The 57,671-nt window shown below is 70.3% G+C and carries 53 protein-coding genes (1 of these 53 running past the window's edge); 28 read left to right on the plus strand and 25 right to left on the minus strand.

The window, feature by feature from the left end; translation table 11 throughout:
* Window positions 1-9: 9 nt before the first annotated feature.
* Genes OO014_RS02420 through OO014_RS02435 form a run of 4 tightly spaced genes read left to right on the plus strand, consistent with a single transcriptional unit; the run spans window position 10 to window position 4,519 of the window.
* Entirely contained in the window at window positions 10-1,047 is a 1,038-nt protein-coding gene (locus tag OO014_RS02420; protein WP_272460753.1) for a carbohydrate ABC transporter permease, read from the plus strand.
* On the plus strand, window positions 1,044-1,940 hold the full coding sequence (locus OO014_RS02425) for a carbohydrate ABC transporter permease (RefSeq protein ID WP_272460674.1): 897 nt from the start codon (window positions 1,044-1,046) through the stop codon (window positions 1,938-1,940). Before OO014_RS02420 ends, OO014_RS02425 begins: the two co-directional genes overlap by 4 nt.
* Complete coding sequence (locus OO014_RS02430; RefSeq protein WP_272460675.1) at window positions 1,937-3,478, plus strand: GH1 family beta-glucosidase; 1,542 nt, start codon at window positions 1,937-1,939, stop codon at window positions 3,476-3,478. Before OO014_RS02425 ends, OO014_RS02430 begins: the two co-directional genes overlap by 4 nt.
* A gap of 3 nt (window positions 3,479-3,481) precedes the next feature.
* The gene (locus OO014_RS02435; RefSeq protein ID WP_272460676.1) at window positions 3,482-4,519 is read left to right on the plus strand and encodes a LacI family DNA-binding transcriptional regulator; all 1,038 of its coding nucleotides are present in this window, start codon (window positions 3,482-3,484) and stop codon (window positions 4,517-4,519) included.
* A 104-nt stretch (window positions 4,520-4,623) separates the two neighbouring features.
* On the opposite strand, the gene rplI is transcribed toward OO014_RS02435, so the two are convergent.
* From rplI to OO014_RS02465, 6 genes are all read right to left on the minus strand, one after another.
* Window positions 4,624-5,070 (minus strand): 50S ribosomal protein L9, encoded by a 447-nt coding sequence (rplI, locus tag OO014_RS02440; RefSeq protein ID WP_272460677.1) that lies wholly within the window; start codon window positions 5,068-5,070, stop codon window positions 4,624-4,626.
* A gap of 34 nt (window positions 5,071-5,104) precedes the next feature.
* Complete coding sequence (gene rpsR, locus OO014_RS02445) at window positions 5,105-5,341, minus strand: 30S ribosomal protein S18 (protein WP_013494395.1); 237 nt, start codon at window positions 5,339-5,341, stop codon at window positions 5,105-5,107.
* Window positions 5,342-5,460: 119 nt separating this feature from the next.
* Window positions 5,461-6,090: a single-stranded DNA-binding protein gene (locus OO014_RS02450; protein WP_272460678.1), complete on the minus strand. Its 630-nt coding sequence runs from the start codon at window positions 6,088-6,090 to the stop codon at window positions 5,461-5,463.
* 50 nt (window positions 6,091-6,140) lie between these two features.
* Window positions 6,141-6,428, minus strand: a complete 288-nt coding sequence (rpsF, locus tag OO014_RS02455; RefSeq protein WP_272460679.1) for a 30S ribosomal protein S6 — start codon at window positions 6,426-6,428, stop codon at window positions 6,141-6,143.
* 222 nt (window positions 6,429-6,650) lie between these two features.
* Window positions 6,651-7,967 (minus strand): glycosyltransferase 87 family protein, encoded by a 1,317-nt coding sequence (locus OO014_RS02460; protein WP_272460680.1) that lies wholly within the window; start codon window positions 7,965-7,967, stop codon window positions 6,651-6,653.
* Window positions 7,968-8,002: 35 nt separating this feature from the next.
* Window positions 8,003-10,303, minus strand: coding sequence for a transglycosylase domain-containing protein (locus OO014_RS02465; RefSeq protein WP_272460681.1), 2,301 nt, complete (start codon window positions 10,301-10,303; stop codon window positions 8,003-8,005).
* Window positions 10,304-10,564: 261 nt separating this feature from the next.
* Here OO014_RS02465 and OO014_RS02470 point away from each other — a divergent pair, with 261 nt between their 5' ends.
* From OO014_RS02470 to OO014_RS02485, 4 genes are all read left to right on the plus strand, one after another.
* Window positions 10,565-11,104: a SigE family RNA polymerase sigma factor gene (locus OO014_RS02470; RefSeq protein WP_272460682.1), complete on the plus strand. Its 540-nt coding sequence runs from the start codon at window positions 10,565-10,567 to the stop codon at window positions 11,102-11,104.
* Entirely contained in the window at window positions 11,101-12,180 is a 1,080-nt protein-coding gene (locus OO014_RS02475) for a hypothetical protein (protein ID WP_272460683.1), read from the plus strand. Before OO014_RS02470 ends, OO014_RS02475 begins: the two co-directional genes overlap by 4 nt.
* A gap of 81 nt (window positions 12,181-12,261) precedes the next feature.
* Window positions 12,262-12,897: a PadR family transcriptional regulator gene (locus OO014_RS02480; protein ID WP_272460684.1), complete on the plus strand. Its 636-nt coding sequence runs from the start codon at window positions 12,262-12,264 to the stop codon at window positions 12,895-12,897.
* Between the two features lie 3 nt (window positions 12,898-12,900).
* Window positions 12,901-13,992, plus strand: a complete 1,092-nt coding sequence (locus OO014_RS02485; protein ID WP_272460685.1) for an inositol-3-phosphate synthase — start codon at window positions 12,901-12,903, stop codon at window positions 13,990-13,992.
* A gap of 99 nt (window positions 13,993-14,091) precedes the next feature.
* Here OO014_RS02485 and OO014_RS02490 read toward each other — a convergent pair whose 3' ends face one another.
* Complete coding sequence (locus tag OO014_RS02490) at window positions 14,092-15,414, minus strand: S8 family peptidase (protein WP_272460686.1); 1,323 nt, start codon at window positions 15,412-15,414, stop codon at window positions 14,092-14,094.
* Window positions 15,415-15,635: 221 nt separating this feature from the next.
* Between OO014_RS02490 and OO014_RS02495 the strand changes: the two genes are divergently transcribed.
* Window positions 15,636-18,233, plus strand: coding sequence for a CHAT domain-containing protein (locus OO014_RS02495; protein ID WP_272460687.1), 2,598 nt, complete (start codon window positions 15,636-15,638; stop codon window positions 18,231-18,233).
* Window positions 18,234-18,239: 6 nt separating this feature from the next.
* Here the strand turns inward: OO014_RS02495 and OO014_RS02500 are convergent, their stop codons facing one another.
* The 5 genes from OO014_RS02500 to OO014_RS02520 form a co-directional block, all read right to left on the minus strand.
* The gene (locus OO014_RS02500) at window positions 18,240-18,722 is read right to left on the minus strand and encodes a carboxypeptidase regulatory-like domain-containing protein (protein ID WP_272460688.1); all 483 of its coding nucleotides are present in this window, start codon (window positions 18,720-18,722) and stop codon (window positions 18,240-18,242) included.
* Complete coding sequence (locus tag OO014_RS02505) at window positions 18,719-19,309, minus strand: RNA polymerase sigma factor (RefSeq protein WP_272460689.1); 591 nt, start codon at window positions 19,307-19,309, stop codon at window positions 18,719-18,721. Before OO014_RS02505 ends, OO014_RS02500 begins: the two co-directional genes overlap by 4 nt.
* A gap of 176 nt (window positions 19,310-19,485) precedes the next feature.
* Window positions 19,486-20,229 (minus strand): DUF4190 domain-containing protein, encoded by a 744-nt coding sequence (locus tag OO014_RS02510; RefSeq protein ID WP_272460690.1) that lies wholly within the window; start codon window positions 20,227-20,229, stop codon window positions 19,486-19,488.
* 81 nt (window positions 20,230-20,310) lie between these two features.
* On the minus strand, window positions 20,311-21,078 hold the full coding sequence (locus OO014_RS02515; RefSeq protein ID WP_272460691.1) for a PP2C family protein-serine/threonine phosphatase: 768 nt from the start codon (window positions 21,076-21,078) through the stop codon (window positions 20,311-20,313).
* Between the two features lie 136 nt (window positions 21,079-21,214).
* On the minus strand, window positions 21,215-22,801 hold the full coding sequence (locus OO014_RS02520) for a CCA tRNA nucleotidyltransferase (protein WP_272460692.1): 1,587 nt from the start codon (window positions 22,799-22,801) through the stop codon (window positions 21,215-21,217).
* 51 nt (window positions 22,802-22,852) lie between these two features.
* On the opposite strand from OO014_RS02520, the gene OO014_RS02525 reads away from it, so the two are divergent.
* The 8 genes from OO014_RS02525 (at window position 22,853) to OO014_RS02560 (ending at window position 32,018) form a co-directional block, all read left to right on the plus strand.
* Window positions 22,853-23,338 (plus strand): NUDIX hydrolase, encoded by a 486-nt coding sequence (locus tag OO014_RS02525; RefSeq protein ID WP_272460693.1) that lies wholly within the window; start codon window positions 22,853-22,855, stop codon window positions 23,336-23,338.
* On the plus strand, window positions 23,335-25,617 hold the full coding sequence (locus OO014_RS02530) for a DUF6049 family protein (protein WP_272460694.1): 2,283 nt from the start codon (window positions 23,335-23,337) through the stop codon (window positions 25,615-25,617). Before OO014_RS02525 ends, OO014_RS02530 begins: the two co-directional genes overlap by 4 nt.
* Window positions 25,618-25,665: 48 nt before the next feature.
* Window positions 25,666-27,570, plus strand: a complete 1,905-nt coding sequence (locus tag OO014_RS02535; RefSeq protein ID WP_272460695.1) for a protein kinase family protein — start codon at window positions 25,666-25,668, stop codon at window positions 27,568-27,570.
* Window positions 27,571-27,573: 3 nt separating this feature from the next.
* Window positions 27,574-28,152: an RNA polymerase sigma factor SigM gene (gene sigM, locus OO014_RS02540; protein WP_272460696.1), complete on the plus strand. Its 579-nt coding sequence runs from the start codon at window positions 27,574-27,576 to the stop codon at window positions 28,150-28,152.
* A gap of 94 nt (window positions 28,153-28,246) precedes the next feature.
* Window positions 28,247-29,092: a hypothetical protein gene (locus tag OO014_RS02545; RefSeq protein WP_272460697.1), complete on the plus strand. Its 846-nt coding sequence runs from the start codon at window positions 28,247-28,249 to the stop codon at window positions 29,090-29,092.
* Between the two features lie 172 nt (window positions 29,093-29,264).
* Window positions 29,265-30,293: a thioredoxin-disulfide reductase gene (gene trxB / locus OO014_RS02550; protein ID WP_272460698.1), complete on the plus strand. Its 1,029-nt coding sequence runs from the start codon at window positions 29,265-29,267 to the stop codon at window positions 30,291-30,293.
* A 44-nt stretch (window positions 30,294-30,337) separates the two neighbouring features.
* Complete coding sequence (gene trxA / locus OO014_RS02555; protein ID WP_272460699.1) at window positions 30,338-30,661, plus strand: thioredoxin; 324 nt, start codon at window positions 30,338-30,340, stop codon at window positions 30,659-30,661.
* 106 nt (window positions 30,662-30,767) lie between these two features.
* Window positions 30,768-32,018, plus strand: coding sequence for an N-acetylmuramoyl-L-alanine amidase (locus tag OO014_RS02560; RefSeq protein WP_272460700.1), 1,251 nt, complete (start codon window positions 30,768-30,770; stop codon window positions 32,016-32,018).
* A gap of 35 nt (window positions 32,019-32,053) precedes the next feature.
* On the opposite strand, the gene OO014_RS02565 is transcribed toward OO014_RS02560, so the two are convergent.
* Entirely contained in the window at window positions 32,054-32,710 is a 657-nt protein-coding gene (locus tag OO014_RS02565; RefSeq protein WP_272460701.1) for a GNAT family N-acetyltransferase, read from the minus strand.
* Between the two features lie 107 nt (window positions 32,711-32,817).
* On the opposite strand from OO014_RS02565, the gene OO014_RS02570 reads away from it, so the two are divergent.
* Window positions 32,818-33,837, plus strand: a complete 1,020-nt coding sequence (locus OO014_RS02570) for a glutathione S-transferase family protein (protein WP_272460702.1) — start codon at window positions 32,818-32,820, stop codon at window positions 33,835-33,837.
* 53 nt (window positions 33,838-33,890) lie between these two features.
* The gene (locus tag OO014_RS02575; protein ID WP_272460703.1) at window positions 33,891-34,769 is read left to right on the plus strand and encodes an oxygenase MpaB family protein; all 879 of its coding nucleotides are present in this window, start codon (window positions 33,891-33,893) and stop codon (window positions 34,767-34,769) included.
* A gap of 90 nt (window positions 34,770-34,859) precedes the next feature.
* On the opposite strand, the gene OO014_RS02580 is transcribed toward OO014_RS02575, so the two are convergent.
* Window positions 34,860-35,750 carry a metallophosphoesterase gene (locus OO014_RS02580; RefSeq protein WP_272460704.1) on the minus strand — a complete coding sequence of 297 codons (891 nt, stop codon included), beginning with the start codon at window positions 35,748-35,750 and terminating at the stop codon, window positions 34,860-34,862.
* Between the two features lie 110 nt (window positions 35,751-35,860).
* On the opposite strand from OO014_RS02580, the gene OO014_RS02585 reads away from it, so the two are divergent.
* On the plus strand, window positions 35,861-36,262 hold the full coding sequence (locus OO014_RS02585) for a nitroreductase family deazaflavin-dependent oxidoreductase (RefSeq protein WP_272460705.1): 402 nt from the start codon (window positions 35,861-35,863) through the stop codon (window positions 36,260-36,262).
* A 3-nt stretch (window positions 36,263-36,265) separates the two neighbouring features.
* On the opposite strand, the gene OO014_RS02590 is transcribed toward OO014_RS02585, so the two are convergent.
* The 9 genes from OO014_RS02590 to rpmH all read right to left on the minus strand — a co-directional run bounded on the left by OO014_RS02590 (window position 36,266) and on the right by rpmH (window position 43,971).
* Entirely contained in the window at window positions 36,266-37,135 is an 870-nt protein-coding gene (locus OO014_RS02590) for an Fpg/Nei family DNA glycosylase (RefSeq protein WP_272460706.1), read from the minus strand.
* A gap of 1 nt (window position 37,136) precedes the next feature.
* A complete protein-coding gene (locus OO014_RS02595) occupies window positions 37,137-38,228 on the minus strand; it encodes a ParB/RepB/Spo0J family partition protein (protein ID WP_272460707.1) in 1,092 nt (363 codons plus the stop codon).
* A gap of 216 nt (window positions 38,229-38,444) precedes the next feature.
* A complete protein-coding gene (locus OO014_RS02600) occupies window positions 38,445-39,506 on the minus strand; it encodes a ParA family protein (protein ID WP_272460754.1) in 1,062 nt (353 codons plus the stop codon).
* Window positions 39,507-40,279: 773 nt separating this feature from the next.
* Window positions 40,280-41,065 (minus strand): 16S rRNA (guanine(527)-N(7))-methyltransferase RsmG, encoded by a 786-nt coding sequence (gene rsmG, locus OO014_RS02605; protein WP_272460708.1) that lies wholly within the window; start codon window positions 41,063-41,065, stop codon window positions 40,280-40,282.
* A gap of 112 nt (window positions 41,066-41,177) precedes the next feature.
* A complete protein-coding gene (locus OO014_RS02610) occupies window positions 41,178-41,792 on the minus strand; it encodes a protein jag (RefSeq protein WP_272460709.1) in 615 nt (204 codons plus the stop codon).
* 135 nt (window positions 41,793-41,927) lie between these two features.
* Complete coding sequence (gene yidC / locus OO014_RS02615; RefSeq protein ID WP_272460710.1) at window positions 41,928-43,055, minus strand: membrane protein insertase YidC; 1,128 nt, start codon at window positions 43,053-43,055, stop codon at window positions 41,928-41,930.
* A gap of 57 nt (window positions 43,056-43,112) precedes the next feature.
* Window positions 43,113-43,460 carry a membrane protein insertion efficiency factor YidD gene (gene yidD, locus OO014_RS02620; protein ID WP_272460711.1) on the minus strand — a complete coding sequence of 116 codons (348 nt, stop codon included), beginning with the start codon at window positions 43,458-43,460 and terminating at the stop codon, window positions 43,113-43,115.
* Complete coding sequence (gene rnpA, locus OO014_RS02625; RefSeq protein WP_272460712.1) at window positions 43,457-43,825, minus strand: ribonuclease P protein component; 369 nt, start codon at window positions 43,823-43,825, stop codon at window positions 43,457-43,459. The genes yidD and rnpA overlap by 4 nt, the downstream gene beginning before the upstream one ends.
* 8 nt (window positions 43,826-43,833) lie before the next feature.
* Entirely contained in the window at window positions 43,834-43,971 is a 138-nt protein-coding gene (gene rpmH / locus OO014_RS02630) for a 50S ribosomal protein L34 (protein WP_010849920.1), read from the minus strand.
* A 552-nt stretch (window positions 43,972-44,523) separates the two neighbouring features.
* Between rpmH and dnaA the strand changes: the two genes are divergently transcribed.
* From dnaA to OO014_RS02660, 6 genes are all read left to right on the plus strand, one after another.
* Window positions 44,524-46,296, plus strand: a complete 1,773-nt coding sequence (dnaA, locus tag OO014_RS02635; protein WP_272460713.1) for a chromosomal replication initiator protein DnaA — start codon at window positions 44,524-44,526, stop codon at window positions 46,294-46,296.
* A gap of 802 nt (window positions 46,297-47,098) precedes the next feature.
* A complete protein-coding gene (gene dnaN, locus OO014_RS02640) occupies window positions 47,099-48,226 on the plus strand; it encodes a DNA polymerase III subunit beta (protein ID WP_272460714.1) in 1,128 nt (375 codons plus the stop codon).
* 161 nt (window positions 48,227-48,387) lie between these two features.
* Window positions 48,388-49,512, plus strand: a complete 1,125-nt coding sequence (gene gnd / locus OO014_RS02645) for a phosphogluconate dehydrogenase (NAD(+)-dependent, decarboxylating) (RefSeq protein ID WP_420485469.1) — start codon at window positions 48,388-48,390, stop codon at window positions 49,510-49,512.
* A 9-nt stretch (window positions 49,513-49,521) separates the two neighbouring features.
* Complete coding sequence (gene recF, locus OO014_RS02650; RefSeq protein ID WP_272460715.1) at window positions 49,522-50,769, plus strand: DNA replication/repair protein RecF; 1,248 nt, start codon at window positions 49,522-49,524, stop codon at window positions 50,767-50,769.
* Entirely contained in the window at window positions 50,762-51,334 is a 573-nt protein-coding gene (locus OO014_RS02655) for a DUF721 domain-containing protein (protein ID WP_272460716.1), read from the plus strand. The genes recF and OO014_RS02655 overlap by 8 nt, the downstream gene beginning before the upstream one ends.
* A gap of 60 nt (window positions 51,335-51,394) precedes the next feature.
* Window positions 51,395-52,894 (plus strand): protealysin inhibitor emfourin, encoded by a 1,500-nt coding sequence (locus OO014_RS02660; protein ID WP_272460717.1) that lies wholly within the window; start codon window positions 51,395-51,397, stop codon window positions 52,892-52,894.
* A gap of 59 nt (window positions 52,895-52,953) precedes the next feature.
* Here OO014_RS02660 and OO014_RS02665 read toward each other — a convergent pair whose 3' ends face one another.
* Both OO014_RS02665 and OO014_RS02670 read right to left on the minus strand, forming a co-directional pair.
* The gene (locus tag OO014_RS02665; RefSeq protein WP_272460718.1) at window positions 52,954-54,303 is read right to left on the minus strand and encodes a hypothetical protein; all 1,350 of its coding nucleotides are present in this window, start codon (window positions 54,301-54,303) and stop codon (window positions 52,954-52,956) included.
* The gene (locus OO014_RS02670; protein WP_334685026.1) at window positions 54,300-54,851 is read right to left on the minus strand and encodes a SigE family RNA polymerase sigma factor; all 552 of its coding nucleotides are present in this window, start codon (window positions 54,849-54,851) and stop codon (window positions 54,300-54,302) included. The genes OO014_RS02665 and OO014_RS02670 overlap by 4 nt, the downstream gene beginning before the upstream one ends.
* 258 nt (window positions 54,852-55,109) lie before the next feature.
* Between OO014_RS02670 and gyrB the strand changes: the two genes are divergently transcribed.
* Window positions 55,110-57,224: a DNA topoisomerase (ATP-hydrolyzing) subunit B gene (gyrB, locus tag OO014_RS02675; protein WP_272460719.1), complete on the plus strand. Its 2,115-nt coding sequence runs from the start codon at window positions 55,110-55,112 to the stop codon at window positions 57,222-57,224.
* Between the two features lie 254 nt (window positions 57,225-57,478).
* Window positions 57,479-57,671, plus strand: partial view of a DNA gyrase subunit A gene (gene gyrA, locus OO014_RS02680; RefSeq protein ID WP_420485470.1) — the 5' end (the start) only. The gene runs 2,363 nt beyond the window's last position; 193 of the gene's 2,556 nt are visible here — the first part of the coding sequence; the start codon lies at window positions 57,479-57,481; its stop codon lies beyond the right edge, outside the window.

The raw sequence follows: 57,671 nt of genomic DNA on the forward strand, positions 1-57,671 counted from the left end.
CCTCGGCTGATGCTCGACACCGCCCGCTCGACCCGCCGGGACGCGGCCACCGACGTCCCGGCGGGCCGGGGCCGCCCCCGGCTCCGGCTCCGGCAGGCCCATCCACCACCTTCCCGGGGTGGGCGGGAGCCACGCAGCCCTTGGCGGCAACGGCTCAGCCGGTTCGACACCAAGGCCTCGCCGTACGCGTACATCTCGCCGTTCTTCCTCATCTTCGCCGTGGTCGGGCTCTTTCCACTCCTCTACACGGCGTGGGTCTCACTCCACGAGTGGCACCTCATCGGCGGCCAGGGCGACTTCGTCGGGCTGAAGAACTACCAGGACGTCCTCGAGCAGCGGTTCTTCTGGAACGCCGTCCGCAACACGTTCAGCATCTTCCTGCTCTCCAGCGTGCCGCAGATCATCCTCGCCCTGCTCATCGCCGTCGCCCTCGACAGCGGCATCCGCGCCAAGGGCTTCTGGCGGATGGGCGTGCTGCTCCCCTACGTCATCGCCCCCGTCGCCGTCGTCCTCATCTTCAACGACCTCTTCGGCGACCGCTACGGCCTCTTCAACCAGCTCCTCGGCTGGGTCGGGGTCGAGCCGATCCAGTGGCACAAGGACACGTTCTCGAGCCATCTCGCCATCGCCACCATGGTCAACTTCCGGTGGACCGGCTACAACGCGCTGATCTTCCTCGCCGCGATGCAGACCATCCCGCGCGACTACTACGAAGCCGCCCTCATCGACGGCGCCGGCCGGATCCGGACGTTCGTCTCCATCACCGTGCCGCAGCTGCGGGCCACGATCATCTTCGTCACCATCACGTCGACCATCGGCGGCCTGCAGATCTTCGACGAACCCCGGATGTTCGACCAGTACGGCCAGGGCGGCGCCGACCGGCAGTGGCAGACGCTGACCATCTACCTCTACAACCTTGGCTGGAACCAGAAGAACTTCGGGCGGGCCTCGGCCGTCGCCTGGCTCCTCTTCCTCATCATCGTGCTCATCGCCATCGTCAACTTCGTCGTCATCCGGCGGATCGCCTCGAAGGAGGAGAAGCGATGACCGTCGTCACGCGACGCCTCGACCAGTCCGGCCGGCGGGACGCCCACACCCAGGGAGCGACCGCCCGAGCGGCCCGGCGAGCGCAAGCCAGCCCAGCGGCATACGTCTTCCTCACGATCGTCCTGCTCGCGAGCGCCTTCCCGCTCTGGTGGTCCTTCGTCATCGGCAGCAAGGACGCGGCCGCCATCAACAGCGGCGAGGTCTCGCTCCTGCCCGGTGGCAACTTCCTCGAGAACGCCAGCACCGTCGTCTCGACGCTGCCGTTCTGGAAGGCGCTCGGCAACAGCATCATCGTCTCGACCGTCGTGGCCGGCCTGGTCGTGCTCCTCTCGACGCTTGCCGGGTTCGCCTTCGCCAAGCTGCGCTTCCGCGGGCGCGAGGGACTCCTGCTCTTCGTCATCGCCACGATGTGCGTACCGACGCAGCTCGGCGTCGTGCCGCTCTTCATCGTCATGGCCAAGCTCGGCTGGATCGGCGGCCTGTGGGCCGTCATCCTGCCCGCGCTGGTCAACGCCTTCGGCGTCTTCTGGATGACCCAGTACCTGCGCGAGGCGCTGCCCGACGAGCTCATCGAGGCGGCTCGCGTCGACGGGGCCTCGAGTCTGCGGATCTTCTGGAGCGTGGCACTGCCCGCAGCCCGGCCCGGCGCAGCCATGCTCGGCCTCTTCACCTTCATCGCCACGTGGACCAACTTCTTATGGCCCTTCATCGTCCTCGAGCCCGGCAACCCCACGCTGCCCGTGGCACTCCAACAGCTGCAGGCGGCCTACTACGTCGACTACTCGCTCGTGCTCGCCGGCGTGGTCCTCGCCGCGATCCCCCTCCTCATCGTCTTCATCTTCGCTGGACGGCAGCTCGTCTCCGGCATCATGCAAGGAGCAGTCAAGGGATGACCCTCAACCTCACCTCGTCGGACCATCGCGCTGATCCCCTCGCGCCACAGACTGCTTCGGCTGGACCGGGTCGGCTCCTGCCCGAGGGTTTCGTGCTGGGCGTGGCCACGGCCGCCTACCAGATCGAGGGCGCGCGTCACGAGGACGGCCGCGCAGACTCCATCTGGGACACCTTCTCCCACACGCCCGGAGCGGTCGTGCGCGGGGACACCGGGGACGTGGCGTGCGACCACTATCACCGCTTCGCGGAGGACGTGGCGCTCATGAAGAGCCTTGGGGTGCAGTCCTACCGGTTCTCGACGTCGTGGGCGAGGGTGTGCCCCGACGGCCGGACGGTCAACACCAAGGGCCTCGACTTCTACGAGCGGCTCGTCGACTCGCTGGTGGAGGCTGATATCACTCCGTGGCTGACGCTCTACCACTGGGACCTGCCCCAGGCGCTGGAGGACCGTGGGGGCTGGCCGACGCGGTCCACCGCCGACCGGTTCGTGGACTACGCGTTGGCCGTCCACGACCGGCTCGGCGACCGGGTCTCCACGTGGACCACCCTCAACGAGCCGTGGTGCTCCGCGTTCGTCGGCTACACCAGCGGGGAGCACGCGCCCGGCCGACAGTCGCCCGTCGACGGTCTCGCCGCCGCCCATCACCTCATGCTGGCGCACGGCCGGGTCGTCACAGCCCTGCGCGAGCGCGACACGTCCCTGCGCCTCGGCCTCACCCTGAACTTCACCGTCGCGGACCCGGTCGACCCCGGGGACCCACGCGATGTCGACGCCGCGCGGCGGGTCGACGGACAGATGAACCGCATCTTCCTCGATCCGATCTTCCGCGGGGAGTACCCTGCCGACGTCGTTGCCGACGTCCAGGGGCTGGGCCTCGAGGACCACATCCTGGACGGGGACCTGGCCACGATCGCGGCGCCGATCGACGTCCTCGGCGTCAACTACTACAACGGCGGCGCCTTCAGCCACCTGCCACCACTGACCACCCTGAACGCCGCTCCGGCCACCGGGCGTCCGACCCGCTCGCCCTTCCCCGCTGCTGACGGGGTGCACGGACACCCCCGCGGCCTCCCGGTGACGTCGATGGACTGGGAGGTGCAACCGGAAGGCCTGACGCGCCTGCTCATCCGGCTGCACGAGGAGTACACCGGCCCCGCGGGCACCACCTTGCATGTCACCGAGAACGGTGCCGCCTTCGACGACCTCGCCGACGAGAGCGGTTTCGTCGACGACCAAGCCCGGGTGGACTACGTGCGCTCGCACCTCTCGGCGGTGGTCGACGCCGTCGACGCCGGCGTGCCGGTCCAGGGCTACTTCTACTGGTCCTTCCTCGACAACTTCGAATGGGCGTGGGGCTACGCCAAGCGCTTCGGTATCGTCCGCGTGGACTACGAGACCCAAGAACGGATCCCGAAGGCCAGCGCCGTCGACTACGCCCGGATCATGCGGACCCGGCAGGTCGTGGCGGTGGCGGCCGACGGTTCCGACGAGGACGATGGGCCCGAACAGACTGCAGGCGACGAGGGGAACCCCTGACGCATGACCCCGGCAACCGTGGACTCACCCGGCCGACCGACCCTCGAGGAGGTCGCCCGGCTGGCCGGCGTATCCCGTGCCACGGTCTCGCGTGTCATCAACGCGTCGCCCAAGGTGAGTCCTGAGGTCCAGGCGGTCGTGGAGGCAGCGATCGCCGAGCTCAACTACGTGCCGAACCGGGCCGCCCGGTCCCTGGTCGCCCGCGCGACCATGTCCATCGCGCTGGTCGTGCCGGAGGATGCTCACCGCTTCTTCGGTGACCCCTACTTCGCCGACATCGTCCAAGGCATCAGCGACCGGCTGGACGACAGCGACTACGTCCTCAACCTGCAGCTCACTCATCCGAGCTCCCCGTCCGAGAAGACGCGGCGCTATCTGCTCGGCGGGAACGTCGACGGCGCGCTCGTCGTGTCGCACCACTCCGGCGACCACTTCCTCGCCTCCATCGGCCAGTCCCTGCCCGTCGTCTTCGGCGGCCGGCCCATGGGAGCAGCAGGGACACCCGGACGGCCGACCGACTACTACGTCGACGTGGACAACCGGCTCGGGGCGGTCCAGGGGACGCGGCACCTCATCGCCTCCGGGCGGCGCGCCATCGGCACCATCACGGGGCCCCGGGACATGCCGGCCGCGCTCGATCGCGAGCAGGGGTGGCGGGACGCGCTCCTCGAGGCCGGCCTCTCCGACGAGCGGGTCGCTCATGGCGACTTCACGGAGGAGGGCGGGGCCGCCGCAGCCGAGGAGCTGCTCGACCGGCACCGTGACCTCGACGCGATCTTCGTGGCCAGCGACCTCATGGCGAGCGGGGCGCTGGGCATCCTCGCCGGGCGCGGGCGGTCGGTCCCGGCGGATGTGGCCGTGGTCGGGTACGACAACAGCCGCTATGCCACTCGCGGACCGATCCAGCTCACCACAGTGGCGCAGCCGACCCGGCAGATGGGCATCGCGATGGCGGACACGCTGCTCCGGCTGCTGGCCGGCGAGCAGCCCCAGCACGTGCAGCTGTTGCCGACGGAGCTGATCCTGCGCGACTCCGCCTGACCCTGCCTGTGGAGGGTGGGGCCACTCGAGTGGGCGGGGAGATGCGCGAAGGCCCGGCTCCTCGAAGTGAGGAACCGGGCCCTGGCAGGTCAGCCGCCCGAGACTCAGGCGGAGACGACCTCGAACTTCAGCGTCGCGGCCACGTCGGCGTGCAGCCGGACGGTCGCCTCGTAGGCGCCGAGCGTCTTGATCGCCTGCTTGACCTCGATCTTGCGCTTGTCGAGCTGCGGGCCACCGGCGGCCTTGACCGCGTCGGCGATGTCACCGTTGCTGACGGCGCCGAACAGACGGCCGGACTGGCCGGCCTTCGCCGCGACCTGGACCGGCAGCGACTCGATCTGGCCCTTGATGGAGCGGGCCTGCTCGATGTCCTGGATGGCGCGGACCTCGCGGCCCTTGGTCAGGGCGTCGACCTGCTTCTGCCCGCCCTTGGTCCACGGCGTCGCGAGACCCCGGGGGAGCAGGTAGTTGCGGCCGTAGCCGTCGCGGACCTCGACGATGTCACCAGCAGCACCGAGGCCGCTGACCTCGTGCGTGAGAATGAGCTTCATGGGGTGCTTCTCCTAGTTTCTCGAGCGAGCGGGCTCAGCGAGCCGAGCTCGAGTAGGGCAGCAGGGCCATCTCACGGGCGTTCTTCACGGCCGTGGCGATGAGACGCTGCTCCTGGACGGACACCCCGGTCACCCGACGAGCGCGGATCTTGCCGCGGTCGGAGATGAACTTGCGCAGCAGCGCGGTGTCCTTGTAGTCGATGTTCTCGACCTTCGCCGCCTTCAGCGGGTTGGCCTTCTTCTTGGGCTTGCGCACAACGGGCTTGGCCATCGTGGTGCTCTCCTTCTGGAAAGCCCGGGGTTTCGGCCCCGGGATGGGGTTTCACAAATATTTCGTATGCCGCTGAGCTGGCTCAGCGGCTCATGCGGGCTGCGTGCCCTGCCGGTCGATCAGAACGGCGGCTCGTCGTAGCTCGGGGCGCCCTGGCCCCAGCCACCACCCTGGCCGCCCTGCTGACCACCCTGCTGACCACCCTGCGGAGCCTGGGGCGCTTGGCCCCAGCCACCCTGCTGACCACCCTGCTGGGGAGCGCCCTGCTGGCCGCCGCCACCGGGGCCGGTGGCCCACGGGTCGTCGCCGCCCTGCTGGCCGCCGCCGTTCCAGCCGCCACCCTGCTGGCCGCCGCCGCTCCAGCCACCGCCACCGCCACCGCCGCGCTGGGTCTTGTTGACCTTCGCGGTGGCGCTGCGCAGCGAGGGGCCGATCTCGTCGACGTCCATCTCGATCACGGTGCGCTTCTCGCCTTCCTTCGTCTCGTAGGAACGAGACTTCAGTCGGCCCGAGACGATGACCCGCGTGCCGCGCTGGAGCGACTCGGCGACGTTCTCCGCCGCGTCGCGCCAGACGGAGCAGCGCATGAACAGCGTCTCGCCGTCCTTCCACTCATTGCTCTGGCGGTCGAACATCCGCGGCGTGGAGGCCACGGTGAAGTTCGCGACCGCTGCACCCGACGGCGTGAAACGCAGCTCGGGGTCGGCGGTCAGGTTGCCGATGATCGTGATGACGGTGTCGCCTGCCATGGATGGCTCCGTTCAGTCCTTCGTTGGGTGATCGGGGGTGATCGAGAGGATCAGGCGCCGGGACGGAGCAGCTTGGTCCGCATGATCGACTCGCTGAGGTTCAGCTGACGGTCGAGCTCCTGAGCCGTGGCGGGCTCTGCGGTGAAGTTGACGACGGCGTAGATGCCCTCGGACTTCTTCTTGATGTCGTAGGCGAGCCGGCGACGGCCCCAGATGTCGACGTTGTCGACGGTGCCACCGTCCTTCTTCACGACGTTGAGGAACTTGTCCATCGTGGTGGAGACGGTGCGCTCCTCGGTCTCCGGGTCGAGGATGACCATGAGTTCGTACTGACGCATGCTTCTACCCAACCTCCTTCGGTCTTGGCGGTCACGGGTCTCTCCCGTGACAGGAGGGTTGCAATAACGTCCCGCCGCGACCCACCCTCGCAGATCGGGCCGACATCACATCGGCTCTCTCCACAGGCCACCCCGGGCTCTCACCCAGGGCGGAAGGGCACACGGCGAACCCGCCAAGACTACCCGGCTCAGCGGCATACGCCGAAATCGGTGGAGCCGGCCCTACGAGAACTTGACGATCAACCGGTCCTCGGCACCCGCCATCGAACCCGCGAGCGCGTCCGGCTCGGCCTCTGCGGACCCCCAGCGCTCCCGCGCGCGGAGCCAGACCATCGCGACCAGCCAGAGCACGGCGATGACGCGCAGCATCGAGAAGAAGGCGTACCAGGCGTTCGGCATCCCGCGATCGGGGACCTTGGTCGCCGCGATGGTCAGCCACACCGCGACGAAGTGCATCGCCTCGGCACCGGCCCAGATCAGGTGGTCGCGCCACTGCACGAGGCACCACGCGACGAGGGGAACGAGCCACAGGGAGCTCTGCACCGTGAACGACCTGCCGGTGACCAGGACGATCCCGACCATCACGAGCGACACCTCCGCCACCGTGGGCCGGCGGGCACTCGACAGCGCCAGCACCGCGCCGGCGAGCACCGCGACGACCCACCCACCGGCGGCGAGCGCCGTCAGCGCCCACGACGGCAGCGGGTTGCCGGCGAGCTGGGGCAGCAGCCACGGCGAGCCGTAGCCGGCACCCGCCGACAGCCAGGCGCGGTAGGACGCCACGGCCGCCTCGGGGTGCAGGAGCCAGAGGGCCCCGAAGACCGCGAGCACCGTGGCCACCGCATGCGAGGCCGTCCGGGCGAACGACCGCCGCTGACCCGAACGCAGGGCCAGCAGGCCGATGGCGATGAGGATGAGCACCGGGTAGGACCGCGCGGCGATCGCGAGGCCGAGCAGGACGCCCGCGGCCCCCGGCCGGCGGCGCGACCAGGCCCACATCCCCGCACTCGCCAGCGCCACGCCGAGCAGGTCGGCGGAGACGAAACCGACCAGCGCCACGACCGGGGCCAGCGCCACGTGCACCGCGGCCCAGGGAGCGCGGGCGGTCGACGCGACCATCCACACGATGGCCAGGAGCAGCAGCGTGAGGACGACGGCCCAGAGTGCGAAGTACCAGGCGATCCGCGTGCCCTCCCGGTCGGCGGCCGGGACGATGCTCGCCATCGCCATCAGGGCCAGGCCGGTCAGTGGGGGCTGGCCGGTCGTCGGGGCGCCGTCCGCCCCTTGGAGGAAGCTGGCCAGTCCAGCACCGAGGTTGCCGTCCCGGTAGGCATTCGGCAGGTCGGAGTAGCACGCGTTCCAGAACTGCCCGTCGCCCGACCAGTGGGTGCGCAGGCACGGGATGCGCAGGGCGACCCCGAACCCGGCCGGGATCGCCGCGAGCGCGGAGAGGACGGCGGCCGTGAGCAGCCACGGCAGCTCACGACCGGCGTACCGGCCGCGTGGGCCTCCGATGACCTCGGTGGCGGCAGTGGCCACGGGGTCACTCAGGCCGGCCCCCCGGACGCCGGCCATCAGTTCCCGTTGCCCGGCTTGGTGCTCGTGGTGGTCTCCTCCGGCACGATCGTCACCGAGATCGATGGGTCCGCCGTCGTCGTCGTGCTCGTCGGATCCACCGGCTTGCCTGGCGGGGTCTTCGTCGGCGCGGTCGTCGTCGGCGCAGTGGTGGTCGTCGTGGTCGTCGTGCTCGTCGTGGGCTGGGTCGTCGTCGAGGTCTCGGTCGGGAGGTCGTCGTCGCCGATGCCGGCGCGCTCCGGGAAGGGCAGTACCTCGACGCCCTCGAAGGTCGGCTGCATGAAGTCGAGCCAGATGTTCGCCGGGATGGTCGAGCCGTCCGGCGCGACGGACTCCTCCGGGGAGAGCGACACCGAGGACTGCCCGTCCTCGGTCGGCTTGTAGGTCCCGACCGACACCGCCATCTGCGGCACGAAGCCGCTGAACCACTTGGAGAGGTTCTCCTCCGACGTTCCCGTCTTGGCGGCGACCGGCCGGGCGAACTCGCGACCGATCTTCGTCGCCGTGCCACCCTCCTTGGTCGTGTAGGTCATCGCGTCGGTGACGTCTGCCGTCACGTCCTTGGCGAAGGCCCGGCGCGTCGACGGCTTGGCCGTGTAGGTGTAGGAGCCGTCGGCCGTCGTCACCTTGGCGATGACGTACGGCGTGGACCGCACCCCCTGCGCGGCGATGGTCGAGTAGGCGGAGGCCATGTCGATCACCCGAGGGGACGCGGTGCCGAGGACGTTGCCGAGGTCGTTCTTGAGGCCGAGCGTCTTCTCCGGGATGCCGGCCGCGATGGCCGCCTGGCGGGTCTTCTCGGGCCCGATCTTCTCGTTGAGCTCGACGAAGGCGGTGTTGATCGACCGTCCGATCATCCGGCGCATGTCGACCTTGCCGTAGTCGCGGTCGTCGTAGTTGTTGACCGGGTGCGGGTAGCCGTCGAACTCCTTGGGAGAGTCGCCGTCGAACTTCGTCTTCGTCGAGATCCCCTCGCGGACGGCGGCGAGCACGGTGAACGGCTTGAAGTTCGAGCCGCCCTGCATGATCGCCTGGGTCGCGTTGCTCAGCTGGCGCTTCGAGTAGTCGGACCCGCCGTACATCGCGATCACCGCCCCGTCACCCGGCTTGAGCGCGACGAGGCCGCCCTGGACGCCCTTGGGGAGGTTCTTCGCCATCGCCTTGACGGCGTTGGACTGGGCCTTGCGGTCGATCGTCGTGACGATGCGCAGGCCGCCCTTGGCGATGTCCTGGTCGGTCAGTCCGATGCGGACGAGCTCCTTCTTGACCTCGGCGGTGATGTAGCCGGACGTGCCCTTGGAGAGCCGGGCCCCCTTGTACTCCTTGATCTTGGGCAGCTCGACGTGCTCGGCGCGCTCGGCCGCGGTGAGCCAGCCCTCCTCGACCATCCCGTCGAGGACGTACGCATAGCGCTGCTTGAGGCGCTCCTCGGCCTTCTCGCCCTCGGCCGGGTCGTAGAGCGACGGAGCGTTGATCACGGAGGCGAGGACAGCGCCCTCACCGACGGTGAGCTTGTCGACGGACTTGCCGAAGTAGGCGCGGGCGGCCGTCTGGATGCCGTAGGCGCCGCGGCCGTAGTAGATGGTGTTGAGGTAGTCCTGGAGGATCTGGTCCTTCTCCATCGAGCCGTCGATCTTGATGGCGATCAGGATCTCCCGCGCCTTGCGTTCGATGGTGCGGTCCTGGCTGAGGAAGTAGTTCTTGACGTACTGCTGCGTGATCGTCGAGCCACCGACCTGCGCCTCACCGGTGAGGCTCGTCTTGACGGCGCGGAGGATGCCGCCGACGGAGATGCCGTTGTTGACGTAGAACGTCCGGTCCTCGGCCGCGATGTGCGCCTTCTGGACGAAGTCCGGCACCTTCGTCAGGTCGACCATCTGGCGGTTGCCCTCGTCCTGGACGATCCGGTCGATCTCGGTCTTGCCGTCGGAGTAGTAGATGATCGAGACCTGCCGGCTCGCGAACTCGTTGGGCTTCGGGACGTCCGTCTTGGCGTAGGCGAACCAGACGCCGAGGATGCCGAGGACGAAGAGCACGGCTCCCGCGAGGGTCCCCCACTTGAGGGTCGGGATCACCCAGCGCTTCCACCCGGTGCGGCCCTTGCCGTCACCTCCGGCCCCGCCGGCACCACCGCGCCCGCCACGTCCACCGCGACCACCGCCGCCGGCGCGGAACTCGAGTGCGCCGTCGGCGGTGGGCTCGCCGGAGCTCGGGTCGGGTCGCTGCGGCTGCGCGCCTCGCCGACTGCGCTTCTCGGCGGCCAGCTGCGCAGCACGGATCTCGCGCCTGCTCTGTGTCACTCCACCACTTCCATTTCATGCGCAGGCTCGAGACACCTCTCGAGCCGCATATCAGTATGACCCGACACCCCGTCACACGCCGAAACGGACCCCGCCACCCACAGCGGGCACACAGCAGCGAACCGAGCCCAGCGGCATACGGCACCAGCCTCTCCCGTATGCCGCTGAGCTGGCTCCCACGATGAGGCAACCTTGGCGGGTGGCTGGGTGGTCCACCACGATGTGACGATCCTGATGCAACGCGGGGAGGCAGGGGAAACCGTGGGACGAGACGACTTCGATGCGTTCGTCGCAGCACGGTCCACCCGACTGCTGCGGACCGCCTATCTCCTGACCCACGACCGCTCGCTCGCCGAGGACCTGCTCCAGACCGCGCTGGCCAAGGCCTGGTTTGCCTGGGGTCGGATCGACGGAGCGCCCGAGGCGTATGTCCGCCGGATCATGGTCAACACGTATGCGACGTGGTGGCGGCGCAGGTGGAACGGCGAGGAGCCGACCGAGACGCTGCCCGAGCGGCACGGGGCCGGCGACCGCGCCGGCGACCGGGCCGGTCAGGTCGACGACCGGACAGACCTCTGGCGGGCGCTCGGGCGCCTCCCGAAACGGCAACGGGCCGTCGTCGTCCTCCGCTTCTACGAGGACCTGTCCGAGGCCGACACTGCCGAGCTGCTCGGCTGCACGGTCGGCACGGTGAAGAGCCAGGCGAGCAAGGCGCTGGCCAAGCTGCGCCTCGACCCGCGCCTGCTCGACTCCGCTGCCGCCACCCCCACCCCCGCGACCTCGAAGGAGGGCTCCCGATGAACCTCACCGACCTGCGCACCGAGCTCGACCTGCGCGCCCAGGACCTCACCGCCGACGTGTCCTCCCTCACCGCTGGCATCGACGGGAAGGTGCGGGCGACCAAGCGACGCCGCGCAGCCGCGGGCGCCGTGGCCGCATGCGCCGTCGCAGCCGTCGTCGGCGTGGCCGCGTGGAACGGCATGGCGCGCCCGACCACCCCGGCACCGGCAGGGACCAACCAGGTGACGCTCCGCGCTGACGCCCTGCCGTCCCGCCCCGTGGCCATGTCCCCGGACGACGTCGTCAAGGACGGGCTCCGCTTCCGGGCCGAGACTCTCGCCGGCGACCGCCTTGCTGCCGGCGCCATCGGCGACCTCGGCCAGCGGTCGCTGTCCGTCAGGTGGAGGCCCACGACCCAGCAGGTCACCTATGCCGTGGAGTGCTGGCTCCCGTCCGACACGGACGACGCGGCCTGGCGGAACACGTGGGTCCGGCACTCGGTCCCGGGCCAGGAGGGGCACTTCAGCAGCACGTGCCAGCGGGACCTGCCCGCTGACGGGGTGCTGGCCTCGACCGGAGTCACGCCGGGCGAGCCCGGTGAGGGTGACCGCACGCTGGGCGTCGGCATCGAGACGACCCTCGATGTCGAGCTCGTCGACCGGGACGGCAACCCGGTCACGAACCCCCAGGCCCGCATCGCGGTCGGTGTCTATGAGCTGGGCCCGCGCACTGAGGTCCATGACGAGACCCGCGCGGTCGTCCTCTCACTGCCCGAGGTCATCGAGCACCAGGGTTACGCCTACCAGCTGACGTCGATGGTCGACGGCTCGCTGCCGACGACGACGCTGCCGAGCTCCGTGACCCCGACCGGCATGCCCTTCCTCGTCAGCTACGGGTCGACGACCGAGCCCGGCGACGCCACTGCGCCGACCTTCTCCCTCACGGGTCTGGACGTCGAGGCCTCGTCCCTCGTCGGCGGTGGGTGGTCGACCGTGGCGCAGCCCGCGAGGGGAGCGGGACGCGTGGGACTGGCCCTCGAGGGACCGGCCCCCGAGTCCGGCACGGCGTTCATCGCGATCTACACGCCGGTGCCCTGACCCTGCCGGTCGCTCACTCCTGACCCGGCTGTGTCGCGGGGATGTATCGCGGCGATATATCCCCAGTGTTAGAGTGCGAGCGTGGCCAAGAGTGAGCGACCGCAGAGCCGACGCGCGGCCCTGCTCGAGTTCGCGATCCTCGGCGTCCTGCACGACGGGGCGCTGCACGGCTATGAGCTGCGCAAGCGGCTCACCACCGCCCTCGGCATCTTCCGGGCCCTCTCCTACGGCTCCCTCTACCCGGCCCTGCGGAGCCTGGTCGAGTCGGGTCACATCTCCGAGACTCCCGAGCCGACCGCCTCGGGCAAGCGGCCGAGGATCACCTACCAGCTGACCGCGGAGGGCAAGGAGCACTTCCAGGACCTCGTCGCGGCCAGCGGGCCCGACGCCTGGGACGACGACGACTTCGACGTCCGGCTCGCCTTCTTCTCCCGCACCGAGCGCGAGGTGCGCCTCCGCATCCTCGAGGGCCGCCGGTCGCGCCTCGAGGAGCGCCTCGCCCGGGTGCGCGAGGTCAGCGCCCGCAACCGCGAGCGGATGGACGCCTACACCCTCGCCCTCCAGCAGCACGGCGAGGAACGCGCGGAGCGAGAGGTCCGTTGGCTCGAGGAGCTCATCCGCGCCGAACGCCGCGCTGCGCTGGATCCCGGCCCAGCGGCATACGACCTCGATGTTCTTCCACCCACCAGAACGACCCCACCACAGAACAAGGAGTGATCCATGGGATCCGTACGCGTCGCCATCGTCGGCGTCGGCAACTGCGCGAGCTCGCTCGTCCAGGGTGTCGAGTACTACAAGGACGCTGACCCGGCCGGCACCGTGCCGGGCCTCATGCACGTCCAGTTCGGCGACTACCACGTCAAGGACGTCGACTTCGTCGCGGCGTTCGACGTCGACGACAAGAAGGTCGGCAAGGACCTCTCGGAGGCGATCAACTCCTCCGAGAACAACACCATCAAGATCTGCGACGTCCCGACCTCGGGCGTCGAGGTCCAGCGCGGCCACACGCTCGACGGCCTGGGCAAGTACTACCGCCTGACGATCGACGAGTCGGCGGCGGAGCCGGTCGACGTCGTCCAGGTCCTCAAGGAGCGCAAGGTCGACGTCCTCGTCTCCTACCTCCCGGTGGGCTCCGAGGAGGCCGACAAGTTCTACGCGCAGTGCGCCATCGACGCGGGTGTCGCCTTCGTCAACGCCCTCCCGGTCTTCATCGCGAGCGACCCGGAGTGGGCCGCGAAGTTCGAGGCCGCCGGCGTGCCGATCATCGGCGACGACATCAAGAGCCAGGTCGGCGCGACGATCACGCACCGCGTCATGGCCAAGCTCTTCGAGGACCGCGGCGTCACGCTCGACCGGACGTACCAGCTCAACGTCGGCGGCAACATGGACTTCAAGAACATGCTCGAGCGCGAGCGCCTCGAGTCCAAGAAGGTCTCCAAGACGCAGGCCGTGACCTCCAACCTCACCGGCGCCCTCGCCGACAAGAAGGAGGACCGCAACGTCCACATCGGCCCGTCGGACTACGTCGCGTGGCTCGACGACCGCAAGTGGGCCTACGTCCGGCTCGAGGGGCGCGCCTTCGGTGACGTGCCGCTGAACCTCGAGTACAAGCTCGAGGTGTGGGACTCCCCCAACTCGGCCGGCATCATCATCGACGCGATCCGCGCTGCGAAGATCGCCAAGGACCGGGGCATCGGTGGCGCGCTCATCTCCGCGTCGTCCTACCTGATGAAGTCCCCGCCCGTGCAGCGCGAGGACACCGAGGGCCGCGCGAAGCTCGAGGCGTTCATCGCGGGCACCGAGGAGCGCTGAGCCCTCACCCGCCAGGGTGTATGCCGCTGGGCCCGCTTCCCGATGGGAGGCGGGCCCTTGCGCGTGGCCGGGTCGGACCGCTGGCGAGCTGCGGAACGGTCAGGGCCGGTCTGCGTCCCCCCGCTTGAGGACTGGGCGGCCGTTCACGGCATGGGCGACCGCGATCTGGTGGAGCGCCGCCCACGCCTCGCGCGGCTTCTCGTGGCTCCAGGCCATGCGCGCGGCGACCAGGCCGGCGACGAGCGGGGTCGCGAACGAGGTGCCGCTCCAGCTGGCCAGCCAGTTGGTGAACACCACATGGCCGGGCTGGTCGCCGGGGGTGTCCGGGTCGATGTCCTCGTAGTCGTAGCGGCCGTTGGGATAGCCGTTGACGACGTCCGTACCGCGCGCCCACACGTCGACCCAGCTGCCGTAGTTGCTGTAGCCGGCTGCGGTGGCGTCGTCGTCGTCGAGGGCGCCGACGGCCACGATCTCCGGATGGGGCAGACCAGCCGGGTAGAAGCCCACGTCCTGTGCGTCATTGCCTGCCGCGCAGACGAGCAGCGTGTCGGTCTTGGCGAGGTACTCGCGGAACACCTCGAGACCGAGCAGCTCACGGGCCGGGTCCTCACCCGGGGCGAGAGTGGTGCCCGCCGAGAGGCTGATGATGTCCGGTCCGGTCTGCAGGACCTGGTCGAGGATCGGACCCAGGTCGCTCGAGATCTGACCGCCGGAGGTGAGCAAGGCGGGCCAGACGCGAACCTCCGCATCGGGAGCCATGGTCGCCACCACCCCGCCGACGAAGGTGCCGTGCCCGCGGTAGTGGCCGTCGGCCTGTGGTCCGCCCGGCTGGCCCGAGACGTTGCTCAGCCAGTCGTGCTGCTCCACCACCGACTGGTGGAAGTCGGTGTCGATGACGGCCACCTTGACCTTGCGGTCGGTCGGCCTCGGCGACCAGTCGGCCACAGCCGGCACCGGGCCACGGTCTTGCGAGACCAGGACCGGCTCGGTGGCGGGGCACGCCGACGCCGACGGGCAGATGTGCAGGACGAGGTCCTTGCTCGCGTCGATCTCGCGATCGCGCAGGTCGGAGATGACCGCATCCAGGTCCGCGCCGGCCGGGAGGGCGATCGTCGTGACTCCACGTTGCGGCTCGCGGTCGACGGGCTCCTCGACCCGGGCTCCGTCGCCGATCGTGTCGCGCAGGATGCCGAGCACGCGCTCGACGTCTCGGTCACGCACGAGGATGACCTCGTCCCGATAGAGGTAGTCGACATCCTCATCCGTCGCGACCTCGCGGATCACCACGTTGCGGTCGACGTTCTCCGGTGCGCTCTGGAGACCCTCGACGATCCGGTCGAACTGGACCCGGAGCCGACCACGCTGGCGGCCGTTGGGGACCGAGGGTTCCCACCAATAGGGAAGATTCGGCTGGTTGCTCATGACGCTGCTGCCATCATGTGGAGGGTCAGGGGGTGCCTGTCAGTCATTGCAGCTCTCCAGTCAAGCGAAGGATGTTGTCCGTGATGCCGGAGTCCCGAAGCGGGCGACCTGATACACGTGCGGCGGGGAAGCCTCGTGGACCCGCGCCCGAAGGTGCCGACGATCCGGCCTCATTGCTCCCCCTCGCAATATCCCGGCCGCAGTCGGCCCTCGCAAGCGCTATGCGGATCATCGACACCTCGGAGGATGCGTCCGCCCTCTCGTTCGCGCACCAGGCCGCCGCCATCGTCCACCGCGACGCCGGGCGCAGTGACGAGTCCGTGACGCACGGGTTCGCCGCGCTTCGCCTCGCCCGGGAGGTCAGCGCGCTCCGGCAGGCAGACGTCATGGCGACCCTTGGCGTCGTGCTCGCCTATGCCGGCCGCACCAGGGATGGCCTGCGCCAGTTCGACGCGGCCAAGGAGCTGACGCCCGCGGCCGACCTGCCCCGGCTGCTGCTGCGCCGCGCGCACGTCCTGGCCCTGGTCGGGCGGGACCGCGAGGCGCACGCTGACCTCACCCAGGCCATCACGGGCAGCCGCGCCGTCGAGGACCGGCTCTGGGAGGCACGCGCCCTGAACAACCGGGTCGTCGTCAGCATCTCGCTGGGCCTGGTCGACGACGCCGACGAGGACGCCCAGCTGGCGGAGCAGCTCTTCGAGTCCCTCGGTCAGGAGTTCGAGGCGACCGAGGTCCTGCACAACCGCGCAGCCACCGCGATGCTGCGTGGGGACCTGCCCCGAGCCCTGGAGCTGTTCGACCGGGCCGCCGACCGCTATGCCGCCCTCGGCAGGAGCGGTCCTGAGCTCGACCTCGACCGCGTCGAGGCCCTCCTCACGGCCGGGCTCTACGACGAGGCCGAGACGGTCGCCGTCGAGGGGCTCGCCCGCCCCGACCTGGCTCCGGTCAAGCGGGCCGAGCTGGTCCTGGCCCAGGCCCGGGCCGCCCTCGCCACCGGCAAGGCGGCGCTGGCCGGAGAGCGGGCCAACGCAGCAGCGGAGCTGTTCAGCGAGCAACTGCGGGACGCGTGGGTCGACCGGGCCAGGCTCCTGCGTCTGCGCGCCCAGCATGTGGCCACCCATCCGGAGCTCCAGGCCTGGATGCTCGAGCCCCGCGAGGCGCCGGAGCTGTCGGCCCGGTCCCGCATCGCTCAGGAGAAGCGGCTCCTCCGGGAGGCGGACGACCTCGTGGCGTCGTTGCGCGCCTCCGGGTCCCTCGACCTGCCCATGGCCCTGCTCCTGCGCGGGCGGATCGCCCGCTACGCCGGGCTCCCCGAGGTGGCGCGCGACAGCCTGACCGCCGCTGCGGCCGCGCGCCGGTCGGGGCCACCCCTCTCCCGCGCCGCGGGGTGGCTCGCGGCGGCCCTGCTCGCCGACCAGTCCGGTGACCGTCGCGCGCTGTATGCCGCCTGCCGGCACGGCCTCGACGCGGTCGACGAACATCGGGCCATCCTCGGCGACCTCGAGCTGCGAGCGCTCGCGAGTGGCCACGGCATCGAGTTCGCCCGCTTGGCAGTCGCTTCCGCTGTGCGCTCCGGTCGCGCCCGTGACCTCTGGTGGTGGGCCGAGCGGTGGCGGGCCGCCGCCCTCAACGGCACGATCACGAGACCTGACGACCCCGCCCTGCGCCGCGACGTGGCCGCCCTGCGCGACGTGACCCGGCGACTCGACACCCAGACGGATGGGGATCCGGCTCTCCTTGCCACCTGGCAGGCAGAACGCAGGCGGCTCGAGTCGTCGATCCGGCACGCCCACCACCGGATGCGCTCAGACCACGACAGCGACTTCGGCGTCCCGGCGGGCCTCGATCTCGACGCCGTGCTGGCCGAGCTGGGTGACGGCGTCCTGCTCACCTTCGTCAACGACGGTGGCAGCCTGCACCTCGTCATGGTGTGTCGGCGGCGGGTCCGCCACCTCGAGGTCGGCAGCGCTGCCAGCGCCGAGAAGGAGGCCGACTTCGCCCGGTTCGCGCTGCGCCGTGCGGCGTCCGGCCGGCTCGTCGACCTGGATGCAGCGGGGGCCCGTCTCGAGGCGGCGCTGCTGGGCCCCCACGAATCGACGCTCCGCCAGCTCGTCGGCGACGACGACCGGCCCGTCATCGTCGTGCCACCAGCCGGGCTCCTCACCGCCCCGTGGGGCCTGCTGCCACTGTTCGCGCGCTCCCCACTGTCGGTCAGCCCCTCCGTCACCCAGTGGCTCAAGGCCCGACGCTCCGGCCGGGGCCGGGACGCCGGGCACGTCTCCCTCATCACCGGTCCCGACCTGAGCACGCGCGAGTCCGAAGTCACGAACCTCAGCCCCATCCATCACGGTGCACTCGTCCTGCCAGCGGACAAGGCGACGGTTGCGGCCGCCCTCGAGATCCTGGACGGGGCCGGGCTGGCCCACATCGCCGCGCACGGCACCTTCCGAGCCGAGGCGCCGCTCTTCTCGTCACTCCAGCTGGCGGACGGCCCGCTCACGGTGCACGACCTCGAGGAGCTGCAGCAGCCGCCCCGGTCGATCATCCTCTCCGCCTGCGACTCGGGCGGGGCCGCTCCGATCGGCCCGCACGAGGCACTGGGTCTCGTGTCAGCCCTCCTGGGCATGGGCACGGCCGACGTCCTGGCCAGCGTCGTGCCGGTCAACGACCAGGCCACGCTCAGCGTCATGGGTCACGTGCATGGTGTCGCCGGCCGGGGTGGGACCCTCACCGAGGGCTGGCTCGCAGCGCGGAAGGCCGCCGCGGGCGACGTCCTGCACGCCGCGACCGCCGCATCGTTCACGGCGTGGGGTGCCTGACCCGACTCAGCCCACGTCGAACCACGTGGTCGCCATGACGCGTTCGCCGGCCCGCTCGAGCACGATCCGCGCCAGGCCGAGCGGCACCCGCTCGAAGCTGAAGCGCTCGTCCTCGAGGTCGACGGTGCGCGTCAGCGACCGGGTCTCGAGGATCACGTGGGCGCCCTCCGCCAGCGTGCCCGACTCGTCGGTCACGACGCCGAGGATCCGGCCGAAGTCGCCCCGCCAGGTGACGTCCAGCTCGATCGACACGGACCCGTGCTCAAAGACGAGCAGGCGCGACGTGCCCCGGGCGCTGTCCGTGACGCGGAGCGCCGCGGACATGGCCTCGCTGGCCAGCTTCATCAAGGCGGTGTCGGCGTGGTGCAGGGCGAAGGCCGCCCGGCCCAGCTCGACGACGTCGGGGGGCACGGGATCGAGCACGGCGACGATGGAGCCGAGTTGCTCCAGGAGCTCGATGTCGTCAGGGTGCAGGTCGTGGGTGGTCATGAGGGTCGACCCCCTCCGCTCTCAAATGCGTAGCCGGTGTCGGAGACCAGTGACCGCAGCGTGGAGAGGCAACGCATGCGCGTGGGGCCGATGGAGCCCACGGGCATGCCCAGAGAGGCGGACACCTCTGCATAGTTGGGTCGGTCGCACACCATGAGGACGCGCAACAGCCGTTGGCACCGCTCTGACAGCCTGCTGAAGCAGGACCAGAGCTGAACGTCGCGCTCCTTCTCGAGGAGCGAGGCGTCCAGTGCCGCCGACTCGACGTCGACGAGCATCGGCCCGAGATCGTCGTCGCGGACGAGGACGTCACGTCCGCGCCGTCGCAACAGCGAGAGGCATTCGTGCCGAGCCGTCGTGGCCAGCCACCCGGGGAGTGCTTCGGGCTGCTCGATCCGGTGCAGGTTGTCGAGCAGGCGAAGCCAGGTGTTCTGCACGACGTCAGCGGCGTCGTCCATGGAGAGCCGGTGCGCCCGTCCGACCGACCAGAGCAGGCTCGAGAACCGCTCGACGATCGCGTTCCACGCCTCGGGGTCTCCTTGGGCCGCGGCGGTCACGAGCTCGGTGAGACCGCTGGGTTCGTGCATGTCACGCCTCTCTCTCAGCGTGTTCATCGTAGGTCTCACGGTCTAGAGAGTCGGTAGGAACCGGTCAGATACACCCCAACAGGAAGGCCGCGCTGGGAGCCAGCCCAGCGGCATACGGAAGAAGGTGTATGCCGCTGGGCTCGGTGCGGCGTGCGAGGCTCGGGCCGGGGGCCGGCCTACTTGAGGACCGACCCGCGCACTCCACCGTCGAGGGAGGAGGCGATGCACAGGGCCGTCGCGTCCACCTCCCAGGCGAACCGCGAGTCCGGGTAGATGAAGAAGAACTCGACGCGGTCAAGCTTGGACTCGTCCAGCAGCGGCTCCGACGCCACGATGCACCTGCGCTCGGCGAGGGCGCCCACCGCTTCTTCGCTCCCGGGGAAGGGCTCGTCCCCGAAGTCGACGATCGTGATGAGCTGCATCTCGTGCTCGTCGTCGCAGCTGCTCAGTGACGCCCAGTCCAGGGATGCCGGGCTGATCCCGGAGAAGCAGTCGCCGGGACGCAGCTCGTCGATGGTGACCCGTCCGGTGGTGGGGTGCGCCGCCGACGGGGCCGCCACCCCGTCCTCCACTCGTTCGCTGCCCACGAAGGCGAGCAGCGCCGCAAGGATGAGGCCCCAGCTGATCGTCGTGAGGGAGCCGACGACGATCCCGGTGATCGCCATGCCACGCCCTCGCTGGGCCCGGGCGCGCAGCTGGCGCAGCGCGATGATGCCGAGGACGAGCGCGACGAGGCCGGCACCCGGGACGAAGAAGGCGAGACCGCACACCAGGGCCGCGATGGCGAGACCGTTGGCGCCGTCCGGGGCCGGCCCCGGCGGGGCTGCATAGGGCGACACGGGCGAGCTCGAGCCGGGCGGGGGCGGTGGGAGCAGTGGACCGTCGCCAGAGGGGGGCGACAGGGGCGGGGGCAGGGTCACGGCAGGACGATGCCACGACGATTCCCGGCGCGCTCCCCGAGACCGGCCCGTGCCGGTCACGATTCGGCAGCGGTATCGCGGTCAGCTGCCAGCGGCCTCTTGCGCAGCGCGGTCCTGAGCGGAGAGCTGGACCACGACCGCCGTCACGTTGTCCCGCCCTCCGGCTGCCACGGCGCGACGCACCAGTTCCCCAGCGGCTTCCGTTGCGTCGGCCGACCCGATGAGCACGGCTTCGATCTCGTCCTTGGTCAGCTCGTTGGACAAGCCGTCCGAGCAGATGACGAAGGTTTCACCGGGGCGGGGTGGCAGGACCCAGGTGTCGACGACTCCCATCGGCTCGCGACCCAGCGACCGGGTGATGATGTTGCGGCTCGGGTGCCGCTGGGCCTGCTCCTCGGTGAGGAGCCCACGCTCGACGAGCTCCCAGACCTCCGAGTGGTCGACGGTGACCTGGGTCAGCTGGTCGTCGACGAGCTGGTAGACCCGCGAGTCTCCGATGTTGAAGACGACCCACTCCTGGGACTCCGCGCCCGTCGTGAGGGCGAGGCCGGCCACGGTCGTGCCCATGCCGGCCCGCTCCGGGTGCTGCGCAGCAGACTCCAGGATCCGGCGGTTGGCCTCGCCCAACTGGTTGACGACGTCCTCGACGGCCAGCTGCGGACGGTCGGAAAGCTCGACGAGCGCGTCGACGGCGATGGTGCTCGCCACCTCGCCCGCGGCGTGCCCGCCCATGCCATCGGCGACCACGAAGACGGTGCCTGCGGCCCGCCCACAGTCCTCGTTGTGGCGGCGGACCCGCCCGACGTCGGACGCGACGCCGACCGAGATCGCGGACTGGTCGATCGTCATGATGTCCTTTCGTCACTTCGGACGGTATCCGCTGGTCGAATCCCCGGGAACGGAGTTGCGCCGCGGCGCGGCAAGTCAATCAAAGACCGGTCTCCCATGTCAGTCCCGGGTCAGACAAAGGAGGCGTGGACTCTGATCAGCGCCGCGCGGCCCACCAGGCGATGAGCTTGTCGCGCGCCGCGTCCTTGCCGATGGGCCCCTCGTCGAGGCGGACCCCGAGGAGGAACTTGTAGGCCTCGCCGAGGACGGGCCCCGGCGGGATCCCCAGCGCCTCGGCGATCTCGTTGCCGTTGAGCTCGGGGCGGACGGCCGCCAGCTCCTCCTGCTCCGCGAGCCGCTCGATGCGGCGCTCGAGGTCGTCGTAGGCGCGGGAGAGCCGATCGGCCTTGCGGACGTTGCGCGTCGTGCTGTCCGAGCGAGTGAGCCGGTGGAGCCGCTGGAGCAACGGCCCGGCGTCGGTGACGTAGCGACGCACCGCGGAGTCGGTCCACTGCCCGTCGCCGTAGCCGTGGAAGCGCAGGTGCAGCTCGACCAGTCGCGCGACCGCCTTGACGGTGTCCTTGTCATAGCGCATGGCCTTGAGCCGCTTGGCCGTCATCCGCGCCCCGACGAGCTCGTGGTGGTGGAAGGAGACACCGCCACCCGGCTCGAACCGGCGGGTCGCCGGCTTGCCGATGTCGTGGAGCAGCGCCGCGAGCCGGAGGACGAGGTCGGGGCCCGGCACCCGGTCATCGGGAGCGTCTGCGGGCCCCTCGAGGTCGATCGCCTGCTCCAGGACCGTGAGGGAGTGCTCGTAGACGTCCTTGTGGCGGTGGTGCTCGTCGACCTCGAGCCGCAGCGCCGGCAGCTCGGGGAGGAACTCGTCGGCGAGACCGGTGTCGACGAGGAGCGTCAGGCCCGGCCGAGGCGTCGGCGACAGCAGGAGCTTGGTGAACTCGTCCCGGATCCGCTCGGCGGAGATGATCGACAGCGTGGCGGCCCGCTCGGTCATCGCCGTGCGCACCTCGGGCGCCACCTCGAAGCCGAGCTGGGACGTGAAGCGGGCCGCCCGCATCATCCGCAGCGGGTCGTCGGCGAAGGACTCCTCCGGCGGTGCCGGCGTCATCAGTCGCCGCGCAGCCAGGTCGGCGAGACCGTCGTGGACGTCGACGAACTCGAGGCTCGGCAGCCGGATCGCCATCGCGTTGACGGTGAAGTCACGTCGGACGAGGTCCCCCTCGAGGGTGTCGCCGAACATCACCTCCGGCTTGCGGCTCGTCCGGTCGTAGGTGTCGGCCCGGTAGGTCGTGATCTCGACGTGGTGGCTCCCCTTGCGCAGGCCGATCGTGCCGAACTCACGGCCGATGTCCCAGTGCGCGTCGGCCCAGCCCCTGACCGCCGCGAGGATGGCGTCAGGTCCAGCGTCGGTGGTGAAGTCGAGGTCCGGGGAGGTCCGGCCGAGGAAGGCGTCGCGCACCGGGCCGCCCACGAGGGCGAGCTGGTGCCCACGGTCGGCGAAGCGCTGCCCGAGCTCCTGGAGCAGCGGCAGCACAGGAGCCAGCTGGGCGACCGCCCCGCGCAGCAGCGGCAGGTGCGTCGGGTCGGGCGTGGTCGCAGTGGGACGGTCAGACACGGGGTCAAGCCTATTTGAGATGCCGTATGCCGCTGGGCTCGTTCCGGACCGGCCTGACCTCCCAGCCCTCCCGCCCACCGAGCGGTGGGCAGGGAGCGTGCCCAGCGGCATACGGCATCCGCGGTGGGGGCGCGAAGTGGGCTGCTTGGTTATGGTGGCGACATGACCGCGCAGGCCGCCCCGAGCTCCCAGCCGGGAAGGCGTCTGCCCGCGGTCGAGGAGCGGTCGGCGGGCGGCATCGTCGTCGACATTCGCGACGGCTGCGCGCTCATTGCGATCATCGCCCGACGCAACCGCGCCGGCCGCATCGAGTGGTGCCTGCCCAAGGGCCACGTCGAGCCCGGCGAGACCCTCGTCGAGACCGCCGCGCGCGAGGTCGCCGAGGAGACCGGCATCGTCGGCCGCGTCCTCATCGAGCTGGGGACGATCGACTACTGGTTCGCCACCTCGACCAAGCGCGTCCACAAGTACGTCCACCACTACCTCCTCGAGGCGCTCGGCGGTGAGCTGTCCATCGAGAACGACCCGGACCGCGAGGCCATCGACGTCGCCTGGATGCGTCTCGACGAGGTCCACCGACAGCTCACCTTCCCCAACGAGCGCCGCATCGCGCAGGCGGCGTGGAACCGGTTGGCAGGCACGGCGTGACACTGACTCGGTCGTGGCGCACCGTCTCCCGGACGGTCGCCCTGACGGCACTGCTCGGCCTCACCGCCCTCGTCCCGGCAGCCGGCGCCGTGCCCGGCGAGCCCGAGCCCGGGCGGCCGGCGACGGCCGACTCCCCCGCGGCCGCGGTCCCGAGGGTCGCCGCAGCCGACGACGAGGCCGTCATCACGCTGACGGCTGTCACCCCGACCGTCCTCGACGGCACGGGCAGGACGCGGGTCACGGGCAGCGTGACGGCTCCGGCTTCCGGCCCGCTCGTCGGAGCAGAGATCCGGCTCGTGCTCGGCTCGCAGCCCTTGACCGTCCGCACCGACATCGACCGGTGGGTCAAGCAGCACGGTGCGGCCGCGGGACGCACGGTGGCCCGGACGGCCAAGCCCCTGCCCGAGGTGCCGGCCGCGCAGACCGCGCCGTTCACCATCGACCTCGAGGAGTGGCAGGTCGCCGGGGCGGTCGGGTCGGGCGCCTTCGCCGCCGTGCCCGTCGCGATCGAGGCCTACCAACGCGGCGCGACGACCCCGATCGGGGCGGTCCGCACCTTCCTGGCCTGGCAGTCCCGCGTCGAGTTCGAGCCACTCCAGATCGCGCTCGCCATCCCCGTGACCCTCGACCCCGACGTCCGGCTCTTCTCGCGCGACGACGACGTCCGGGAGAAGGCGTGGAGTCGCGCGGTCGGCCCCGGTTCCCGGGTCGACCGGATCGTCACCGGCACCGCCGGCTCCTACGCGACGTTGGGCGTCGATCCGGCGGTCCTCGTCGCCGGGCCGGGTGAGGTGTCCGGTGCCTTCGTGGGGGCCGACCCGACGCCGTCGACGACGCCGTCGGCCACCCCGTCGGCCACACCAACGGGGAGCGCCACCGGAGACCGCCCTGCTCCCGTCGAGCCGGGGACACCTCCCGCGTCATCGGATGCCGACCGGCTCGCCACGGCTCTGGCAGGGCGCAACCTGTTCGCTCTGCCGTACGCCGATGCGGACGTCGCCGCGACCGGAGCGCTCGACCCGACCAACGGCCTGGTCCGGGACCTCGTCGCCCGCGCCGCGACCGTCGGTGAGCGCCTCGGAGAGCCGGTGCGAGGCGACATCGCCTGGCCGGTGGACGGCCTCCTGCCCGCGGGCCGGGCCGCAGCGGTGCAGTCCCTCCACGCCACCTCGGCGACGCGCAAGGCTGCGGCGATCATCGTCAACCAGGCCGCGATCACCTCCACCTCTCCCTACACACCGACGGCCCGGCGGGTCTCGACCGAGGGCACTCCGCTCCTCGGCTCCGACGCCCGACTGTCCGCCCTGCTGCCCAAGCGCTCCGAGGCGACCGCCGTCCTCGCGACGCAACGGTTCCTCGCCGAGACGCTCGTCCTGCTCGGGGAGCGCCCCGGGACGGCACGCTCGGTCCTGCTCACGGCGCCCCGCAGCTACGACCCGGACCCCGCGGCCCTGTCGGCGTTCCTGCGGGCCACCACCGAGTCCGTCGCCTGGCTCGAGCCCGTCGCGATGGAGACGCTGCTCGGCGGCCACGGCAGCGACCGTGCGGTGCCCCAGGAGCAGCCGAGCAAGTCAGCCCGATCCACCGCTCCGAAGCCCACCTTGAGCTCGCTCCGGCTCATGCAGCTCGCCAAGCAGCGCGACACCCTCGACGCGGTGGCCACGGTGCTCGAGGACGGCGCCTCGTTCGAGCGGACCTATGGCGCGCTCCTGGACGAGCTGGCCAGCGTCCGGTGGCGCTACCGGCCGGCGGCCTGGGCGGAGCTGAACAACTCGGTCAGCGCCGACGTGAAGGACGCCACCTCGGCCATCCGGGTCCTGCCCCGCCGAGTCAACTTCCTCGCCGAGAACGGCACGATACGGATCCCCGTCCGCAACGGCCTCGACTATGCCGTCGAGGACCTGCGTCTCGTGGTCGTCCCGCTGAACCGGCGACTGCAGGTCCTGGAGCAGCCGGGGCCGGTCAGCATCGCGGCCGGCCCGGACGCCAGCCGCAACATCAGTGTGCGCGTCCACGCGGTGGCCGCGGGGCGGGCCGACCTGCTCGCCTACCTGACGACCGCCGACGGCACCCGCATCGGCTCAGAGGCCGTGATCCCCGTCTCGGTCAACCCACTCGACTCGACGTTCTACTGGATCGGCGGGGTGCTCGCAGGACTGGTGCTCCTCGCAGGCGTGATCCGCGCCGTCACCAAGGGGACGTCGCGCATCGAGGAGATCGGTGACCTCGAGACCGTCGCCGAGCGCGACGAGGCCGCGCAGGAGCGGAACCGCAGCTGACTCGCCCTAGTATGAAGCAGGCCACCAGCAGCGGAAGGGGTGACGAGGGTGCACGGAATCGGACCCGGGACCGTGCTCGGGGGACGCTATGCCGTCACTCTGCGCACCTCCGAGACCCGGACGCACGAGCGGTGGCGCGCCGCGGACCAGACCCTCGACCGTGAGGTCGTCCTCGTGTGCTTCCCGGTGGGCTCGTCCGTCGCCGCGCCGACCCTCGACGCCGCCCGTCGCGCTGCCGCGATCGAGGACACCCGGCTCACCCGCGTCCTCGACGTCGGGATCGACGGGGACACGGCCTTCATCGTCGAGGAGCCGCTGACGGGCGCCATGCCGATGTCCCACCTGCTCCAGGCCGGGGGCCTGCCCGCGGAGGAGGTGCGCCGGCTGGTCGGCGAGGCGGCCAGCGCGCTCGAGCGCGCCCGGCACCGTGGCCTGCACCACCTCGTGCTGACACCGTCGTCCCTCCTGCGCCTCCCCGACGGCGAGGTGAAGGTCCGCGGCCTCGCCATCGAGGCGGCACTCAGCGACGCAGACCTGGCCTCGGACGAGCGGGCCTCGCGCGTCGACGCCGTGGGGCTGGTCAAGCTCATCTACGCCGGCCTCACCGCACGGTGGCCCGCCACGCCCGGTGGGCAGACGCCGGTTCGGCCGGTCGGCCTCGAGCCCGCGCCCAGCGTCGTCGGCGGCGTCGCTGCTCCGTCCGAGATCGCTGTCGGAATCCCCAACGACCTCGACCTCATCTGCCGCATGACCCTCAACGAGGACCGCGGCCCGATCTCGCCCGGCGACCTCGCGCTCCAGATCGCACCCTGGCCGTCCGAGCAGCCCACGAGCGATGGTGCGAGCGGCATCCGGCTCCCGGCCGCGCAGGTCGGTGACGGCGCCGGCCGCCAGTCGCCGCCCGTCGCACAGCGCTACACCCCACCCCCGGGGCGCAGCAGTGGCGACCTCTACTCGCGCCTGTCCGGTGCGGCAGGAGGGGCCGTGGCAGGAGGGGCCGGGGCAGGGCAGATTGCGGCCAAGGGGGCTGAGCCCGCTGGGTCGGCGGCCCTCGCCGCGCCGGGCACCTCAGCCAGTGTCGGTGGCGCTGCTGCTGGCGCTGCTGCTGGTGCCGCGAGCGGGATCGGCGAGCGGATCGGCTCCTTTGCCCGGGCGGCCGCCGAGAAGTCACGGCTCCCCGACCTGACAGGTGACCAGTTCGAGGGGGAGGACATCGCCCTCGCCGAGGCCCTCGAGGAGGCGCCGAGGACGCGGCTCGAGCCGCCACTGCCCGTCTTGGGTGGCACGCCTGAGGGCCCGTCGGGCGCCCAGTCCCGGATCGCGTTGGCGATCGTCGGGGCCCTCGTCCTCGTCGCCCTGGTCATCGGGATCAACAACGTCGCCAAGATCGGCGAGTCGGACAGTCCGGCCGAGGCCCGTCCCACGGTCACGGTGACGCGGACGAACACGACACCCGAGCCCTCAGCGACGGCGTCGCAGCCGTCGACCCCCAGCACGACCACCCAGGCGCCGCCGGCTGAGCCGGTCCGCATCGTCGGTGGCTCCAGCTTCGACCCCCAGGACGACGGTGAGGAGAGCCCTCGACTGGTCCCCCTCGCCTTCGACGGCGACCCGGAGACCGCGTGGAAGTCGCGGTGGTACGCCACCGACACCTACAACCGCAGCAAGGAAGGGGTCGGTCTCGTCCTCGACCTCAGCGCCCCCACCGTGGTCCGCGAGGTGGAGCTGACCCTGCCGGCCGCGCAGGACGTCACGGTCTATCTCACCGACGAGGCACAGCTCGAGGGCGCTCAGCAGATCGGGCAGATCCGCGACACGAGTGGCACGGTGACGATCAAGGCCCCCCGGGACATCGAGCCCGGCACCAAGCTCATCGTCTGGGTGACGCGCCCGGCGCCGGACGAGGCACCCACCCACCACCGGGCCCAGATCGCCGAAGTGGTGGTGCGCTGACCGGTGGGCCCAGTCACGCCCCTGAGTCTCGCCGAGGCCAGTGACAGCGAGCTCCTCGCCCGGCACGTCGCCGGCGACGATCACGCCTTCGGCGAGCTCTTCCGCCGGCACAAGGACCGGATGTGGGCCGTCGCCCTGCGGACCTGCCGCGACCCGGAGCTCGCGGCGGACGCCGTGCAGGACGGTTTCATCTCGGCGTTCCGGCGGGCGGGCTCCTTCCGCGGTGACGCTGCGGTCACGACGTGGCTGCACCGGATCATCGTCAACGCCTGCCTCGACCGGTTGCGCCGGGTCCGACCCACGTCGCCGCTTCCGGAGTACGACCTGGCCGACCACCGCGACCACCACTCCTCGACCGAGGTCCGACTCGACGTCGAGGAGGCGCTGGCCCGGCTGCCCGACGGTCAGCGCGCTGCGCTGGTCCTCGTGGACATGCATGCCGTGCCGGTCGCCGAGGCGGCCCAGATCCTCGGGGTGGCAGAGGGGACCATCAAGTCGCGGTGCGCGCGGGGTCGGGCCGCGCTCGCCGAGCATCTCGGCCTGCTGGCGGGGGAACCGGAGACCGGTCCTCGCACGTCGTAGCACGAGGTCGGTTCCATGAGCGGGGAGTCTGGGACAGGCCACACCGTCCTCCATAGACAACCGCACCACTCCTGAAGGACCGTGAAGGAACATCGTGGACCACCCCCGGCAGACCCCTGACACCGGAGACGAGACCCCGGACGCCCGGCTCCTCGACGCCGCGACGGAGGCCCGCGTGCGTCAGCTGCTGGCAGCGGCGGCCGACCCCGGGCCGATGCCGGAGCGCGTGGCCCAGCGCATCGAGTCGCTGCTGACCGACGAGGTGGCGCTGCGGGTCGATCCCGGACCCCTCCAGGGCCCCCTCCAAGGCCTCCTCCAGGGCGCCGACCGGGACGCGGCCGTCCTGGCCCCGCTCATTCGCCAGCGGCAGCGCCCGCGGCCGCTGTTCGCCCTGGCGGCAGTCGCTGCAGCTGCCGCCGTCGTCGCCGTGGGCGGTTCGGCGCTGCACCTCAACAAGCGCACCAACGGCGTCGCGTCGCTGGGCAACCCCGGCGCGGTCGTCACCACTCCGGGGGCGCCGACGGTGACGCCCACAGTGACGGCGACGGTGACGCCGACCGTCACCGGTCCCATCCCCCCGCCGGTGGGGCGCTCCCACCCCAACCTCCACATCCAGCTCTCGTCCACGGACTACACGGCCGGCGACCTCCCGGCCCAGGCCCGGCAGCTCCTCAGCAGCCCGAGCGCCCCGCTCGAGGTCCTGGCCGCCGAAGCGCCGACCCTCGGGCCGATCGCCACCGAGGTGGGCCTGCTCTCCTGCCTTCGGGCCCACGCCCTCCCCACCGACGTGCCGGTCCATGTCGACCTGGCCACCTACGAGGGCCAACCGGCGGCTGTGATCGTGGTCACCCAAGCCGATGGCAGCACCGTCCGGGTCGTCGAGCGGACGTGCACGGAGGCCGCACCGGAGGCGCTCACCGAGCCCGTGCCGGTGCCGTAGGCCCCGTTCGCGGGCGCAGGTTCGTATGCCGCTGGGCCGGCCCCCACACGCTGGCGTGCCGGGTGCCGGGATGGAATAGTCCACGCCTAGGATCGGTTGAGCCAGACAGCACCGTCCTGCCTGCCCCAAGGGTCCTTCGGCGGTGCGTTCCCCGGTATAGGAGCACCACGTCATGTCCGACGTCCGCAACGTCATCATCATCGGTTCGGGGCCTGCTGGATACACCGCAGCTGTCTATGCGGCCCGTGCGAACCTCCGCCCGCTCGTCTTCGAGGGTGCGGTCACGGCCGGTGGCGCCCTGATGAACACCACCGAGGTCGAGAACTTCCCCGGCTTCCGCGACGGCATCATGGGCCCGGCTCTCATGGAGGAGATGCGCGCCCAGGCCGAGCGGTTCGGCGCCGAGCTGATCACGGATGATGTGACGTCCGTCGACCTGAGCGGTGACGTCAAGACCGTCACCGACGGCGCCGGCACCACCTACTCGGCCCACTCGGTCATCCTCGCGATGGGCTCTGCCTACCGTGAGCTCGGGCTCCCCCGCGAGCGGGAGCTCTCCGGCCACGGTGTCTCCTGGTGCGCGACGTGTGACGGCTTCTTCTTCCGCGACCAGGACATCGCCGTCGTCGGTGGCGGCGACTCCGCCATCGAGGAGGCCACCTTCCTCACCAAGTTCGCGCGGTCGGTGACCATCGTGCACCGCCGCGACGAGCTGCGCGCCAGCAAGATCATGGCCGAGCGCGCGTTCGCCAACGACAAGATCAGCTTTGCCTGGAACAGCGAGGTGGCCGAGATCCACGGCGCCGACAAGCTGACCGGAGTGACGCTGCGCGACACCGTCACCGGCGAGACGCGCGAGCTGGCCATCACCGGTCTCTTCGTTGCCATCGGCCACGACCCGCGCAACGAGCTCGTCAAGGGCGTCGTCGAGCTGGACGACGCGGGATACGTCACGGTTGACGGTCGGTCCACCCGCACGAGCGTTGCCGGCGTCTTTGCCTGTGGGGACCTCGTCGACCACACTTACCGTCAGGCGATCACAGCGGCCGGCACCGGCTGCTCCGCGGCCCTCGACGCCGAGCACTACCTCGCCGCGCTCGAGGACGCCGACTCGCCCGAGCAGGCGGCCGACCAGGCCGCGCTCATCGACGAGACGGACGCCGGGCCCATCCCGACGACCACCGTCAGCGCCAACGCCTAGCCTCACATCGCAGCACCGACCACACGAGAGGGAGACACCCACCGATGGCACTCAAGGAAACAACCGACGCCACCTTCGCCGATGACGTGCTCATGAGCGAGAAGCCCGTTCTCGTCGACTTCTGGGCGGAGTGGTGTGGTCCCTGCCGGAAGGTCGCCCCGATCCTCGAGGAGATCAACGAGCAGTACGGCGACAAGATCGAGGTCGTCAAGCTCGACACGGACTCCAACATGGACACGGCTGCTCGCTACGGTGTCGTCTCGATCCCGACGCTCAACGTGTACGTCAAGGGCCAGGTCGTCAAGAGCATCGTCGGCGCGCACCCCAAGCCCAAGCTGCTCCGCGAGCTCGAGGAGTTCATCTCCTGACCGGCTGTCCCTGAGGGGAGGCCCGGCCCGGAGGGGTGGTCCGCCGGTGGCGGGGCCGCCCCTTCGGCGTACTACAGTGCACAGGTCCCGTTCCGGAAGGATCCCCGTGTCACCTCAGCCGGCCGTCGTGCTCCGACGTGGCGACTCCGGTCCCGCGGTCGCCGACGTGTGTGACCGCCTCATCGTCACGGGCGACCTCGCGTCCTCGTGGGCCGATCGCACCGCACCGCGGGACACGGCCGTCTTCGACGACGAGGTCGAGCGGGCCGTCAAGTCGTTCCAGCAACGACGCGGCCTCATCGTCGACGGCGTCGTGGGACGGTCCACCTACTCCGTGCTCGACGGGGCCCGATGGTCGCTCGGTGACCGCGTCCTGCGGTTCGTCCCCGACCACTTCCTGGAGGGTGACGACGTCGGGCGGCTCCAGGCGCGGCTCGTCGAGCTCGGCTTCACGCTCGGCAAGGTCGACGGCATCCATGGCCCGGCCACCGACACCGCCCTGAGGTCCTTCCAGGCCGCGGTCGGCCTGACCTCCGACGGGATCCTCGGCCCCGAGACGCTCCGCGCCTTCGACGCGCTCCGAAGGTCCGTCACGGGCGGATCCGCCAACGCGCTCCGCGAGCGCGAGCACATCCGCCGGGGTGGCTTCAGTCTGACCGGACGCACTGTGGTGCTCGACCCCGGACACGGCGGCAGCGATCCCGGTGTCATCGGTCACGGTCTCGTCGAGGCGGAGCTCGCCCTCGACCTCGCCAGGCGCATCGAGGGGCGACTGACCGCCCACGGCGTTGAGGTCGTCTTCACGCGGACCGGCACCTCGGGTGGTGAGGAGGTCGACCGCGCCGCCTTCGCCAACTCCCTCGACGCCGACCTCGTCCTGTCGATCCACAGCGACCACTCGGCGGCCACCGCTGCCCACGGCGTCGCGACCTTCTTCTACGGCCACGGCGACCCGGGGCGACAGTCGCCCGGGGCCTGGTCCACCATCGGCGAGCACTTCGCCGAGCTGCTCCTGCGTGAGGTCGTCGCCCGCACCGGCTTGATCGACTGCCGCTCACACCCCCGCACCTGGCCACTGCTGCGGCGCACCAGGATGCCTGCCGTCCGGCTCGACGTCGGCTACCTCAGCCACCCGCATGACGCGGAAGTGCTCTCCGACCCCCAGACCCGCGACCGCATCGCGGAGGGCGTCGTCGTCGCCCTGCAACGTCTCTACCTCGGCGACGCCGACACGGCCCGCACCGGCGTGCTCAAACTCGCTGACCTTCGCCGACACATCGAACGCGCCCGTGCGACAGGGGAACTCGGCGCTCCCCCACCCGTCATGCCTCGTGTTGCCCCTCCCGGGACGGACTGACCCGGCAGACCCTGCCGCCTCCGGCCAGGGGATCCTCAGGGTCCCTCCACGGAGCGAGCCCGCGTCGCACCGTCAGGGTGGGTGTCCGGGACCGGACGCACGCCCGGCACCTTGGCGAGGACCCGGCTCACCGCGGCCGCGACCTCCTCCCGCACCGTCACGACAGTCCTCAGGTCGAGCCGGAGCCTCGGGTAGGCGGGGTGGTCCCGCGCCACCCGGAAGCCCACCTGCTCCAGGAAGGCCGCCTCCAGGACGCAGGGGTGCCTGCGGACGGCGGTCGGGCGGGCGCCGATGACGTCGATGGAGCGGGCCCGATGCTGCAGCGCCTCCTTGACGGCGCCCTGGACGAGCACCTTGCGCAGCCCCCGACCCTGCAGGTCCGCGTTGACCCGCACGGTGAGGAGCATCAAGGTCGAGGGATCGGAGGGAGCGGTCGGGAACGCCGCGAGACGCGGGACGTGACGGGCCGGAGCGATGAGCACGTTGCCTGCCGGGCGACCGTCGACGTAGGCAACGCGTCCGGGTGGTCCCCAGTCGGCCGTCACCTCGCGGACCCAGTCCGCGAGGAGGTCCACCGGTTCCCGCGTGACCACCGCGCCGTTGCGCGGCACCGTCTGCCAGAACGTGCACAGCGCCGAGTCGCCCGCGAGGTCAGCGACGCGATCGACGGTCAACGGACGCAGGTCACGCACGGGGCGACTCCCGCCAGCGGCGTTCCATGAACCCATTCTGTCCCACCGCCGAAGGAGACGAGCGCGCCGGAGCCAGCCCAGCGGCATACGGTATCTATCGTGGGGTCATGACGGACCAGGGCAGCTACGTCGAGCCGAGCTACGAGCGGGACACCCGCTACATCACCACCCGCATCACCGCGGACGGACGCGACGGCTACCCCGTGGAGCCCGGGCGCTACCGCCTCGTCGTGGCGCGCGCCTGCCCCTGGGCCAACCGCGCGATCATCGTCAGGCGGCTCCTGGGGCTCGAGGACGCGCTCTCCATGGGGATCTGCGGCCCGGTGCACGACAAGCGCAGCTGGACCTTCGACCTCGACCCCGGCGGCGTGGACCCCGTCCTCGGCATCCCGCGGATCCAGGACGCCTACTTCAAACGGGACCCGGGCTACCCACGCGGCATCACCGTGCCGGCGATCGTCGACATCCCGACTGGTGCCGTGGTGACCAACGACTTCCCTCAGATGACCCTGGACCTGTCGACCGAGTGGCGAGAGCACCACCGGGAGGGGGCCCCGGACCTCTATCCGGAGGCGTGGCGGGACGAGATCGACGAGATGGCGCGGGTGAACTACACGGAGGTCAACAACGGCGTCTACCGGTGTGGCTTCGCGGGCACCCAAGAGGCCTACGACGCCGCCTACGACCGGCTCTGGCGCCGCCTGGACTGGCTGGAGGACCACCTCGCGACGCGCCGCTACCTGGTCGGCGACCACATCACCGAGGCGGACGTGCGGCTGTTCACGACGCTCGTGCGGTTCGACCCCGTCTATCACGGTCACTTCAAGTGCAACCGGGTCAAGCTCATCGAGCTGCCCAACCTCTGGGGCTACGCCCGCGACCTCTTCCAGACACCCGGCTTCGGGGACACGGTCGACTTCACGCACATCAAGGCGCACTACTACGTCGTCCATCGGGACATCAACCCCACCGGGGTGGTCCCAGCGGGTCCGGATCTGTCTGGCTGGGCGGCGGAGCACGGCCGCGCCGACCTGGGCGGGTCCCCCTTCGGTGACGGCACCCCGCCGGGGCCGCCGCGCGAGGTCGTTCCACCCGAGCACAATCCAGTCCTCGAGCTTCTCCCCTAGGACACCGTATGCCGCTGAGTTCGTTTGCGCCGCAAGCTGATCCGGGTGAGTGGATGAGTCGCGTGGTCGGCCCGCTGCGGGGCGCCATCGGTGACGCGATGCGGTCCCGGATCGCTGGACCCGACCGGGAGGCGAAGGAGGACCGGATCTGGCGCACGCCCGGGCCGCGCTGGTTCCGCGAGGGTGACCCCATCTGGACGGTGCACGCCGATCCGTCGATGTATGTCGGTGGCCTGCGTGCCCTGCTCGTGCAGAGCCTGCACCCGCTCGCGATGGCCGGGGTGGCCGGCCACTCGGGGTTTCGTGGCGACCCCTGGGGCCGACTCCAGCGGACCGGTGCCTTCATCGCGACGACGACGTACGCCCGCATCGACGACGCGGAGGCCCTCATCAGGGCCGTGCGCTCGGTGCACTCCCGCGTCTCCGGCGTCGACGCCCAGGGTCGCGCCTACGCCGCGAGCGATCCCCACCTGCTCCGCTGGGTCCACGACGCGGAGACCGAGAGCTTCCTCACCGCCTACCAGGCGTACGGCGCGCGGCCGCTCAGCCCGGTCGAGGCTGACACCTACGTGGCACAGATGGCCTCCATCAGCGAACGGCTGGGGGTGGAGGCTCTGCCGCGGACCGTCGCCGAGCTCGACGCAGACCTCGCGGGCTACGAGAGCGAGCTCGAGGCCTCGCCCGAGGCTCTCGACACCGCGCACTTCCTGCTGCGCGAGCCGCCGCTGCCGTGGGTGACGCGTCCGGTCTACGGCCTGCTCGCCGCGGCGGCCGTTGTCACCCTGCCACCGGTGGCGCGTGCGCTGCTGGAGCTGGACTCGGCTGCCGGGCGGCACGTGCCCGAGTCCGTCGTGCGGCGAGGCGGACGAGCGTTCACCGGAACGCTCCGGTGGGCCATCGACCACCCTGCCTACGAAGGCCTGGCCCGCTGAGGGCTCACCGTCAGGACTGAAGGGGCGATGCCGGCGAGCATCGTTGACCGCCGGGCCGGTGACATGGACCTCGTGGGATCGAAGGGCGTGTCATCGCTTGGTCGAGAAGACGATGCGCTGGTCCTCCGGAGCGACCGTGGCCATGTAGTCGACGACCTCCTCGTTCAGCGAGGGCCAGGTCTTGTGCGTCTCGACGGGCACCACGGTCCCGACCACGTGGTCGGCATGGACCTCGATGAGATTCCACGACTGGGGCCCGTCCACTCCCATGAGGAGCTCGCGGGGAACTCCCGCATCATCGACGTAGCTGACTCCCCCGGCCACGAAGACCGGGATGCCGCCAAGCGTCCCGAAGCTGGTCACGTGCAGATGCCCGCTCAGAATCGCGCGGACGTCCGTGCCCGCCAGCGCGGCCCGCAACCTCGGCACGTCCTCGAAATCGAGGAGCTGCATGAGGGGCGAGTGGTAGGCAATGGGCGGATGGTGCATGACGAGGACCGTGCCGTGGTCAGCGGGGACGGCCAGCTGATCGGCCAGCCAGGCGTACTGGGCGTCGGAGAACCCGCCGTGGTGGAAGCCGGGCAGGGCGGAGTCGATGGCGATGATGCGCAGTCCACCCACCAGGGTCACCGTGTCCTGCGGCTCGTCGGTGTCTTCGCCGAACAGTCCGGCCGCCAGGGCCCGGCGCTCATCGTGGTTGCCACCCGTGAGGACAACAGGTGCGTCGAGCCTCCCGGCCACGGGCTCCACGATCTCCCGCAGCAGCCGGTAGGCCTCCGGCTGTCCGCTGTCGGCAAGATCGCCGGAGAGGACCAGTGCGTCGAATCGCTCACCAGAGCCTTCCACTCGGGCGAGTGCCTTGCGGAACTGGGCAGCGGAGTCGATGTGACCGTGGAGCAGCGCGTCCCCGGCCATCAGGTGCATGTCGCTCAGATGAGCGAGGACGTGAGTGGGGGTTGGCTGTGTTCCCTTGACCGCCATGCACGTAGCGTATGCGGCCCGGCTTCACTCGGTGGGCGTAGCGTGACGGCGAGGCCCTCGTGGACCCGACTGCCGCCGACTGCCCCCGACTGCCCCCGAGGAGGAACACCGTGCCCCTGCCCCACGTCGTCACCGTGTGGAACAAGCGCTACCTCAACAAGCTCCTCGTGCATCTGGCCGGCCATGGACCGTTCGTCGAGCTCGAGCACGTGGGCCGGCGCACGGGTTCGGTCTACCGGGTGCCCTTGGTGGCGATCCGGCACGGCGGCCAGGTCACCATTGCCCTGACGTACGGACCCCGGGTGGACTGGCTCCGCAACCTGCGGGCCGCTCAGGGTGGGCGAATGCACCTCGGCCACAGCCTGCTGGTGCTCGGGCCGCCACGACGCATCGCGACCGCGGAGGGACTGCGACGGATGCCCCCCGGTGCCCGGCAGATCCTTGCGTTGACCGGCACCCGCGACTACGTCGAGTTCGACATCCAGTCGGAGACGCCTTTCACCGGGTGGTGATGGTCAGCGTCTGCGCCGGCGCTGGCACCCGGGGCACCAGTAGAGGGTCCGGCCTCCGATGAGCTGCTCCCGCACGATTCGTCCGCAGCGGTCACAAGGCTGGCCCGTGCGCTTGTAGGTGTGGAACCGGCGCTCGAAGTGATCTCCCAGGCGTTCGCCGGTCAAGGCCTCGGTGATGCTCAGTGACGAGCCGTCGGCCACCATCTCGGCCGCGGCATCGACCTGGTCCTGCATGGTGAGGATCTGGGAGAAGGCCATCCCAAGTGGCAGGAGGATGACCAGGTCGTTCCACACCCGCTCCCACAGCACCCGTCCCAGCTCCTTGCCGGGGGTGAAGGGGTCGATGCGATGCCGGAAAAGGACCTCGCAGCGGTAGACGTTGCCCACGCCGGCGACCACGGACTGATCGAGCAGCAGATCGGCGATCGCCTTGCGGCTCCGGGCAATTCGGTCCCAGGAGCGGAGCGCTCCAGTGTCCTGATCCGGTCGGTGCAGCGGGTCCGGGCCCAGCTTGGCGAGGACGGACTGGCGATCCTCCTCGTCGACCAGGGCGCAGATCATCGGTCCCCGCAGTTCCGCGACGTGGCTGCGACCTTCGAGCCGTAAACGCGCCGGCGTGCCGGGGCTGTCGTATTGAACTGCATGTTTCACGTGAAACGAGCCGATGAGGCCCAGGTGCACGTGCAGTATCAGGTCCTCGAAGTCGATGAAGAGGTGCTTGCCACGCGCGGTGGCTTGGTCGAGTGGTCGGCCGTCGAGCAGTGCCGCGTCCGCGGCGAAGCGCCCCTGCGGGCTGGACACGGCGAGTCGCTCGCCCCCGAGCGTCCGGTTCAGCCGAGCCGCAAGGGCGTGGATCGTGTGTCCTTCGGGCACGTCAGGAGCGCGACTCGAGGCCCATGATGCCCATGATCCGCTTGAGGTCCTCCATCGAGGCGAACTCGACCGTGATCTTGCCCTTGCGCTGCCCCAGCGAGATCGCCACTCGGGTCTCGAGGTGGTCGGCCAGACCGGTCGTGAAGTCGTCGAGCTGCGGGTGACGCGTGCCTGCGCGGGGACGCCGCGGCTTGGGCACCACATCGCCATCACCGAGGGCGACCAGCTCCTCGACGGTCCGGACTGACAGCCCTTCGGCGACGATCCGCTGAGCCATGCGCTCCATGGCCGCAGCGTCCGCCAGGCCGAGCAGCGCCCGCGCGTGACCGGCGCTGAGGACTCCGGCTGCGACACGCCGCTGCACGAGTGGCGGGAGCTTGAGCAGCCGGAGCGTGTTGGAGATCTGGGGTCGCGAGCGGCCGATGCGGTGGGCGAGCTCCTCGTGGGAGCAGCCGAAGTCATCGAGCAACTGCTGGTATGCAGCTGCTTCCTCGAGTGGGTTCAGCTGGCTGCGGTGCAGGTTCTCCAGGAGGGCATCCCGCAGCAGCGCGTCGTCCTGGGTGTCCTTGATGATGGCGGGGATCGTCTCGAGCTCGGCCTGCTGCGCCGCACGCCAGCGCCGCTCGCCCATGATCAGTTCAAACTGCTTGCCCTCTGCCTCGGCCAGTTGGCCAGCGGGGATGCGGCGCACGACGATGGGCTGCAGGACCCCGATCTCCCGGATGGAGTGCACCAGCTCAGCCATGTCGTCCTCGTCGAAGACCGACCGGGGCTGCTTGGGGTTGGGGCGGATCAGGTCGGTGACCAGCTCTGCGAACTCGGCGCCGGGCACAGGGGCCAGCCCCTCCACCTCCGGGGCCACGGGCTCCGAGCCGGTGGCCGCGGGAGCTTGTGCCACCACGGGGGCTGATCCGTTGGGCGAGGAGGCGCCCGATCCGTTGCTGGCTGTGATGCCGTCCCGGGACTCCCCCGCCGGCCCGCCGGCCTTCTGCTCCGGGAAGAAGACGTCTACCGGACGGCCGCCCCCGCCAGACGGCGCGCTCGGGATGAGCGCTCCCAGTCCACGACCCAGTGCCCGCCGCTTCTCCGCCATCTAGCTGTCCCTCCACGTTGTCGCCGCGACCATCGCGCCGGCCCAAGTCTAGGTGACCGTGCACGCAGGCATCGGCACGAGCAACTGGCGTCGCTCTCGTGTCGTCACCTGCACCGTTTCACGTGAAACAGGAACCGAGGTCGCCACGGACACATGAAACGGGCGGGCCTGTTTCACGTGAAACAGGCCCGCCCGGTGTCTTAGCGGCGCTTCGGGTCAAACCTGACCCGCGGCCCCTCGATCAGCGATCTCTCCCGCCGCCTCCAAGTAGGCGAGGGCGCCGCTGCTGGTGGGGTCGTAGGTCATCACCGTCTCGCCGAAACTGGGCGCTTCCGACACGCGAACGGAGCGCGGCACGGTGATTCGCAGTACCTGCTCGGGGAAGTGCTCACGCACCTCATCGGCCACCTGAGCAGACAACCGGGTCCGGCCGTCGTACATCGTCAGGAGAATCGTCGATACGTGCAGCGCAGGATTGAGGTGAGACCGCACGAGCTCGATGTTCTTGAGGAGCTGTGAGAGTCCCTCGAGTGCGTAGTACTCGCACTGAATGGGGATGAAGACCTCGGTCGCCGCCACCATGGCGTTGACGGTGAGCAGGCCGAGACTCGGCGGGCAGTCGATCAGGATGTAGTCGTACTCGTGGCCTGTCTCGGCCGCCGCGACGATCGCCTTCTGCAGGCGCGACTCACGGGCTACCAAGGACACGAGCTCGATCTCCGCCCCAGCCAGATCGATGGTTGCCGGAGCGCAGAAGAGCCCGTCAACGGTTGTGCAGGGCTGAACCACGTCGAGCAACGGAGTGCCGTCGACCAGTACGTCGTAGATCGACGGGACTTCGGCGTGGTGGTCGATGCCCAGAGCGGTGCTGGCGTTGCCCTGCGGGTCCAGGTCGATGACGAGGACCTTGAGGCCCGACTGAGCCATCGCGGCAGCGACGTTGACTGTCGTGGTCGTCTTGCCCACGCCACCCTTCTGGTTCGCAACCGTCATGACGCGACTGTCGAGGGGCTTGGGGAAGGGGCGACCAGTCAGCTGGATCCGCCGGCGCAGGTTCTCGGCCACCGCGTGCTCGTCATCGACCGACGCGTGGTGAGTGTCGGTGGGCACCTCGGTCGTCACCCCGGCACCTGCTTCCGCGGGGGCTGTCGGGATGGACGCCAACCTGTCATCCACATGGTTTTCCCCAACACCAAGGCCGGCCGATTCGTGCGGCACAGGCGCGTCGGCCGGCAGGTTTTCCACAGCCTCGTCCACAACGAGCTCGACCGCTGACATTGCAGGGGCTCCGCCATCGGCCGTGAGACTGCTGAGTCCCTCCGGCGGTGCGACGTCGCCACGGAAGTCGCGGGCCGTCCCCACCCCGGCTTCCTCGGCGGTGTGCTCCCCGTTTCCGTCGGGACTCGTCCGGGTGTCCAGGTCGGGGACTTGGTCAGTGCCGGTGCCCGCGCCTGATCCTGGGTGATCCTGCTGGTCGAGCGTCCCGGTGGAGAAGTAGATGTCCGCTCCGATCGCCCGACCATCGACGGCTGAGCGGGGCTCGGCGGGAGCGCTGGCGCGCAGTGCCGCACCCAGGCCTTCTGAGCGGAGGGTCTGGCCGGGCCGCAGTCCTCCTGCGACAGCCGGCTGCTGCTCGACAGTCGTCCCCGCTCCGCTGGCCGATGCGGCCCGCGCCGACACATCAGGCTCGGCAGGGACACGTGGACCCGTTTCGGAGGAGAGGGCCGACTCCTGCGTGTCTGCAGCGCCGTTCGGCTCTGGGGCGGGCCACTCGTAGGCCGGTGCCGAAGTGGTTCCCATCAATCCCGGGCTCTCTTCCGTGCTGGGGGAACCGTGGAGCTCTGACTCGGCCACGACGTCCGCCGCCCCGTCTTCGGTTTCACGTGAAACAGCTGCTGTGGCGTCCACCCAGCCGAGTCGTCGATGATCAGCCGTCGGCTCTGGAGTGGCAGTCGGCCAGCCAAGGTTGCTCACGGGGTCGTTCCCTCCAGACGGATGTTCGCCAGTGCTTCTGCGGAACAGCTTGCGCCAACGTGATGGTCTCTTGTCGATCATCTAGTACGACGTCCTCGATCGCGAGACGACGAGCCGGACGTTCGGCCACTCTTGGGCCGGTCCGCACGCCTTCGGGCTGAGCCGGCGCTCGACGGCGCCTGACGGCGGAAGCGCCGACGGTCAATGGAGTCCCCGATGGTCACACGCAGGACGATAGTCGGGTCCGCCACCATGCCTTCGCCAAAGGTCTCCACGGCGGCGTCGACAGCCCCCAGGCGGAGGAGCCGGGCGCGGCTCTCGGTCAGCTCCTCGTGAGCACGACTGCCCTTCAGTGCGAGCAACGAGCCGCCCGGCTCCAGGAGTGGCAACGTCCACTGGGCCAGTTGCACGATCCCCGACACCGCACGGGCAGTCACCCACGGGGCCGACAACTGGTCCCACAGCGACTCCGCCCGAGCGGTGTGGATCGTGACGTTGTCAAGGTCGAGCTGTGCGCTGACCCCCGAGAGCCATCCCGTTCGCCGGCTCAACGGTTCCACGAGGTGGATGTGCAGATCCGGTCGGGCAATCGCAAGGACGAGACCGGGCAGGCCGGCGCCGGAGCCCACGTCGATCACGGGCTGACCCGACTCGCCTTCCGGAATGGCGTAGTGCAGCAAGCCGCAGTTGAGGATGTGACGCTCCCACAGGCGGGGCGCTTCCCTCGGGCCGATCAGACCGTGACTGATCCCCGTGTCGGCGAGGATGGCGACAAAGGCCTCGGCCATGGCGATCCGCTTTCCGAACACCGCCGCCGCAACGGGGGGTGTGCGCAGTTCACCCGATTCGCCGGTCGGGGTCACCCCTGCACCAGAGTCGGCCATGGTTCTCCCGTCATCGCATCCTGGGGTCGCCTCCGGCCCCCTCAGGCGAAGGCCGGACTTCGTCCTGTTTCACGTGAAACGGCGACACCGATCACTTGGGCAGGATGATGATGTGCCGGTTGGGGTCAACGCCCTCCGACTCAGAGACGAGACCCGCAGCAGCGACCACGTCGTGCACGACCTTGCGCTCAAAGGCGCTCATCGGCTCCAGTGCCTGCTTCTGCCCGGACTCGCGCACCGCCGCGATGGCGGTGTCGGCGAGAGCGACGAGCGCAGCCCGCCGCTCCGCGCGGTAGCCGGCCACGTCCAGCATCAGCCGGCTCCGTTCGCCAGTCTCGGCCTGAACTGCGAGCCGTGTGAGCTCCTGGAGTGCCTCCAGAACACGACCGTCCTGACCGACGAGTCGACGCGGCACACGCCCCTCGTCCGAGTCGACGATCGCCACGGCGGCACGGTCCCCATCAACATCGACGTCGAGGTCTCCGTCGAGGTCCGCAATGTCGAGGAGGGTCTCGAGGAAGTCGGCCGCGACCTCTCCTTCACGCTCCAGCTGGGCCGTCCGCGCCGACTTGCCCTTCACGTGCGGGGCGTCCGAGCTGTCGGTGGTTCCCTCGTCAGCGACGACGGGAGTCGTGGGGTCAGCGCTGGGGTCGGCGCTGGGGTCGGTGGCGAGCTCGGTGTCGCCCTCGTGCGTGGTCTCACTCATCGGGAAATTGCTCCTTCGTTCACAAAGTTCCCACAACCTGTGGACAACTGCATCGCACGGTTGCGTCTTTCACGTGTTGGGGCCGGTTGCCCTGACGGAAGGCGGGAGCGGCTGGCACAGCCTGCCCTCGCTACCTCAGTTGCGGTCCTTGGCGGACGGGGGCTTCTTCGGCTTCTTCTGCTTCGCGCCACCCTGCGGACGCGGGCCGGACGAACCCGCCTTGGGCGTCGAGGCCTCGCCGGTCTCCGGCCGCTTCGCCGGTGAAGGGGTCTCGCCTGCGGGACGCGGGGTGCCCGTGCCCTTGGCGCGCTTCTTGCTCTTCGGCTGCTGGCGCTGGCCGGACTTCTGCGACTCGGTCTCGGCCTCGGTCGCAGCAGTGTCGAGACCGGGCACCGTGACGTGCTTGGTCGCACGCCCCTTGCGCTTGTCGCGCTCCTCCATCGCCTGGTAGGCGAGAGACCCCGGAGCCGGCATGTTGCGGATGACGTAGAACTGCTGACCCATGGTCCACAGGTTCGTCGTGGTCCAGTAGATGAGGACACCGACAGGGAAGTTCACACCGGAGATCGCGAAGAAGATCGGCATGAGATAGAGCAGGACCTTCTGCTGCTTCGCGAACGGGTTGTCCAGCGCGGCCGCCGGCATGTTCTTGCGCATCAGCTGGTGCTGCGTGGTGAAGGTCGTCACCGACATCGCGAGGATGAGGACGACCGTGAGGATCTTGGTGCTCAGGCCGTTGGCCGTGAAGAACGCATCGGAGAGGCGGGAGCCGAAGATCGTCGAGTTCTCGATCGACAGGGCCACTGCCTGGGTGATCGGCCCGACCGGGCTGCCACCGTTGGCGACGTTGCCCTCGGCGATGGCCCGCAGGTTGTTGAGCAGCTGGAAGAGCGCGAAGAAGAACGGCGACTGCAGCAGGATCGGCAGGCAGGAGCTGAACGGGTTGGTCCCGGTGCGCCGGTAGAGATCCATGATCTCGGCCTGCTGCGCCTTCTGGCTCTCCGGGTCGCGCTTGCCCTTGTACTTCTTCTGGATCTTCTGCATCTCGGGCTGGATGAGCTGCATCTTGCGCGACGAGTGGATCTGCTTCACGAAGAGCGGGATGAGCAGCACCCGGACGATGACAGTGAGTCCGACGATGGACAGCGCCCATGCCCACCCCGTCGGCAGACCGATGAGGTCGAAGAGCCAGTGCCACGCGTACATCACCCACGCCTCACCCAGCTTGATGGGGTAGAGCACGGTGTTGAAGAAGTCGAGCAACGTCAGTCCTCTGTCGTCAGGCGGCGGATCGGATGACCGCTCGCCACTGATGGGCAATCATGCCGGATGGTCAGGTGCGGTGCCGGGATCGGTGTCCGACGGCGGCCGGTAGTGCTCGGGTCGCCAGGAGTTCCGTTCGGACCAGGTGAGCGGGACGGGGTCGACCCCCCCGGGGGTCCAGGGATGGCAGCGCCCGAGTCGGCGGGCCGCCAGCCAGCCACCCTTGAGGGGGCCGAACCGCTCGAGCGACTCGACCGCATACGCCGAGCACGTGGGGTGGAAGCGGCAGGTCGGGGGTCGCAGCGGCGACACGAACCGCTGGTAGAGCCGGACGAGCCAGATGAGGGGCAACGCCAGCTGGCGGCCGAGCGTCGAGCTGGAACCGCTCCCCCCTCCGGTGGTCACGACGACAACCGAGGGCGCGAGTGGAGTAGTCGATTCACCTGGGACGCAACGGAATCCGCCAACTCCTGGTACGTCGCGTGCGCAGCCGCAGGGTTGGCCCGGACCACCACGTCAACCCCTTCGGGTATGCCGCTGAGCTGGGTCGCCATGATGGCGCGCAGTCGCCGTTTGGTCAGGTTTCGCGTGACGGCGTTGCCGACGGCCTTGGACACAACAAAACCGACGCGCGGCGGAAGATCCGTCCTCGCATCGGTCCGGTTGGCATGCACGACGACGAGTCGCCCGCCCGCTCTGCTGGCGCCTGGTCCGCGCACTGCCGACGTGAAGTCCGCCCGCTCACGCAGACGGTGACGTGCCGGCAGCACGCCGGCCCTCAGGCAGAGAGCTCGGCGCGGCCCTTGCGACGACGGGCGGCGAGGATGGCGCGGCCGGCACGCGTGCGCATCCGCAGGCGGAAGCCGTGCGTCTTGGCGCGGCGACGGTTGTTCGGCTGGAAGGTGCGCTTGCTCACGAGGTTCTCCGTTGCTTGCGGGCGGAACCGGCACAGGCCGACCCGTCCCGAGTCCAATCGAGTGGTTCAACTGCGGATTGCAGCTATGCGGCGACCGCAATCGGCAAGCCCGCGGAGAGCCATCGGATCCGAGGAACCGAGGGGCCGCGCCACGGGCATGCGAAAGAGGTCGCGGACACGCTCGGTCAACGATACGGGAGCGTGCGAAGAGGGGTCAAACCAGCGCTGCGGCCCCTGGCTCGGACCACAAACCTTCCCATCGTCGACGCGCCCAGCACGAATGCAACTCGACACGCCGCGCGAATCCTCGATTTCTGCCATTCAGGTTGTCAGTGCCATCCCGAGTTGTTAGGTTTTCGGTTCTCACGGTGACTGCTCTCCTGTCCCCTCCGCCACCATGCACAGGGTGTGGACAACCGTGTGGAAAACGTCGACAGGCAGGTCGGCGAGGTGACAGGGTGGACGTCACCGGCCCCGTTCACGGCGGGTCGGAGCGCAGTGGGGCACAGGGACAGCCAACGACAGGCAGAGCAGTCAGGGACGGGTGAAGCGGTGACGGGCGGAGACGTCGACTACGACCAGGTCTGGCAACGGACCCTCGCCACCCTCGGCTCGTCGGGTGTGACCGCGCAGGAGCGGGCCTTCGTCAGGCTGTGCCGTCTCGTCGGCGTCCTCGACCAGACCGCACTGGTCAAGGTGCCGAACACCTACACGAAGGACTTCCTCGAGACCCGGCTCAAGGCTCAGGTCGTCGCGACGCTCTCCGAGCTGCTCGGTCATCCCGTTCACCTGGCGGTGAGCGTCGACGAGACCCTCGACCAGGACGACTTCCGGCTCATCACCGACGAGCCCACCGGGCAGCCGGCACTGGCCGAGACCGGTCGGGTCGCGCACGCGTTCGGGACCGTGGCCACCGACCCGCACTTCGCCGCGACGGCTCCGGTCACCCCCAGCAGCGATCCGCTGAAGGATCTCGAGGCGAGCGCCCCCGACCTGTTGGCGGCCGACTTCGATGCAGCTCTGCCCACCCCCTTCACGGTCCCCCTCGCGCCCAGCGGGTCAGCTTTCGACGGGCTGCACGGCGAGCACCCACACATCAACCAGGTGCCGCGGCAGCTCCATCCCGACCAGCTCCGGCCGAGCCTCCACCCGGACCAGCTCCGTCCCGACCAGCTCAGGTTCGACCAGCTGCGCGCCGACCAGCAGGAGAACGGCCACGTCCATCCGCTGCCGGCGCGCGGAGGCGAGAGCGGACCCCTCCGCCAGCAGCGCGCGGAGCCGACCCAGGCCAGCGACACCCGGCTCAACCCGAAGTACACGTTCGACACTTTCGTCATCGGGGCGAGCAACCGCTTCGCCCATGCTGCTGCGGTGGCCGTTGCCGAAGCGCCGGCCAAGGCCTACAACCCGCTCTTCGTCTACGGGGAGTCCGGGCTGGGCAAGACGCACCTGCTCCACGCGATCGGCCACTACGCCCGCACCATGTTCCCCAACGTCCGAGTGCGGTACGTGAACTCCGAGGAGTTCACCAACGACTTCATCAACAGCATCCGCGATGACAAGGCGAGCGCGTTCCAGAGCCGCTACCGCAGCGTCGACGTCCTGCTCATCGACGACATCCAGTTCCTCCAGGGCAAGCTCCAGACCCAGGAGGAGTTCTTCCACACGTTCAACACGTTGCACAACGCCAACAAGCAGATCGTGATCACCTCCGACCTGCCCCCCAAGGAGCTCTCCGGCTTCGAGGACCGGATGCGCACCAGGTTCGAGTCGGGCCTGCTCACCGACGTGCAGCCCCCCGACCTCGAGACCCGCATCGCGATCCTGCGCAAGAAGGCCATCCAGGAGCGCATGTCGGTGCCGGACGACGTCCTCGAATACATCGCGAGCAACTTCAGCACCAACATCCGCGAGCTCGAGGGCGCCCTCATCCGGGTGACCGCCTTCAGCAACCTCAACCGCCAGGCCGTGGACCTGCCGCTCGCCGAGATCGTGCTCAAGGACGTCCTGCCCAACGAGACGCCCAACCAGGTCACGGCCGCGACGATCATGGCGGTCACCTCCGCGTACTACGCGGTGACCATCGAGGACCTCTGTGGCTCGTCACGGTCACGGCAGCTCGTCACGGCGCGGCAGATCGCCATGTATCTGTGTCGTGAGATGACTGACCTGTCCCTGCCGAAGATCGGCCAGCACTTCGGGGGCCGGGACCACACGACGGTGATGCACGCCGATCGCAAGATCCGCGAGCTGATGAGCGAGCGTCGGGCGATCTACAACCAGGTCACCGAGCTGACCAACCGGATCCGCCAGCAGTCCAGCTGACCCTCGCCGCGACTCACGTCGCCGCGGCCCGCCACCGACCTCGCGGTCGGTGGCTGCGCTCTGCCTGCCGCGTCCGCCGGTCCGGGGACCGCGTGCTCCTCGCGGCCGACCATTTCTGGTGGCTCGCACCTGTTGCGAAGCACACCTCTCGGGGTACGGGTCCGCCGATCCCGCGGGGCCGGCACGCCGCACGGGGATCGAGCGCTGGCCGCTGTCCCCACCGGTGGACAACCGTTGTGCACCGTATCCACAGGGTCTTCCACAGCTGTGTGCACAGCGAGACCGGTCCGTGACCAACCGTGGCCCGCGCTCAACCTCCCCCATTGTCCACTGCCTGTGGATAACTTTGTGGAGGGCACCGTCCACATCTCCCACAGGCGACCTGTGGACAACCGCTCGAAATCGCACACGTCGCACGAGTCATCCACAAGGGCCTGTGGACAGCTGTGGACAAAGTGCCTGATGTTGCGGAAAACAACGGGTGTTGCTGTGGTCGGCCTGTGGACACCCATTTCGCCGTCCACACCCCAGCCTTGTGATCGCCCGCGCCACCCACAGAAGCTCCACAACGGCTTCATGCACCGCGACGTGCGCCGATGCGAGTTGTCCACACTTTCCACACCACCTACGACTATGACGAGACTCCAGATCATGGCGATCCGCCCCGCGTACACCTGTGGAACGGACCCGGATGATCGAGCCGGGCGGGGCCGGGCCCCGAGCGTCGGCGCTGTGGTGCAGAATCGCTGGAACGGGCTAGTGTCTGAGGCCCACACGTCCATCGTCATGAAGTGAGTCCGTCGTGAAGTTCCGGGTTGAGCGAGACGTCCTGGCAGAGGCAGTCACCTGGGTGGCCCGCGGGGTTCCCGCTCGCCCGCCCGTGCCGGTTCTCGCCGGTGTGCTGCTCGAGGCCTCCGAGGACGGCAGTCTCACGCTCTCCGCCTTCGACTACGAGGTGTCGGCGCGCATCACGGTGCCAGCCGACGTCGCCGAGCCCGGCCAAGTGCTCGTCCTGGGACGGCTGCTCGCCGACATCTCCCGCAACCTGCCCGCCAAGCCCATCGACGTGAGCACCGACGGCACGAAGCTCAACGTCACGTGTGGCTCCTCGCGCTTCAGCCTCCGCGAGATGCCGGTCGCCGACTACCCGACCCTTCCAGCCGCCCCGGAGGCGAGCGGAACGATCGCCGGCGACGTCTTCACCCAGGCCGTGGCCCAGGTCTCCATAGCGGCTGACCGGGGGGACACCCTGCCGATCCTCACCGGCGTGCGCATGGAGGTGGAGGGCGACAAGGTCGTCCTGCTCGCCACCGACCGCTACCGACTCGCCATGCGCGAGCTCACGTGGACCCCCGCCAGCCCCGACGCCAACCACGTCGCCCTGATCCCGGCCCGCCAGCTCTCCGAGACGGCCAAGGCGCTGGGCGCCTCGGGCTCGGTCCAGCTGGCCTTCGGTGGGGGCGGCGACGGGCTGATCGGCTTCGAGGCCGGCCAGCGGCAGGCGACGACCCGTCTCCTCGACGGCGAGTACCCCAAGGTCACCTCGATCTTCCCGACCTCGGTCGACACCGAGGCCGTGATCGAGACGGCCGCCCTCGAGGAGGCGGTCAAGCGCGTCGCCCTCGTGGCCGAGCGCAACACCCCGGTGCTCCTCAAGTTCACCGACGGTCAGGTCGCCATCGAGGCCGGCACCGGCGACGACGCCCAGGCGAGCGAGGCGGTGGAAGCGGTGCTCCACGGCCCCGAGATCCAGATCGCCTTCAACCCGCAGTACCTCCTCGACGGACTCCACGCCGTCGGCCGGCCGTGGAGCCGGCTCTCCTTCACCCAGCCCAGCCGCCCGGCCGTGCTCACGGGGCAGGCCGAGGCCGACAGCGACGCCGACACCACCTACCGCTACGTCCTCATGCCGGTCCGCTTCGCCAGCTGACCGGCCGCCCGGCTCACCCATCCCAGGCCCCGCCCGAGGCGCGCCGACAGCGGCAGCCGGCTCAGCGGCATACGGCATGGGTATCGGCCCGAAGGACGACAGGACAACCCGCGCGGACTAGCCTCACTGGCATCTGCGCTCCCACGAGGAAGGCACCGCACATGCAGCTCGGTCTGATCGGTCTCGGCAGGATGGGTGGCAACATGCGGGAGCGGCTGCGCCGTGCCGGGCATGAGGTCATCGGCTACGACCGCAACCCGGACGTGTCCGACGCGCCCTCCCTCGAGGCCATGGTCGAGGGCCTCAGCACGCCGCGCGTCGTGTGGGTCATGGTGCCCTCCGGCGACCCCACCCGTGACACCGTCGCTCGCCTCGCCGAGCTGCTCGAGGCGGACGACCTCGTCATCGACGGGGGCAACTCCCGCTTCACCGACGACTTCGAGAACGCCAAGGTGCTTGGCGAGAAGCAGATCGGCTACGTCGACTGCGGTGTGTCCGGTGGCATCTGGGGCCTCGAGAACGGCTACGGCCTGATGTGCGGCGGCGACCCGAAATGGGTCGAGCGAGCGATGCCCATCTTCGACGCACTGCGGCCCGAGGGCCCGCGCGAGGAGGGCTTCGTCCACGCCGGGGAGGTCGGTGCCGGGCACTACGCGAAGATGGTGCACAACGGCATCGAGTACGGCCTCATGCACGCCTACGCCGAGGGCTACGAGCTGCTCGAGGCGAAGGACATCGTCAAGGACGTCCCCGGCACCTTCAAGGCCTGGAGCCGCGGCACGGTCGTGCGCTCCTGGCTGCTCGACCTCATGGTCGACGCCCTGGAGGAGAACCCGCACCTCGACGAGGTGTCGGACTACACGAACGACTCCGGCGAGGGTCGCTGGACCGTCGAGGAGGCCATCGCGCTCGGGGTGCCGGTGCCGGTCATCTCGGCCTCCCTCTTCGCCAGGTTCGCCTCCCGCCAGCAGGTGTCCCCGGCGATGCAGGCCGTCTCGGCGCTGCGCGGCCAGTTCGGCGGGCACCAGGTCATGACGCTCGCCGAGGGCATTGCGCTGCGTGAGGGCACGGTCCCGGCCACCCCGGCGAAGCACGACAAGGTCGCCCACGACGAGCAGTCGTTCGACGAGAAGGGCAAGGCCAGTGAGCGGGCGTTCGAGCGCGCCTCCGAGGCCAACGTGCAGACGGCGGCCGACGCCGTGGAGGCGGGAGCCCCTCCGGCAACCCAGCGCACCGACGAGGCGGACACCGCGCTCGGCACGGAGCGCGCCAAGCACTCCGACTGAGCGGGCCAGGTGCACGTCCGCCACCTGACCCTCAAGGACTTCCGCAGCTACCCGGGGGCCGAGGTCCCGCTGTCCCCCGGCGTCACGACCCTGATCGGACTCAACGGCCAGGGCAAGACCAACCTCGTCGAGGCCATCGGCTACCTCGCGACGCTCGGCTCGCACCGGGTCTCGACCGACCAGCCGCTCGTCCGCTTCGGGGCGAGCCAGGCCATCGTCCGCGGGGCCGTCGTGCGGGGCGGCCACGAGACGATGATCGAGCTGGAGATCACCCCCGGGCGGGCCAACCGCGCGCGGCTCGGGCGGGCCCCCGTCTCCCGGCCGCGCGATGTCCTCGGCACCCTGCGGACGGTGCTCTTCGCCCCGGAGGACCTGGCCCTCGTCAAGGGCGACCCGTCCGAGCGCCGCCGCTTCCTCGACGACCTCCTCGTCCAGCGCCAGCCGCGCTGGGCCGGGGTGCGGGCGGACTACGACAAGATCCTCAAGCAGCGCAACGCCCTGCTCAAGTCGGCGGCTCCGGTCCTGCGCCCCGGGCGCCGTGGCTCGAACCGTCCCCGTCCCGGCGACGCTCCGCTCGACGAGGCTCGGGAGTCCGCCCTGCACACGCTCGACGTGTGGAACGAGCACCTGGCCACCGTCGGCTCCCAGCTGCTCTATGCCCGGCTCCGGCTGCTGCGCGACCTCCGACCCGACCTCGGTGAGAGCTATGACGCCGTGTCGGCGACCGACGCCCGGGCCACGGCGCGCTACAAGAGCTCGCTGCACGAGGAGGCGGCTGAGCGGCTCGCAGCGGGGGACGTGCCAGAGATCGCCGAGCTGCGGCAGGCTCTGCTCGACAGCCTGGCCGCGGTCCGCGGATCGGAGATCGAGCGGGGCGTCAGCCTCGTCGGACCGCACCGCGACGACGTCGTCCTGACGCTCGGGGACCTGCCGGCCAAGGGGTACGCGAGCCATGGCGAGTCCTGGAGCTTCGCCCTCGGGCTCAAGCTCGCGGCCTATCGACTGCTCGCTCGCGACCTCGGCGACGACCCGGTCCTGGTGCTCGACGACGTCTTCGCCGAGCTCGACTCCGGGCGTCGCGAGCGGCTCGCCGAGCTGATCGGCGACTGCGAGCAGGTGCTCATCACCGCGGCCGTCGGGGCGGATGTCCCCGCCGGACTGCGCGAGCGAGGGCACACCTACGAGGTCGAGCTCGGCGAGATCCGCGGAGTCGATGCCGAGAGGCCGCCGGCGGAGGATCATGGGCCCGATGCCTGACGAGCCCGCCCCGCGCAGCGCCGATGACGGGCGCGACGACGAGACCCGGATCGCCGATGACGCCAGGATCGCCGACGCGGCCGCCTCGGCCCTGGCCCGCGCCCGCGCCGTGGCCCGCGAAAAGGGGCTGCGACCCGGGATGAAGCCGCGCCGCCGGCCGCGCGCCGACGACTCGGCCCAGGTCCGCTCGGGGGCGGGCCGGGACGGGCGCGACCCGACGCTCCTCGGCGATCAGCTGGACCGGCTCCTCGTGGACCGGGGCTGGCAGCTCGACGTCGCCGTGGGATCCGTCATGGGCCGGTGGTCCGAGATCGTTGGTCCGGACATCGCCACCCACGTCGAGCCGGTCTCCTTCACCGACGGCATCCTCACCGTCCGGGCTGACTCGACCGCGTGGGCGACGCAGATGAAGCTGCTCGCCTCGTCGGTGCTCGGGCGGGTCGAGGCGGAGATCGGGGCCGGCGCGGTCGACCAGCTGCGCGTGCTCGGGCCCGGCGCCCCGTCGTGGTCGCGGGGCCGGCACCGGTCCCCGGACTCGCGGGGCCCCCGCGACACCTACGGCTGACCCGGACACTGCCGCCCGTCTCGGCGGGCGAGTGTCCCCGGTCGGGCGCAGGATGGCTCCATGCACCCCGCGACGGACTCCCCCGCCCCTGCCGCGCCGGCGCCCCACGCCTGCTGCTCGATCATCCCGCCCTACATCCTCGAGGCGCTCAGCCGCAGCGACGAGCCGACGGTCGCCGCCGCAGCAAGGGCGTCCCTGGCCCACGACGAGGCGATCCGGCAGGCCCGCCGCTCCCGTCAGCGAGTCACGCCCCCCACCGATGTCAACGAGCCCGGCCCGGGCACCCCGCCCGAGCCGCCCACGGAGCCGCCCACCGAGCCGCCGCCCCCAACCGGCAGAGGTCCGCGCCGGACCATCGGCGACGCCCAGGGCCGCCGCACCCTGCCCGGCGAGACGGTCCGCTCCGAAGGTGACCCAGCCACGGGCGATCCCGCCGTGGACGAGGCCTATGACGGACTCGGCGCGACCTGGGAACTGTGGTCAGCGGCATACGGCAGGGACTCCCTCGACGGCAAGGGCATGCCGCTGCTCGCGACGGTCCACTACGGCCAGCGCTACGACAACGCCTTCTGGGACGGGCGGCAGATGGTCTTCGGCGATGGCGACGGGGTGATCTTCGACCGGTTCACCAAGGCGCTCGACGTCATCGGGCACGAGCTGGCCCACGGTGTCACCGAGCACACCGCGGGGCTGCTCTACCAAGGTCAGCCCGGCGCCCTCAACGAGTCGGTCTCGGACGTCTTCGGCGTCCTCGTCAAGCAGCGCGCCCTGGGTCAGACGGCGGCCGACGCGGACTGGCTCGTCGGCGCCGACCTGCTCCTGCCGACCGTCCAGGGTCAGGCCCTGCGCGACATGCGCAACCCGGGCACGGCCTACGACGACCCCGAGCTGGGCAGGGATCCCCAGCCGGCCCACATGGACGACTACGTCGTCACCGACAGCGACTTCGGTGGGGTGCACATCAACTCCGGCATCCCCAACCGTGCCTTCGTCCTCGCCGCGCTGTCCATCGGCGGCCCCGCCTGGGAGGACGCCGGCGCGATCTGGCACGCAGCGCTGACCGGCGACGGGATCCGCGCCGACTGCGACTTCGCGACCTTCGCGCAGCTGACGATCGCGGCCGCGGCGGAGCGCCACGGTGACGGGTCGCTCCAGCACTCCGCGGTGCGGGAAGGATGGGCTCAGGTCGGCGTCCGCATCCTGGCCGACGAGCCTGAGCCCGAGCCCGCCGAGCCGGGTCCGCCGAGCGGTCCGGCCCAGGGCGAGGTGCCGGGGGTCGATGCCGAGGTGCTCGTGCGCCGCACGGGCGGGTTCGCCGGGCGGGTTCGCGAGCGTCGGGTGACGATCGGCGACCTGCCCGAGCGGGACGCCCGCGACTGGCAGCACCTGCTGGCCGCGCCGACGCTCCAGCGGATCGCCGCCACCGCGGGGGGCGACCACCCGGACGCCTTCTGCTATGACGTCGTGTGCCCCCAGGTCCACGTCGACGTCACGGTCGCCGAGCCGCACCTGCCGGAGGCGATCCACCAGCTGCTCGAGCGCACTCTCGAGGACGGCTGACCTCTTTCGGCCGTATGCCGCTGGGCTCGCCGGGTGCCCCGGCGAGCCCAGTTCGTGGCTCAGTTCGTGGTCAGGACGTAGGGGTCGTTGCCTTCGGGGATGTCCGCGGTCCACAGGGGCTTCGCCTCGCCGGCGACGGCGCAGGATCCGTCGAGCGAGCACACCTGGAGGCTGCGCAGGCCGTCGGTCCCGTTGACCTGGGCGGTCAGCACGCCGCCCTCGCCGAGGTGGGCGGTGACGAAGGAGCCTCCGACTGCCGGGTCCCGGGAGCCGCCCTCGGCGACGATCTCCCCGGTCGACGCGTCCAGCACCACGAGGGACGGGTAGCGGAACTTGCCGTCGTCGAGCAGGGCGTCGGGCAGGCCGTCGATGACCCCGGTCCCGACGAGGTGCGTGCCGTCCTCGGAGAACGACGTCAGCAGGATCGGGCCGCAGAGCCGCCACAGGGTCGCCCCGGTGCCCAGATCACGGAGTTCCTGGCACCAGTCCTCCAGCTTCTGGGGAGTCCGCCCCGGCCAGGTCACGAGCCCGGTCCCTGCGGGTCCGACCAGGGACACCGACCCCTTGATCCGCTCGAGCTGGTCGGTGGTCACGTCCCAGGCCACGGTCGTCCGCCCGTCCATGGCCACTCCGTACGCCGTGGTGCCCACCAGGCCCGCCGGGATGTAGCCGCCGCCGGCACCGTCGGTCGTGCACTCGCAGGTCGAGGCGTCGAGCTGGCCCAGCTTCGTGCCGGTGGCGTCGTAGTAGGCGAGGTCGCCGCCCAGGGTGGAGATGAGGAAGTGCTGGCGGTCGGGAGCGACACGGACGCCGCCGGCCGGGATCTCCTTGACGATGGCACCGGACGAGTCGACCAGGACGTAGCTGCGACCGTCGGCGGGTTTGAACGCGAGCAGCCCGTCCCCGACCCGGAGCACGTGACCGGACCGACGCAGCTCATCCGGGAGCGGGATGGTCCGGTCGCCCTCGTGGAAGACGCCGTCGACGACATAACCGGCATTCGTCTGCCCGGTCACGGACCCGGTCGCGGGTGTCAGCTGCACGGGCGCCGGGTCGCCGGAGGCGATGATCGTGGGGATCGCGGTGGGCGTGGCCGAGTCGCTTGCAGACCCGCTCGATGTGCTGGGCGTGGGGTTGGTGGCGGTGGCCCCGGTCTGGGTGCTCGGGGCAGGCGTGGGAGCGGTGGACGTGCCTGCGGGCACCTGGTGGGTCACGGGACGCAGGGAGTTCCACCCGATCGGCACCGCGACGGCCAGGGCCAGCGCACCCACCGCGACGGCCGTGGTGACCTCGCGGCGGCGGTTGGCGCGGTCGCGGGCGATGGCGCGCTCGGCGAGGTCACCGACGACGTGGACGCGTCCGCTGTGCTCGTCGAAGAGGTCCTTGAGTCGGGGATCGGTGGTGTTCATGCGGGGGCCTCGCTCATCTTCAGGCGCATCGCCGCGATCGCGCGGCTCGTGTGGCTCTTGACGGTTCCGACGGAACAGCCGAGGATCTCGGCGGTCTGGGCCTCGGTGAGGTCCTCGTAGTAGCGCAGGACCACGACGGCGCGCTGTTGGGCGGGCAGCGTCTGGACGTGTCGCCACAGGTCGAGGGACTCGGCGCGGTCGACGGCCGCCGCGGGGGCCGGCGGGTCGAGGATCTCCAGGACGTGGCTCCCGGCTGACTCGCGGCGGCGCAGGACGCTGCGCCAGCGACTGTTGCGCTCGTTGACCATGATCCGCCGCACGTAGGCGTCCGGTTGCTCCACGGACCGGACCCGGTCCCAGTGGCGGTAGCACTTGGCCAGGGCGTTCTGCAGGAGGTCCTCGGCCGCGTCGCGGTCTCCCGTCAGCAGGTAGGCGAGGCGGGCGAGCGACTGCTCACGTGCCCTCACGTACTCGGTGAAGTCGGCCCGGCGAGCCGCGTCGTCCATGACGCCTCCTGTCTGCCCCTGCGGCATCATCGTGATGGTCACACCCCTCCAAACCCCCCTGCCGGGCCGGAGGTTGTCACCGCACGGGGACATCTTTCAGCCCGAGAGGCGATCGCGCCACAGGGCCGCCGGGGGCCCGGGTTGTGATCCTCCCCCCGGAATCCGGGGTTCTCGGGCGGGAAATTGGCCCTCAGAGGCCGCTGAGGGGCACGTTGGGGGCGCTCGGACCGTTAGAATCATCGGGTAGCGGCTCGACGTCCACGTCGGGCCGCCCGCATGAGGGCTCATCCGAGGAGAAACGTGTCAGACGCCGCCGAGACGACAGCCGACAGCACCACCGACCCGAACGTCGACCACCGTCCCAACGGAGTGGACTACGACGCGAGCGCGATCACCGTGCTCGAGGGGCTCGAGGCGGTCCGCAAGCGCCCGGGCATGTACATCGGCTCGACCGGTGAGCGCGGCCTGCACCACCTGGTCTACGAGATCGTCGACAACTCCGTCGACGAGGCCCTCGCCGGCTACGCCGACACCATCGACGTGACGCTGCTCGCCGACGGCGGGGTGCGGGTCAAGGACAACGGCCGTGGGATCCCGACCGACATCCACCCGGTCGAGAAGATCAGCGCCGTCGAGCTCGTCCTCACCCAGCTGCACGCGGGCGGCAAGTTCGGCGGTGGCGGCTACAAGGTGTCCGGTGGGCTGCACGGCGTCGGCTCGTCCGTCGTCAACGCCCTGTCCACCACGCTCAAGGTCGCGGTCCGGCAGAAGGGCCACGTCCACCGGATGAGCTTCAGCATGGGCGTCCCCGACGGTCCGCTCCGGCAGGAGGAGGCGACCGACGAGACGGGCACGACGATCACCTTCTGGCCCAACGCCGACATCTTCGACACCGTCGACTTCGACTTCGAGACGCTCCGGGCCCGCTTCCAGCAGATGGCCTTCCTCAACAAGGGCCTGAGCATCACCCTCGTCGACGAGCGGGTCGAGCAGCGGCCCGACGACGTCGACGACATCGACCTCGACGGCGTCGAGAGCGACATCTCCGAGGTGGTCGAGGAGGGCGACAACGGCCACGACGTGCCCGACGAGGCGAAGAAGACCGTGACCGCCAAGAAGGTCACCTACCGCTACGACGGCGGTCTCGTCGACTACGTCAACCACCTCAACTCCTCCAAGCGGAGCGAGCCGGTCCACCCCGACGTCATCTCGATCGAGGTCGAGGACGAGGAGCGCTCGCTCTCGCTCGAGCTCGCCATGCAGTGGACCAGCGCCTACAGCGAGTCGGTGCACACCTACGCCAACACGATCAACACCCACGAGGGCGGCACCCACGAAGAGGGCTTCCGGGCGGCGATGACCAAGCTCATCAACGACTTCGCCCGCAAGCAGAACCTCCTCAAGGACAAGGACGAGAACCTCACCGGCGACGACGTCCGCGAGGGCCTCACCGCCGTCATCTCGGTCAAGCTCGGCGAGCCGCAGTTCGAGGGCCAGACCAAGACCAAGCTCGGCAACTCCAACGTCAAGGGCTTCGTCCAGCGGGCCATGACCGACGAGTTCGGCCACTGGCTCGAGACCCACCCCAACGAGGGCAAGGACATCGTCCGCAAGTCGATCCAGGCCGCGGCCGCCCGCATGGCGGCCCGCAAGGCGCGTGAGGCGACCCGGCGCAAGGGCCTGCTCGAGTCGGGCGGCCTGCCGGGCAAGCTCAAGGACTGCCAGAGCAAGGACCCGAGCCTGTCCGAGGTGTTCATCGTCGAGGGCGACTCGGCCGGCGGCTCGGCGACGCAGGCCCGCAACCCGCACACCCAGGCGATCCTCCCGATCCGCGGCAAGATCCTCAACGTCGAGAAGGCCCGGATCGACAAGATCCTGGCCAACCAGGAGGTCCAGGCGCTCATCTCGGCGTTCGGCACCGGCATCGGCGAGGACTTCGACCTGGCCAAGGCGCGCTACCACAAGATCATCCTGATGGCCGACGCGGACGTCGACGGGATGCACATCCGCACGCTGCTGCTCACGCTGCTCTTCCGGTTCATGCGCCCGCTCATCGAGGCCGGCTACGTCTACCTCGCCCAGCCGCCGCTCTTCCGCCTGCGCTGGAGCAACGCGCCGCACCAGTTCGCCTACTCCGACCGCGAGCGGGACGGCCTGAAGCAGCTCGGCGAGGGCAAGGGCTGGCGCCTGCCGAAGGACAACCCGATCCAGCGCTACAAGGGTCTCGGCGAGATGAACTACGGCGAGCTCGGCGAGACGACGATGGACCCCGAGACGCGCACGCTGCTCCAGGTCACGCTCGACGACGCCGCCAAGGCCGACGAGGTCTTCGCCGTGCTCATGGGCGAGGACGTCGAGTCCCGCCGCACCTTCATCCAGAAGAACGCCCGCGACGTGCGCTTCCTCGACATCTAGTCCGTATGCCGCTGAGCTCGCCCCGCGCGGAGGGCACCTTCCGCGCCTACCGAGCCCAGCGGCATACGACCAAGTCCTGAACCTGACAGAACGACAAGGGAACTGACGTGAGTGACGACCTGCCCCCCATCGACGGCGACGACGTCGACGAGACGCCCGACGAGCAGGAGAACGTCGACGACCTCGGCACGGCGCCCGTCGAGCGGGAGCCCGGCCAGCACGACCGGGTCGAGCCGATCGACCTCAACACCGAGATGCAGCGCTCGTACATCGAGTACGCCATGTCGGTCATCGTGTCGCGTGCCCTGCCGGATGTGCGCGACGGCCTCAAGCCCGTGCACCGCCGGATCGTCTACGCGATGTACGACGGTGGCTACCGCCCCGACCGCGGCTACAACAAGTGCGCCCGCGTCGTCGGCGACGTCATGGGCCACTACCACCCGCACG

The organism is Intrasporangium calvum, assembly GCF_028446585.1.
Lineage (GTDB): Bacteria > Actinomycetota > Actinomycetes > Actinomycetales > Dermatophilaceae > Intrasporangium > Intrasporangium calvum_A.

Bases quoted from the DNA above. Each gene is read 5' to 3' on its own strand.
- OO014_RS02420 (WP_272460753.1), top strand. From the start codon at position 10: ATGCTCGACACCGCCCGCTCGACCCGCCGGGACGCGGCCACCGACGTC.
- OO014_RS02425 (WP_272460674.1), top strand. From the start codon at position 1,044: ATGACCGTCGTCACGCGACGCCTCGACCAGTCCGGCCGGCGGGACGCC.
- OO014_RS02430 (WP_272460675.1), top strand. From the start codon at position 1,937: ATGACCCTCAACCTCACCTCGTCGGACCATCGCGCTGATCCCCTCGCG.
- OO014_RS02435 (WP_272460676.1), top strand. From the start codon at position 3,482: ATGACCCCGGCAACCGTGGACTCACCCGGCCGACCGACCCTCGAGGAG.
- rplI (WP_272460677.1), bottom strand. From the start codon at position 5,070: ATGAAGCTCATTCTCACGCACGAGGTCAGCGGCCTCGGTGCTGCTGGT.
- rpsR (WP_013494395.1), bottom strand. From the start codon at position 5,341: ATGGCCAAGCCCGTTGTGCGCAAGCCCAAGAAGAAGGCCAACCCGCTG.
- OO014_RS02450 (WP_272460678.1), bottom strand. From the start codon at position 6,090: ATGGCAGGCGACACCGTCATCACGATCATCGGCAACCTGACCGCCGAC.
- rpsF (WP_272460679.1), bottom strand. From the start codon at position 6,428: ATGCGTCAGTACGAACTCATGGTCATCCTCGACCCGGAGACCGAGGAG.
- OO014_RS02475 (WP_272460683.1), top strand. From the start codon at position 11,101: ATGAACCTCACCGACCTGCGCACCGAGCTCGACCTGCGCGCCCAGGAC.
- OO014_RS02485 (WP_272460685.1), top strand. From the start codon at position 12,901: ATGGGATCCGTACGCGTCGCCATCGTCGGCGTCGGCAACTGCGCGAGC.
- OO014_RS02490 (WP_272460686.1), bottom strand. From the start codon at position 15,414: ATGAGCAACCAGCCGAATCTTCCCTATTGGTGGGAACCCTCGGTCCCC.
- OO014_RS02495 (WP_272460687.1), top strand. From the start codon at position 15,636: ATGCGGATCATCGACACCTCGGAGGATGCGTCCGCCCTCTCGTTCGCG.
- OO014_RS02500 (WP_272460688.1), bottom strand. From the start codon at position 18,722: ATGACCACCCACGACCTGCACCCTGACGACATCGAGCTCCTGGAGCAA.
- OO014_RS02505 (WP_272460689.1), bottom strand. From the start codon at position 19,309: ATGCACGAACCCAGCGGTCTCACCGAGCTCGTGACCGCCGCGGCCCAA.
- OO014_RS02515 (WP_272460691.1), bottom strand. From the start codon at position 21,078: ATGACGATCGACCAGTCCGCGATCTCGGTCGGCGTCGCGTCCGACGTC.
- OO014_RS02520 (WP_272460692.1), bottom strand. From the start codon at position 22,801: ATGCCGCTGGGCACGCTCCCTGCCCACCGCTCGGTGGGCGGGAGGGCT.
- OO014_RS02525 (WP_272460693.1), top strand. From the start codon at position 22,853: ATGACCGCGCAGGCCGCCCCGAGCTCCCAGCCGGGAAGGCGTCTGCCC.
- trxB (WP_272460698.1), top strand. From the start codon at position 29,265: ATGTCCGACGTCCGCAACGTCATCATCATCGGTTCGGGGCCTGCTGGA.
- trxA (WP_272460699.1), top strand. From the start codon at position 30,338: ATGGCACTCAAGGAAACAACCGACGCCACCTTCGCCGATGACGTGCTC.
- OO014_RS02570 (WP_272460702.1), top strand. From the start codon at position 32,818: ATGACGGACCAGGGCAGCTACGTCGAGCCGAGCTACGAGCGGGACACC.
- OO014_RS02575 (WP_272460703.1), top strand. From the start codon at position 33,891: ATGAGTCGCGTGGTCGGCCCGCTGCGGGGCGCCATCGGTGACGCGATG.
- OO014_RS02580 (WP_272460704.1), bottom strand. From the start codon at position 35,750: ATGGCGGTCAAGGGAACACAGCCAACCCCCACTCACGTCCTCGCTCAT.
- OO014_RS02595 (WP_272460707.1), bottom strand. From the start codon at position 38,228: ATGGCGGAGAAGCGGCGGGCACTGGGTCGTGGACTGGGAGCGCTCATC.
- OO014_RS02600 (WP_272460754.1), bottom strand. From the start codon at position 39,506: ATGTCAGCGGTCGAGCTCGTTGTGGACGAGGCTGTGGAAAACCTGCCG.
- OO014_RS02610 (WP_272460709.1), bottom strand. From the start codon at position 41,792: ATGAGTGAGACCACGCACGAGGGCGACACCGAGCTCGCCACCGACCCC.
- gnd (WP_420485469.1), top strand. From the start codon at position 48,388: ATGCAGCTCGGTCTGATCGGTCTCGGCAGGATGGGTGGCAACATGCGG.
- OO014_RS02655 (WP_272460716.1), top strand. From the start codon at position 50,762: ATGCCTGACGAGCCCGCCCCGCGCAGCGCCGATGACGGGCGCGACGAC.
- OO014_RS02660 (WP_272460717.1), top strand. From the start codon at position 51,395: ATGCACCCCGCGACGGACTCCCCCGCCCCTGCCGCGCCGGCGCCCCAC.
- OO014_RS02665 (WP_272460718.1), bottom strand. From the start codon at position 54,303: ATGAACACCACCGATCCCCGACTCAAGGACCTCTTCGACGAGCACAGC.